This is a genomic window from Phyllobacterium brassicacearum, from assembly GCF_003010955.1.
GTDB classification, from domain to species: Bacteria; Pseudomonadota; Alphaproteobacteria; order Rhizobiales; family Rhizobiaceae; genus Phyllobacterium; species Phyllobacterium brassicacearum.
Genome location: NZ_PGGO01000011.1, coordinates 114,249 through 170,239, shown reverse-complemented (window position 1 = coordinate 170,239; position 55,991 = coordinate 114,249). Strand labels below are relative to the sequence as shown.

The window sequence follows — 55,991 nt, the reverse complement described above, 5'->3', positions numbered from 1 at the left end:
GACCGCCCCCGTCGCTTCATTGGTCACACGAACTGCCGTGACACGGTCACCATTGGCGACAAAGGTTCCGGCACGGGCAACGACATCCTCTCCCTCGTTCAGACCTTGCAGCACTTCGACGGTGCGGTCGCTGCGAATGCCGAGAGCGATCTTGCGACTTTCGACGACACCATCCTTGACCACCTGCACCAATGCGGACTTGCCATGATAAACGATGGCAGAAAGCGGAACGCTGATGCCGTCGCGACGCGCCAGCTCAATGATGGCACGGGCAAAGTTGCCGGGCCGGATGGCCGGATTCCTGTCGAGTGCGATCTTGACCGAACCGAGGCGCGAGCTTGCGGTAATCTCCGGGGATATAAGCCGTACACGGCCCGCCACTGGTTCCTGCATGCCAGAGACGCGAACAGCGACTGGCATATTTTCCTTCAGCCGGGGCAGATCGGCTTCCGGGATATTGGCAGCGAGTTCAAAATCCTGATCGCGAGCCATGCGGAATAGAGGGCCGGCATTGAACGAGACGATACCGCCGAGAAGAGCATTGCGGCTCAAGACGACACCACTTGCCGGTGCCCGCACATCAGCCTTCTGGATCCGCAGCATCACGTCGCGCTTTTGCGCGGCAACGAGTTGCAGCTGGGACTTGGTAGCGGCCAAGGCCTGCCGTGCCGTGTTGAGACGCGCATTGGCGCTGTCATGGGCATTGGTGGCATTGTCCAGCTCCATCTTGGAGTTGATGCCCTTGGCAGAGAGGGCGCGAGCACGGCCAAGTGCTTCCAGCGCCTGACGGACGGCAATCTCCGCGTCAACGATCTGCGCTTCGGACTGGGCAATAGAGGCTTCGGCCGAGGCGCGCTGTGCCTCGATCTGGGCGAGCTGAATCTCCAGCGAAGACTTGTCGAGACGGGCGAGAATATCGCCTTCCTTGACGACGTCTCCCTGGTCGGCATTGAGCTCGAGAACCAGCAGACCCGCTACGTCGGTGCCGACAGCCACTTCCTGGCGGGGTACGATCGTACCGGTCACGGTGAGCGTTGCGACCATCTCGTTCTGACTGGCGGGAACGACGTTGATGACCGGAGCCTTGGCTTCGTGGATTGCCGCCGCCGCTTTCTCTTCGGCAAATCCGCTAGCGGTCATGGACGTCGAGAGGCTCAAGGCGAGAGCCAGGGAGATCAGGATCTGTTTGCTATTCTGGCTCATCGGAATACCTAAGGTAAGAGCGATAACTATTTGTTTTCTAAAGACTTTGTCGGGCGCAACGTGGCCTCGGCGAGGGCCCGGAACACTGGTTCCAGCGCTTCGACGGGCACACCTTGCGAAGGGAAATTACGCATGATGATTCCCTCGCCCATCGCGGCGAGCGTTGCCACGAGGAGTTCCATATCCACAATGGGATCAATCTCCCCGCGCTCCTTGGCTGCGTCAAACGCCGCGAAGAGTTTTTCACGCATCAGGCCCTCGTGGAGTTCGCAGATCGCAGCAACACCTTCGTTGCGCATGGATTCTGCGCGCACTTCCACAAACAGACGGGCATTGGAATCGCGAGGTCCCGGCCCGGTGGTGTTCAGTGACATTTGCCGGACATGGTCGATACCCACTTGGGTAATTGCATCGATAATGTTGTCGGATTTCAACATGCGATCGAGGATTTCGGCGCTTTGCTGGCGATGAGCAGCGGATATCTTCTCGATGATAGCTTCCTTTGACGGAAAATAGCGGTAAAGCGCGCCAGGGCTCATGCCGGCTTCGGAGCAAATCTCGTTCATGGAGGCGCCCCGAAAGCCCGAGCGAATGAAACATGTTATCGCCGCGTTGAGGATGCGCTCTTCCTGCGCTTCGCGATTGCGCGCGCGTTTTCCGAACAATTTGGCTACGAAGCAGTGCGATGTATCGTCCGCGTCATCATCGGCAAAATTCGCTGCTTGCTTTGGCAAGACGTGATCAACCATAGGATTCCAAAAAAGAGAGAACGTTCTCTCTCATTTATAGCACCAGCGAGATACCGTCAATACGAGAATGATCATTCTCGAATCACTGCTGACACAAATTGCTCTTACGAAAACTTACCGGAACGCGGGAATCCCTTGGGCACCATGCGCCCGGCGGTAGCCCGTGGCCCAACCCACTCCAGCAATTCCAGCTTCCCGCGGGTGAAGCTGCGGCCCGAAGCATCCTGCCACGTCAGCCCCTGCGCCATGGTAAAGACCCGAATGTCGGAGACCCCGCCATCCTTGTAGCGCTGCAGGCGGACACCCTTGCCGCGGCCAAGCTCCGGGACCTCGGTGAGCGGGAACACCAGCATCTTGCGGTTTTCGCCGATGATTGCGACGCTGTCTCCAGTGACGGGTATGCAATGGCGCGCCTCGTCGGGCGCCTTGACGTTCATCACCTGCTTGCCCTTGCGGGTATTGGCGATGATTTCCGCCTCGGGCACGATGAAGCCATTACCGACATGCGAAGACAACAGCAGCTTCCGCTCCGGATTGTGCACGAAGGCCGTTACAATGTCCTGATCGTTCTCCATGTCGACGATGATACGGATTGGCTCGCCATGACCGCGTCCGCCGGGCAGGCTGTTGGCGCCGATCGTGTAGAACTTGCCGCCGGTGGTCAGGACCAGAATCCGATCTGTTGTCTCCGCATGAAAGGCCAGCTTGAGCTTATCGCCTTCCTTGAAAGTAAGCGCGGAGAAGTCGGGCAAATGCCCCTTCATGGCGCGCAGCCAGCCCTTCTCGGAGACAACGACCGTAACGGGCTCCTTCTCGATCATGGCGTGATGGATATCGGTCAGATCGTGCTGCGGCGCGTCGGCGAACGTCGTGCGGCGCTTGCCGAGCAGCGTATCGGGCGCATACTTCTTCTGCATTTCCGAAATTTGCCAGGAGATCGTCTGCCACTGCTTGGGCTCAGACCCGAGGAGCTGCTCGATCTCGTGCTTTTCCGTGGTAAGCCCCTCGAATTCCTTGCGGATTTCGAATTCCTCGAGCTTGCGCAAGGAACGCAGCCGCATATTGAGGATGGCTTCGGCCTGAACATCTGTAAGTTCGAAGCGACGGATCATCTCCTGCTTCGGCTCATCCTCCTCGCGGATGATGCGGATGACCTCATCAATATTGAGATAGGCGATCAGCATGCCGCCAAGGATTTCGAGGCGGCGCTCGATCTCGCTCAGGCGATGACATGAACGGCGGATGAGCACATCCTTGCGGTGCTCCAGCCATTCCTTCAGAACGTCACGCAGCGAGAGGACATTCGGCACCTTGCCGTTGGAAAGCACATTCATGTTCAACGGAAAACGCGTCTCGAGCTCGGTCAGCTTGAACAGGGATTCCATAAGGATATCAGGGTTGACGCTGCGGCTCTTTGGCTCCAGCACGAGACGCACGTCCTCTGTGGATTCGTCGCGCACATCGTCAAGCAAAGGCAGTTTCTTGGCGATCATCAACTCGGCGATCTTTTCGATCAGCCGTGATTTCTGCACCTGATAGGGAATTTCGGAAACGACAATGATCCAGGTGCCACGGCCCTGATCTTCGACATGCCAGCGCGCGCGCAAGCGAAAGCCGCCACGGCCGGTCTTGTAGGCATCGAGGATGGCGTCAGCGCTTTCGACCAGGATTCCGCCTGTCGGAAAATCCGGACCGCGAACCTTGGTCTTCAGGGGATCTTCGCCGTCCGCTTGCGACATCAGCTCTTCAACCGTCGCGTCCGGATACTTGATCAGGTGCAGTGCGGCAGCGCAGAGCTCGGATACGTTGTGCGGCGGGATTGACGTCGCCATGCCGACGGCAATACCGGACGAGCCATTGGCCAGGAGGTTCGGAAACGCGCCCGGAAGGACGATCGGTTCTTCGTCTTCCTCATTATAGGTCGGGCGGAAATCGACAGCATCCTCGGTGATGCCTTCAAGCAGAAGCATGGCGACATCGGTCATCCGAGCTTCGGTGTAACGCATTGCGGCGGGATTATCGCCGTCGATGTTGCCGAAATTGCCTTGCCCATCGACGACCGGATAACGTACCGCAAAGTCTTGCGACAAACGCACAAGCGCATCGTAGATCGACTGGTCGCCGTGCGGGTGGAATTTACCCATGACCTCGCCGACGATACGCGCGCATTTCGCGTAGGCCTGATCCGGCGAAAGACGCAACAGTCGCATGGCGTGCATGATGCGGCGGTGAACGGGTTTCAACCCATCCCGTACATCCGGCAAAGCGCGGTGCATGATTGTCGAAAGCGCATAGGCCAGATAGCGCTCTTCCAACGCTGCCTTCAGATCAACCGGTTCTACATTGTCGTCGTCGCCATTGTCAGGCGGAATCAGGCTTTTTCCCATGTCAATGGGTTATCAATTCGAGGAATCCCGGGCAAGCAATGATTCGCCAAGATCACAGGCAGTTGCCGGCATTTGGGCCAGGAAGCGCGTGACGCTTGCGCTGCAACTTCAAATCTGACTTTCTAGCGCCGGACTAAGAATTATTGCCCATTGCCCGACGCTCGTCATAGTTTCGCCGCGCCCCATGCAATAGGCTTCAAATACTGAGCCAATAGGGATGAAACCATGCTTCCAATCCACTCTTTGAAATCCGGTGCGCGCGTTCTCGCGGCAACCTCTGCTCTTGTCGTCGTGTTTGCCGGTTCGGCCTTTGCGGTGGATGGCAATGCCGTCGCCGCACGGTTGAAAGCGGTCTATGCCGAACAGGGTGGCGCGATTGAATATGGCAGCGTCGAAACCAATGGCTCGACTGTTATCCTGAAGGATACCAAGGTATCCACTGCAGGGGTCAAGGAAAGCTTCAATGCCGGTGATGTTACCTTAAGCGACGTCAGCGATGTTTCGGGTGGCGGCTTCAAGATCGGCTCGTTGACAATGCCCGATATCGATTTCAGCCCGGAAGGCGCACCAGAAAACAAGGTTAGTATCGACGGTATAAGCCTCCAAGGCATCACCCTTCCTGCCGAGGGCGCAACCGAGCCATTGGCCAAGATGCTGCAGTACGAGAGAGCGGAGGTGAAGCATCTCAACGTCAATGCCAAGGGCAAGGATGTTTTCACCGCTGATAATCTCACCGCCACCATATCTCCGCTTAGCGAGACGAGCCCTGTCACCTTCTCCTCCAATGTCGAGAGTTTCGAAGCCGATCTTTCCGATGTTGAAGATCCGAAGACCAAGGACGCCCTGAAAGCACTGGGGTATGAGACGATCTCCGGGAAAATCGCGATGAACGGCACCTGGAGCCTGTCCGATGGCCGTCTCAATTTCGAAAAGATGGATTTTATCGCCGACAATGCCGGTACGCTCGGCCTGACGTTCGATATCTCCGGTTATACGCTGGATTTCATCAAAGGCCTGCAGGAAGCCACCAAGAACATGGAGGGCAAACCTGACGATGCACAGGGCATGGCTATGCTTGGTCTGATGCAGCAGTTGAGCTTCACCGGGGCGTCCGTTCGTTTTGAGGACGCATCGGTAACATACAAGGCTCTGGACTATGTCGCCAATCAGCAGGGCGCCAAGCGTGCCGACCTGATCAACCAGGCCAAGGCGATCATCCCCATGGCAGCGGCACAGCTCGGCAATGCGGAATTTTCCCAAGCGCTTGGTCAGGCCGTAAGCACCTATCTGGACGATCCGAAAACGATTGAGGTCAAGGCGGCACCGGCAAAGCCGGTTCCCTTCGCTATCATAGCCGCTGGCGGCATGGCCGATCCGAAATCGCTGATCAAGACGCTTCGGGTAACCGTCGTCGCCAATCAGTAATTGGTGGCACCGTCAAACAAAAAGCCCGGCAGTGATGCCGGGCTTTTGTTTGTTTGGAGTCGATTAGAGGAAGTTATTAATCCTCTTTCTTCACCGGATTCAGGCGTATGTTCAGATCGCGCAGCTGGGCCGGCGACACGTCCGAAGGGGCATTCATCAACAGATCGTAGGCCTGCTGGTTCATCGGGAACATGGTGATTTCACGAAGATTCTTCGCGCCAACCAGCAGCATGACGATGCGGTCGATGCCAGCAGCCATACCGCCATGCGGTGGGGCACCATACTGGAACGCGCGGTAGAGACCACCAAAGCGCTCTTCCACAGTTTCGCGTGAGTGCCCGACAGCCTCAAACGCCTTGACCATCGTTTCCGGCAGATGGTTGCGGATGCCGCCCGAGGCTATCTCGAAGCCGTTACAGACCATGTCGTACTGGAATGCCTTGATCGTCAGCGGATCCTGGTTCTCCAGCGCATCCATACCGCCCTGCGGCATGGAGAAAGGATTGTGGGCGAAATCGATCTTCTTCTCGTCTTCGAGCCATTCGAAGAATGGGAAATCAACGATCCAGCACAGCTTGAACTGGTCACGATCGACAAGGTTCAGCTCTTCACCGGCCCGCGTACGAGCCGCGCCGGCGAAAGACACGAACTTCTTCGGATCACCAGCAACAAAGAATGCGGCATCGCCATCGTCGAGGCCAAGCTGGATCCGCAGCGCTTCCGTGCGCTCAGGACCGATGTTTTTGGCGATGGGTCCAGCCCCTTCGAGGGCCTCACCTTCCTTGCGCCAGAAGATATAACCGAGCCCCGGCTGGCCTTCGCCCTGCGCCCAGGAGTTCATGCGGTCGCAGAATGCGCGCGAGCCGCCGGTCTTTGCCGGGATCGCCCAGACTTCCACCTTCGGGTCGTTGGCGATCATGTTGGCGAAGACCTTGAAACCGGATCCAGCAAAATGTTCGGTGACAGCCTGCATCTCGATCGGATTGCGCAGGTCCGGCTTGTCCGTCCCATATTTGCGCATAGCATCGTCATAGGCGATGCGCGGGAACTCCTGGGTGACCCGCTTACCAGCGGCGAATTCTTCGAAAACACCGCGCAAGACTGGTTCCATGGTCGAAAGAACGTCATTCTGTTCGACGAAGCTCATTTCGATGTCGAGCTGGTAGAACTCGCCCGGCAGGCGGTCGGCACGCGGATCCTCATCGCGGAAGCACGGCGCGATCTGGAAGTAGCGGTCGAAGCCGGACATCATAATGAGCTGCTTGTACTGCTGCGGCGCCTGCGGCAGAGCGTAGAACTTGCCAGGGTGGATACGGCTCGGCACGAGGAAGTCACGTGCACCTTCCGGCGAGGAAGCCGTCAGGATCGGCGTCGAGAACTCGTTGAAGCCAATATCGGTCATGCGGCGGCGCATGGCGGCGATGATCTTGGTGCGCGACATGATGTTCTTGTGCAGCGTGTCGCGGCGCAGGTCGAGGAAGCGGTATTTGAGGCGAATGTCTTCCGGATATTCGAGCTCGCCAAACACCGGCAACGGCAGTTCCTTGGCCGCGGAAAGCACTTCGATGTCGCGGGCAAACACTTCGATTTCGCCGGTCGGCATGTTGGGGTTCACGGTGTCTTCGGTGCGGGCCTTCACCTCGCCGTCAACCCGGATAACCCATTCACTTCGCACGGTTTCCGCCAGTTTGAATGCCGGCGAATCCGGACTGGCGACGATCTGTGTCAGGCCGTAATGATCGCGGATATCGATGAAGAGAATGCCGCCATGATCGCGGACGCGGTGAACCCAGCCGGAAAGACGAACAGTCGAACCAACGTCCGATTTACGCAAGGCGGCGCAGGTATGGCTGCGGTAACGGTGCATGATATGTGCCTCTGATATTTATGTGCTGGCTGCCGGAAGGCGTGGGACGAGCCCCGAAGCCCCAAGAATTTGGGCGGACAAGCGCATTTTGAGGGTGATTTGTCAAGATCAGGATTGCGAGAGCGAGACAAACGCCAATCCGTTCGCTATAGAAATTTCATGACAATGATTACAACCACAGATCAACTTGAACAGGCTGTCGCCGCCCTTTCGCAATCCGATTTCGTGACCGTCGATACGGAATTTATCCGGGAGACCACGTTCTGGCCGGAGCTCTGCGTTATCCAGCTGGCCTCTCCCGATCATACTGCCATCATCGACGCGCTGGCGCCTGGCCTTGATCTTGCTGCGTTTTTTAAGCTGATGGCCGATGAAAAGATCGTCAAGGTGTTTCATGCCGCCCGGCAGGATATCGAAATCATCTTTCACCTCGGCAATCTGATCCCGCATCCGGTGTTCGATACGCAGGTCGCCGCCATGGTCTGCGGCTTCGGCGATGCAATCGCCTACGACCAGCTGGTGCAGCGGGTGGTTGGCGCCCAGATTGACAAATCCTCACGTTTCACCGACTGGCGGCGGCGTCCGCTCTCCGAGAAACAGCTCGACTATGCCCTGGCAGACGTTACTCATCTGCGTGACATCTATCTGCATCTGAAGAAGAGCCTCGAGGAGGAAGGCCGCACCGAGTGGGTCCTCGACGAGATGAAAATCCTCACCGCGCGCGAGACCTATGACATGCATCCGGACGATGCGTGGAAGCGGCTGAAGATGCGGCTGCGCAAGCCGGTCGAGCTCGCCGTTCTGCGGAGCGTTGCCGCCTGGCGCGAACGGGAAGCGCGCGAGCGCAATGTTCCGCGCGGACGAGTGCTCAAGGACGACGCCATATACGAGATCGCGCAGCAGCAACCGCGCGACACGGAAGCCATGTCGCGTTTGCGAACGATTCCAAAGGGTTGGGAGCGCTCCAACATGGCAACCGGCCTACTCAATGCGGTCAATCTTGCGCTCGATCTTCCGAAGGAAGACATGCCGCGGCTGCCAAAATCGGTGCAGTCGCCGGAAGGCGCCGGGGCCGCGGCGGAGCTCCTGAAGGTATTGTTGCGGCTTGTCACGGAAGAGCACGGCGTCGCCGCCAAGGTGGTCGCGACCACCGATGAGATCGACCGGATTGCGGCAGAAGGCGATGTCGAGGACATTCCGGCACTGCAAGGCTGGCGGCGCGAAGTCTTTGGCGAGAAGGCCCTGCAACTCATCAATGGCGAGCTTTGCCTCAAATTCGAAAACAGGAAAATCCGTGCGGTGACTTGGCCCGCTGAGTAGCGGTCTCAATTACATGCAACCAGATTGCACCCCAGGATTTCAATTCCAGTACCGAATTCGCCGATTCTTGTGCCAGAATCGGCAATTATCGTACAGGAATCGTGCGAGCCCGTACGATTTGCGTATGAGGTCGGAGTACCCGCGTTCGAAACCGACAGTTCGGCCTTGATCGAAGCATTGGCAGGATCACCCCCGCTACTATCGTCGCATTGATCACCCTCCCGATGGAAAGCAAACATGTCCGCCCCCGCATCACAGACGCCGGCATTCGCCAAAGAAATTGCCCTCCTCGCGGTCCTCGCAACACTCTGGGGCGCGTCCTACACGTTCATCAAGATCGGTGTCGAAACCATTCCGCCAATCACCTTCATCGCGGCACGGACGCTGATCGCTGGCGGACTGCTACTTGCAATCATCAAGATGCGGGGACTATGGCTGCCCCGGGATCCGGCCATCTGGAAGCGGTTTCTGATTCAGGCCTGCATCAACAGTGTCATCCCGTTCACCCTGATCGCCTGGGCGGAACTGACTGTCGATGCGGGACTGGCGACGATCCTCAACTCGACAACGCCGATCTTCGCGTTCCTGCTGACGGTTCTGATCACCCGCCACGAGGCGGTGACGGGCCGCAAAGTATTCGGGGTTGCTGCCGGCATTGTCGGCATCAGCCTGATCATCGGACTCGAAGCGTTCGACGGTCTGGGCAAAGAGCTGATTTCACAACTGGCGATTGTGGTCGCGACGATCTCCTATGCCTGCGCCGCCATTTTCGGGCGCGGCTTCAAGGGCCTCGACCCGATGATACCCGCGGCCGGTTCGCTGATCTGCGGCGCCGTCCTGCTCATCCCGGTTAGCCTGGTCTTCGATCAACCGTGGACGATCACGCCCTCGGCCGACTCGATTCTCGCTTTGCTGGGCCTTTCGGTATTTTCGACCGCCCTCGCCTTCGTGATCTATTTCAGGCTCATCCATACGCTGGGCTCGGTCAGCACCACGTCGCAGGCTTACCTGCGCGTGCCGATCGGCGTCGGCATCGGCATTCTCTTCCTCGGCGAAACCCTGGCATCGACTGCGTGGTTCGGCCTCATTTTTGTGATCGCCGGGGTCGCAGCCATGACGCTGCCGTCGCGCAAGAAGGCCGCCGCCACGGCCTGAAATTCAAGCTAACCGTCAAGCGCCTCGGCAGCAGGCACAATGCGCTGGCTCACCAGATCATGCAGCTGGCGCACATAGCCAGAGCGGCCGGATGGCGCGGTGGGATCCGAGGTCATGACAATCACAAGGGAAGCGTGCGGCACAACGTAGATCATCTGCCCGCCAAAGCCCCAGGCGTAGTAGAACGGATTGTTGCTTGCTGTCGTTGAAACGAACCAGCCGAGGCCATAGGAATCGCCGGTGAACGGCGAACTGGTCCGCGGCTTCCACGACTCTTCGATCCACCCTTTGGGCACGATCTGTCTGCCGCCGCTTGCACCGGAATTCAGAACCATTTCACCGAATGCACGCATAGCTCGCGGCGAAAGCAGCATATCATTGCCGCCGAAATAGATGCCCTGCGGATCGCGCGGCCAAGGCGGAATGTTGATGTCGAGGGGCTTGCCTATCCAATCCCGCGCGTTCTGCAGCGTCGAACGCCGCGTCTTGACGGTCAACAGCGCCGAGAGGAGATGGGAATTGCCGGTTGAATAGAGCATCCCGCCGCCCGGTTCATCGACGAACTCACGCGACAGCGCATAACGCACCCAATCATTGCTACCGACCCAGCGCCCATAATTTGGGCCCGACGTGCGCTCCAGTCCGGCCTGCATGGAAAGCAGGTTGCCGATGGTCACGCGCTGCAATCGCGGGTCGGCATCGCGCGGCAGCCGGTCGGCCAGAAGCGGTGCGATAGGCTGGTCGATCCCCGCGAATATCTTGCGATCAATGGCAATCCCAACCAGAGTTGCGATGATCGTCTTGGACACGGATTTCACATTGACCGGACGATCAGCGGCTGGACCGCGATACGTCCGCTCGATCTCGAGCTGCCCTTGCCGGGAAACAATGAGTGTATGCAAGGCAGGCAACAGACCGGCCTGTTGCACAATGTCGTTGGTTGTAGCAGGTTCGAACGCCGCAGCCGTGCCCACAGATTGGGATCGCGCCAGCCCGGGCGCCAGCGCATAGCCGGCCCCGGCCAGCGAGGACATCAGGAATGTGCGGCGATTGAACGGAAACGAGCTGCTTTTCATCGGCAGACATTGGCGTTGCCAAAAGACTTCATCAACACACAACCTCTCACATGGGCGTGATCGGTGGTTCTCGCAAATAGACGTGTTGGGTTCGTTGGCGCCGGTTGCCTCCCCTTGAGGGGGAGAAAGGATTTGCTTGAATATAGCCTCTTCACTAAATGCCGACGAGCTAAGCCTTACCGAAGCGGCGATGATATCTTTCGATTGCGGATGCCACATCGCGTGGACTTTCATCGAGCAAGCCCGGGAAAATGCATACCGCTCTCGATTCCGGAGCCTTGCTCCCTCTCCTGATGTAAGCAAGCAGCGCCGGGCCAAGGCGTTCCTTCCACTCCTTGCGCACCACGATATTGATGAACTTGTACCTGCCGGTGACCCTTGCATCGATCCTTTCGATCGCTGGCCAGGGAATGATGTCGGTTCCAATGCGCCCGTCGAGCAATCCTTCCGGCGACAGTGATATGACCGGCCTTCTGTACATTGCAATTTGATAGAGGCAGAGCAGGATCAGGCCTGCGAACAGGGGGAGCATCGGCCAGGACATATAGTAATTGAATACGGAATTCCTGGGTGGCGGGGAATATTGGAACGCGGTGCGAACCGTTAGCACCATCATTCCTGACGTAAAAAGGGGCATCATCACGTATTTGAAAATGGATGGACGAAAGTCGGTAATTTCCTGATCCCTTGAACCCACTTCAAGCCATGATGCGGGGCGATAATCGTCCAACTTTTTCTCCAAGAAACAGTACGGCAAAATCACAACACAGAACCACGATCGGCCCGCACCTGACAAGCGTTGCCTTAACCGACAACCATATTCAGGTTCTTGCCGGTCAGCCTCGCCAGCTGCTGAAGACGGCCTTCGGGCACGTCGCCGATCAGATCGGCTTTCGACTTGTTGACGACCAGATCGATACCTTCGGCAGTCGGCTTCCATGTAAGATTTGGGACAACGCCCGACATCGATGCGGAGAATGGATAGACAATCCGCATGATCGCGGCGAGAACCCGCGAATATTCGAGCAGGCGCGGACTGGCGATGGCGGCAAGTTCTGGATCCGCCACGCTGTTGGTAATGCCCTCATGCCGGAAGAAATTGGCAAGCGCTATATAAGCGCGACCAGGATGATCGATGCCAATGAAGGCGGCGTTGGAAATCATGTTCAGCGCCTGGCTGCCGCGATAGTCCGGATGCGCGCGCCAGCTGATATCGGCAACCAGGCATGCGGCCCGGCGATAACGCTTTTCATCCTCGGTTTCTTCATAGCCGAGAGCGGCAAATGCTTCGCCGCTCCAGTCTGCCAGCTCGCGAGCGTAGGCTGGAGACCGGGCGCGCAGCACAGCCAATTCGTCTGCCGCGGAGATCAGCGGATCTTCCAATTGTTCGCTCTCCGGCAGGAGCGAGTAGAGAAACCCTTCCCGTACCCCGATTGCCGAGAACACGACGTTCGATGGCCGCATCAACCGGATGGTTTCGAGAAGAGCTATGGCACCGTAGGCCAGGAGCGAGCGGCGGTTTTTGGAAACGTCGTCGATGCCGCGCATATAATCGAGATCGCCTGCCGCGACGAGCTTGAGGAAGCGTTGGGCTTCATCAAACGGGATCTCATAATGATGCATGACATGAAGCGGATAGTGTTTTGCGCTCATGTGCAGTTTGGCGAGATTTCGCCACGTGCCGCCAACCGCGTAAAACGCCCTGCCCTTGCCATTGGCGAGAAGTTTCGCCGTCGACAGATGTTTCCTGGCAATGTTGGTCGCTTCGGTCAAATCGCCATTCGACATGTCCTGCAAACGCAGGCCGCCGAGCGGAAGGGTAATGCCATCGCCGATCTGGCGGCCTTTGATATCGACCAGCTCAAGACTGCCGCCGCCGAGATCGCCGGCAATTCCGTCCGGATCATGAAAACCGGAGATGATGCCGAGTGCCGAATAATAGGCCTCTTCCCTGCCCGACAGAACCTTGATCGGCTCCTTGAGCAAAGCTTCGGCTTCCTTGATGAATTGCGAGCCATTCTCCGCCTCGCGTGCCGCGGCAGTTGCCAGGACATCGAGCGAAACCGCCCCGGCCTGATCGGCAAGCGCACGGAAGCGGCGCAGGGCGCGCAGCGCGCTCTGCATTGCCTTCACATTCAGCTTGCGGGTTTTCACCAGCCCCTTGCCGAGACCGCACAGGATCTTTTCGTTGAATAGTACAGTCGGAGACCGGGTTACGCCTTCATAGACCACCAAACGTACGGAGTTCGAGCCGATGTCGATGACCGCGGCCGGTTGACGCCCCTGTACGCGTCCTTGTGCAGCAGAAATCATGCAGCCTTGTTTCTCTTTGACCGTTTGCGATGCGCAATCAATCGGGGTGCTGAAGACTTCAGCGACTTACCTCGGCCGGAAAGGCTGGGATTTGTCATGAAATATTCCTGCGCGTTAAAAGGTTCGTCTCCATCGGCCGGCTCAATCCGGCGTGAGGTTCCGTCAGCTAGTAACTCGTAACTCTGCTGGTTGTCGAGAAGGTTGGCCAGCATAATCTGTGAAAGAATCTGTTGATGCACAGTTGGATTGGTGATCGGAACAAGGGTTTCGACACGGCGGTCGAGATTGCGCGTCATCATGTCGGCAGAACCGAAATAGACCAGTGCCTTTTCCGAAGGCATGGAGTGGCCATTGCCGAAGCAGAAGATCCGGCTGTGTTCGAGGAAGCGCCCGACAATGGATTTTGCCCGGATATTGTCGGAAAGTCCCGGGACCTGCGGCCGCAGGCAGCATATGCCGCGCACCACCAGATCAATCTCGACACCATGCCTGCTGGCTTCGTACAGCGCGTCGATGATCTCCGCATCGACCAGGGAATTCACCTTCATCCAGATCGACGCCGGCCTGCCGGCTTTCGCGTGTTCAATCTCCTCAGCGATGTGCTGCAGGATCCGTGGACGCAGCGAGATCGGTGAAACGGCGATCCCCATTTCGCCCGACGGCGGGGTATAGCCGGTGATGTAGTTGAAGATCTGCGCGACATCGCGGCCGATCGAAGGCTCGCAGGTGAAGAATGACAGGTCGGTGTAGATCTTGGCAGTGATCGGATGGTAATTGCCTGTCCCGAGATGCACATAGCTGCGCAGCCTGTGCTCCTCGCGGCGCACGACCAGCGACATCTTGGCATGGGTTTTCAGCTCGATGAAGCCAAAGACCACCTGCACGCCGGCCCTTTCCAGATCGCGCGCCCAGCGAATATTGGCTTCCTCATCAAATCGCGCCTTCAGCTCGATCAAGGCAGTCACGGACTTGCCGGCTTCCGCCGCGTCGATCAGCGCGCGTACGATGGGGCTGTCATTGGAGGTGCGATACAACGTCTGCTTGATCGCGACGACGTCCGGATCGGCTGCGGCCTGGCGCAGGAACTGGACAACGACGTCAAAGGATTCATACGGGTGATGGACGACGATGTCCTTTTCGCGGATGGCTGCGAGGCAATCGCCGCCATGTTCGCGCACGCGCTCGGGGAAGCGCGGATTGTAGGGCACGAACTTCAGGTCGGCGCGCGGAATGTTGACGATCTCGGAAATCATGTTCAGCGCAAGCAGGCCATTGAGAACGCTGATGCGATTGTCAGGAACACCGAGTTCGGTGGCAACAAAACTGCGCAGCGTTTCCGGCATTTCATCATCGAACTCGATGCGGATCACCTGGCCGCGGCGCCGGCGCTTCAGCGCGCTTTCGAACAGGCGCACGAGGTCTTCGGCCTCTTCCTCCACCTCGATATCGCTGTCGCGGATGATGCGGAAAGTGCCCGCGCCCTTGACCTCGTAGCCGGGGAACAAACGCCCGGTGAAAAGGCCGATCGCGTCCTCCAGGGTAAGGAAGCGGAAGCGTCCACCCTCATCCGGAATCTGGATGAAACGCTTCAACGCCTGCGGCAGGCGCAGCAGGGCGGTCATTGGCCGGTTGTCGGTGCTCCGGTTCAGGAGCATGGCGATGGTGAAGCCAAGATTGGGAATGAACGGGAACGGGTGCGCAGGATCGATGGCAAGCGGGGTCAGAACCGGATAGATCGTTTCGAGGAAGTGATCTTCCAACCAAGCCTGCTCGCCCTTCGTCAGCCTGTCGGGCCGGACAATCTCGATATGCTCATGAAGCATTTCGGAACGCAGCTCATTGAGCCTGATTTGTTGTGCTTGCTGTAGCCGTCCAACTTCCTCCAGAACGAATTCGAGCTGTTCCTGTGGTGTACGGCCGTCGTCACTGCGGTCGGAAACGCCGGCACGCACCTGCCCCGCAAGGCCGGCAATGCGCACCATGAAGAACTCGTCGAGATTGGCTGCGGAAATGGACAGGAAACGCAGGCGTTCAAGCAGCGGTTGATGCTTGTTGTGCGCCTCTTCGAGCACGCGCCGGTTGAACTGCAGCCAGGAAAATTCGCGATTGACGAACCGGTCCACACTCGTGGGCAGATCCGGCAGGTCGACTTTCTCGACTGCTTCCGGAATCGCTGGTGACTGTTCGTTCATAGTCATTCTCCGATTAATAATGTCGTGGCAAAAACCCACCCTAAGCAAGTCTTTTGACACTTTGATAGCATTCGTCTTGAAATCGTAATCAGGATGATACAAACCGAGACGAAAGAGAAGTCAATTGCGCGACTGCGTCCTTCGTGCGCCCAATTGGACGCATGCCGCAGGTAGAGCCTCAGGAGCAAAATTATGGCTGGACACAGCATCCCTCATTTCCAGAACAGCGCTGGTCATGCGACGATCTCGATCGGCGTGAAGGAATTCATGTGCGTCGGCGCCAATCCACCCTTTGACCATCCGCATGTCTTCCTTGACCTCGGCGATGACAATGAGAAGGTCTGCCCCTATTGCTCGACGCTTTACCGCTATGATGCATCGCTTGCCGCCGATGCCACCGTTCCGGAAGGCTGCACCTATGTGGACAGGGCGACTTGAGCGCAGCTCTCATTGATCTGACCACGGAACGAAACAGGCGAAGTCCCAATCCTGAACAGATCATCATTGCCGGTGCCGGGATTGCCGGCCTCACACTGGCACTGGCGCTGAGCGACAAGGGATTTCAGGTCCGGATTTTCGAGAAAAGCGCGACGCTCGCGGAAATCGGCGCGGGATTGCAACTGTCGCCGAATGCGACGCGGCTTTTGGACCGGCTGGGCGTGCTGGAGCGGTTGAAACATTCGTCCGTCGAACCGCAAGCCATATGCCTGCAAGACGGGACAAGTGGCGAGAAACTGCTGCACCTGCCGATCGGCGGACAGGCAAAGGAACGCTGGGGAGCGCCCTACATCGTCTGTCATCGCGCCGACCTGCAAAATGCGCTGCTCACGGAGGTGCGCAGCCGTTCAAATATTATCGTCCAGCTACAATCGGCGGTGACGCATCACAAGGCGGACGCGGAAACGATACTCGTCCGGGCACAGTATCACGACCGCATCGAGGAACATCGGGGCGCCCTGCTGGTCGGGGCGGACGGTGTGTGGTCGAACACACGTACCGCCATGTCAGATACGGATCGCGCCCGTTATACCGGCACCATCGCATGGCGATCCTCCGTTGCCGTTGACGAATTGCCCGAAAGTTTCAATGCGCTCATGCCGCCTGGAACCAATGTCATCGCCTGGACTGGCGCCAACGCCCATCTGATCGCCTACCCGATCCGTTCCGGACAGATGATCAATTTTGTCGCCGTTGCGCCTGACCGGCAAAATGGCCGCCGCTGGGATCTGCAGATCAATCCGGAAGGTGTCAGCCAGACCTTTGTCCGGGAATTCGCCGGTTGGCATCAAGGTATCCGCGACGTTCTGCGTGCGGGCAAGCCATGGACGCCGTGGCGGCTGTTCGAGATGAAGAAATGCCGCTTCCGCCTCGAGGACCGGCTGGTGCTGATCGGCGATGCCGCCCATGCGATGACGCCCTTTGCGGCCCAGGGCGCGGCCATGGCCATCGAAGATGCCTGCGCCCTGGCAGGAGCGCTTGGCGCCGACAATACCAAATGGGATGCGGCCCTTGGCGCATTCGCCAGCGCCCGGACGCAGCGCATAACGGCTGTCGTGCGGCGCGGCGCCTTGAACCAGCTGGCCTACCACGCCAGAGGACCGGTCGCTGTGGCGCGCAATATCTTGCTGCGCAACCGGCCGGTGGAGAAATTCGTCAAGGGTTTTGATTGGCTTTACGGGTTTGATGCGGAAGGACCGCTTGATCAGAAATGATTATTCGGCGGGTGCGGTGCGGCGTCTCAGTTCTCGATTGATTTCTGCGATGCGCTCGTCTGTTTCTTTTTGCACCTTTTCCGACTCATATTGAGCCCAAAGCATTGCCCCTAAGCTCACACAGGTCATCCAAAACAAAAGCGATAGGATATCTTCCAACATCATCTCAATCCAACTTTGAGCATAATCTTACCACGCACGTGAAGTGCGGTCGAGAGAACCAAGCTGTACACAATGGTTAGTAGCTGAGAAGTTAAGCCAACTCCATTGGTCACCATATTTACGATGGGCCCAAGAACACCAACCACAGCTGATGCGGTCGAAAGCCTATCCAATGCTGCGGCCGTGTATTTTTGAATCTCATTGTTACGCATTTTTTCCAGCGCCAGGAGTTCCTTCAGCTGTTCACTCGAAGTCTCTTGAAATTTGTCCATAATAATTCCTGATGCAAAATGGCATTGTTGAAAAAACTTATCTAGAAATTTCAGCGGCCACGAAGGCCGCTGTTTGTGGTGTTATCGCTACCGAATTACTTAGTGCAGGATCTGGCTGAGGAAGAGCTTGGTCCGCTCGTGCTGCGGGTTGTCGAAGAACTCTGCCGGCGCATTCTGCTCGACGATCTGGCCCTGGTCCATGAAGATCACGCGGTTGGCGACCTGGCGGGCAAAGCCCATTTCGTGGGTAACGCAGACCATGGTCATGCCTTCTTCGGCGAGCTGAACCATCGTATCCAGCACTTCCTTGATCATTTCCGGGTCGAGCGCCGAGGTTGGCTCGTCGAACAGCATGATGCGCGGGTTCATGCATAGCGAACGCGCGATCGCCACACGCTGCTGCTGGCCGCCGGAGAGCTGGCCCGGATATTTATTGGCCTGTTCCGGGATCTTGACGCGCTCCAGATAGTGCATCGCGATCTCGTCAGCCTTCTTTTTCGGCATCTTGCGAACCCAGATCGGTGCCAGGGTGCAGTTTTCCAGAATGGTCAGATGCGGGAACAGATTGAAGTGCTGGAACACCATGCCGACTTCGCGGCGCACTTCGTCGATCTTCTTCAGATCGTTGGTGAGCTCGATGCCGTCAACCAGGATCTTGCCGCTCTGGTGTTCTTCCAGGCGGTTGACGCAGCGGATCATGGTAGACTTGCCCGAGCCGGACGGTCCAGCAATGACGATGCGCTCGCCGCGCATCACTTTCAGGTTGATGTCCTTGAGGACGTGAAAATCACCATACCACTTGTTCATGTTGATGATCTCGACGGCTACATCCGTCTTGGAGACGTGCAACAGCGAGCGGTCGACGTGGATTTCGTTGGGGTCAACAACGTTTTCGGTTGTCATGATAGGAAACTCCTTAGCGCTTATGTCCTGTATCGAGCCGGCTCTCCATGAAGATGGAATAGCGCGACATTCCGAAACAGAAAATCCAGAAGACGAAGCCGGCGAAGATCAGGCCGGAGATGGGTGTTTGCGGCGAAATCCAGTTCGCGTCGGAAAAGTGCTGTTTCACGGTTCCGAGCAGATCGAACATGCTGATCACAGTCACGAGGCTCGTATCCTTGAACAGGCCGATGAAGGTGTTGACGATGCCCGGAATAACCAGCTTCAGCGCCTGTGGCAGGACGATCAATCCGGTTTTCTGCCAGTAGCCGAGCCCGAGGGAATCCGCACCTTCATATTGCCCTTTTGGAATGGCCTGGAGACCGCCGCGAACCACCTCGGCCATATAGGCCGACGCGAACAGTGCCACGCCGATCAACGCGCGCAAGAATCTGTCGAAGGATACGCCCGGAGGCAGGAACAGGGGCAGCATGTAGCTGGCCATGAACAGGACCGTGATCAGCGGAATGCCGCGGATCGTTTCGATGAAGATGACGCAGAGCATCTTGATGACCGGCATCTTCGACCGCCGCCCGAGCGCCAGCACAATGCCAAGCGGCAGCGATACCGCGATGCCGACAAAGGAAAGTGTGAGGGTGACGAGCAACCCGCCCCATGAGGAGGTCTCGACATAAGGGAGGCCGAACCAGCCACCGACCAAGAGGATGAACGCGACGATCGGGAAAATAAAGAAGAACACGACCGCATTCAGCACCTTGTAGGGTGCCTTGGGGATGAGCAGCGGAACCAGCAGCAAAACGAATATGATCGCGACGAGGTTGACGCGCCAATGCTGGTCCACCGGATAGGGGCCATACATGAACTGGTTGAAATTGGCGTTCACATAAGCCCAGCAGGCACCGGACCAGCCTTCGGGCTGGATGCCGCCCTGAGCCACCGTCGAGCAAACGGACCGGTCTGGTCCAGACCAGACGGCATTGACGAACAGCCAATTAATAATACCCGGCAGAAACCAGGCGAGCGCCAGGATGGCCAGAAGCGTCAGAGCCGTATCAAGCGGCGTGGCAAAGAGATTGGTACGCATCCACCTGACGATACCCCTTTCGCCAAGCGGCGGGGTCTGGCCCTGAAGCATTTCGGTGCGGACGAAGCTGAGATTGTTATCCATGATCAGCGCTCCACCAGTGCCATCTTGGCGTTTACCCAATTCATGAAGACAGATGTGAGCAGGCTGACGCTGAGATAAACGACCATCCAGATCGCCACCACTTCGATCGAGCGACCGGTCTGGTTGAGGATCGTCCCGCCGACTGCAACGAGATCAGGATAGCCGATCGCGACAGCCAGGGACGAGTTCTTGGTAAGGTTGAGGTATTGGCTCGTGAGCGGAGGGATGATGATGCGCATCGCCTGCGGCACCACGACCAGCCGCGTTGTCGGTCCCGCCCGCAATCCAAGCGCATGGGATGCCTCGCTCTGGCCCTTGCCGACACCGCGAATGCCGGCACGGACGATCTCGGCAATGAAGGACGCGGTATAGAAGGACAAGGCCAGGTAGAGCGACATGAACTCCGGACCAATGAGCGTGCCACCCCGCAAATTGAATGCACCCAGAACCGGATAGTCGAATGAAACCGGGAAACCCCGGATAATCAAAGCCAAGAGCGGAAGGCCGACAATGAGGCCGAACGCCGTCAGGCCAACGGGAAATTGCTGACCGGTCGCCATCTGGCGCTTGTAAGCCCAGCGCCGGACGAAGAACGTTCCGATAATGCCGGCAATGAGACCTGCGCCGATCAGCCAGGAGCCTTCACCAAACACAGGTGCCGGGAAAAACAAACCTCGATTGTTGAGGAAGGTACTGAATGGCAGTTTGATGCTTTCGCGCGCTTGCGGCAGAACAGACAGGACACCCAAATACCAGAAGAAAATGACCAGCAAGGGCGGGATATTGCGGAATACCTCGACATAGACGGTGCAAAGCTTGCGGATGAGCCAATTGTGCGAAAGACGGCCTATCCCGATAATGAAGCCGATGATCGTTGCGGTGATGATGCCAACGACGGCAACCGTCAGCGTGTTGAGAATGCCGACTGCCAAAGCCTTGATAAAGGTCGAATCGCTCGTGTAGCTGAGATACGGACTGCTGCTGATATCGAACCCGGCGCGTCCGTCCAGGAAGCCAAAGCCGGATGCAAGGTTCGCGCGCTGCAGATTGGCAATGGTGTTGTTGACGATCCAGTAGACCAGACCTGCAATCACAAGAACGGTCACGGCCTGAAAAATATAACCGCGAAATTTCGGATCGTATAAAAGTGATGCTTTTGCGCTGTCTCTGCCGACAGGCGTAATATCCTGCGATGCCATAACCCCTCGTTTCTTTTAAACGTTTGTTCTTATTATTATTTGTTTGTTTGGAGGAGGGGACAAGCCCCCTCGCCCGATTCTTCAAATGATCGCTTAAGCGATCAGCGGATCGGCATTGCGTACTGCAGACCGCCCTTGCTCCATTGCGCATTGATACCGCGCGCAATCTTGAGCGGGCTGCCCGAGCCGATGTTCCGTTCAAACACTTCGCTGTAGTTGCCAACGGCCTTGACGATGTTGATGACCCAATCATTGGTCAGGCCGAGGTCCGTTCCAAGCTTGGTATTGGCCTCCTGGCCGAGAACGCGCTTGATCTCCTGGTTGTCGCTGGTCTTCAACTCTTCGACATTGCCCTGGGTGATGCCAAGTTCCTCGGCCGTCAACATCGCATAATGCGTCCAGCGAATGATGTCGGCCCATTGCGCGTCACCCTGACGAACGACAGGTCCCAACGGCTCCTTGGAGATGATCTCCGGCAGCACAACGTGATCGGCTGGGGCCGACAGCGCCAAGCGGTAAGCATAAAGGCCCGACTGATCGGTCGTATAAACGTCACAGCGTCCCGAATCATAGGCCGCATTGACCTCTTCAACCTTCTCGAACACGACCGGATTGTATTCCATCTTGTTCGACTTGAAGTAATCGGCGAGGTTGAGCTCAGTCGTTGTGCCAGCCTGAACGCAAACGGAAGCGCCCGACAGCTGCAGAGCGGAATTGATGCCCGACAGCTTCTTCGAGTTGATCATGAAACCCTGGCCGTCATAATAGTTGACGCCCGTGAAGTCGAAACCCTGGGTATCGCGGCTCAGCGTCCAGGTGGTGTTGCGAATCAGGACATCGATTTCGCCGGACTGCAGAGCAGGAAGACGGTCCTTCGCCGACAGTGGCGTATACTTCACTTTCGTCGCGTCGCCAAAAATAGCTGCAGCAACGGCGCGGCAATAATCAACGTCGAAACCCGACCATTCACCCTTATCGTTCGGTGAGGCAAATCCCGGGAGACCGGTATTGACGCCACACTGGAGGAATCCCTTCTTCTTGACGTCGTCAAGTGTTGCAGCCGAGGCTGCGGTCGCCAGGAGAACCAGCGCCGAGGCAGCCAACGCGCCCTTCAAGACAATATTTTTCATAACACGTGTACCCTTTGGTTGTTGCCCGTCGTTCCCAGAGAGAAAAAACAGCATATTGGCAGGTTACCCCTAACCCTAAAAAGAGGGCCCAATACCTCTCCCATTCACCCCCGCATCGAAGGGCATTCTGCTTCTTTGGTCAAGGGATAATCTTTGCCCAATATTGGGGCAAGAAGCATCCATCGGCTGCGCGGCAGCTTAATTTTCGATTATTTCTTGTTCAAATTGACTGGAGGCCGCCAAAAACGGTCACGAAAACGTAAAATCGGCCAGAATCGGTCCCCGTCGAAAAGGAAGGCCGTACGGCGTCCCGCAAGGAATCTGGCGAGTGCAACCGTGAAGAGAAAGCCGAGACTGTAACCTGCCACAACATCAGTCGAATAATGGGCACGGGCGATGATGCGGGTGAACGCGATGAACATGGTTGCGAGGATGATCGGTACACGCCATCGCGGAAACCACAGGGCAAGAACGGCACCGACCGCACCCATGGTCGTGGAATGGCCCGAGGGGAAACTGGCGAAGTTATATCCCGCTTCGAATGGCGAGAAACTGGTCGTCCCCAGCGTATCGATGAATTTCGGCCGGGCCCGGCCGATCAGGAATTTCGCTATGTTGGTCAGGATTCCCGCGAGTGCTATGGCCCAGAAGGCAAATGTCGCCTGCGCATAGACCAAACCGAATCGCACCCGTCTCGAATGGGCAACATTTGCCCAATCGATGCCGATGAGGCAGACGCCAATGGCAAAGGCCGGAATGAGATACCATTGCGAAAGGCCGATATCGGTCAAATGGCGGACTTTGCCCAATGAGCCGTAGGACCACAGGGTGCGTGACAGGTATTCGTCATAGGGCTGCAGCAGCAGAACAAGGAAGAAAATCAACACAACGCCCATCGACATGGCGTTGGTCCAAGCCGGGGGTGAACCTGGATAGGCTGGCGCATTGATGCGGCGCAGAAAACGAACGACGGCTTGACCGGTCCGCCGCAAGGCAGATTGCCGGTTTGGAATTTCAGTCATCTTCCCATTTCGGTTAAGCAAACCTGCTCTCCTGTTGCAACGGGCACGCGGTGGCATTATCGACTTCTCGAGACCGTCTGCAAATTCAACCCTGACGGTCATCTGATGCGATTTTCTGCGCTTCCGGTGCTCACGTACTTTAAGTACGCTGCGCTCCGGTTCTCAAAAACCACACCAGCTGACACATCAGGGATAAATTTTCAAACGGTCTCTGGTTAAGGCACACAAGATATGGAGACGCACTGATGGAGAAGCAACCGAGCAAGACGGTCAAACCCGGCATCAATACGCGGCTTGCTCACAGTGGTTACGATCCACGCGATTATCACGGTTTCGTCAACCCGCCTGTTGTCCATGCCTCGACCGTGCTGTTTCCCGACGCCGAAACCATGGCCGGCCACAAACAGAAATACACCTATGCCACCCATGGCACGCCGACGACCGACGCCCTGTGCAGGGCAATCGATGAGTTGGAGGGGTCGGTCGGAACACTTCTGGTGCCGTCCGGGCTTGTGGCAGTGACGCTTCCCCTCCTCGCATTTCTCTCGCCGGGAGATCACCTGCTGATGGTCGACAGTTGCTACGGCAATACGAGGCATTTCTGCAATACGATGCTGAAACGGCTCGGGGTCGAGACCGAATTCTACGATCCGCTGATCGGCGCTGGTATCGAACAGCTGATCCGGCCCAACACCCGTGTCGTCTTCACCGAATCTCCAGGCTCCAACACCTTCGAAGTGCAGGACATTCCCGCCATTGTCGAAAAGGCGCATGCGGCCGGTGCCGTCGTCATGATGGACAACACCTGGGCGACGCCGATCTATTTCAAGGCTCTCGACTATGGCGTCGACGTTACGATCCACGCGGCGACAAAATATCCTTCGGGTCACTCCGACATCCTGATGGGGACGATCTCGGCCAACGACAAATGCTTCAAGACGCTCGATGCCGCCTATACGGCGCTCGGTCTTTGCGTGAGCGGCGATGATGCCTACCAGATCCTGCGCGGTCTCCGCACCATGGGCGTCCGAATGGAACGGCATGCCGAGAATGCACTCGAGATCGCCAAATGGCTGGAACGGCAGGACGGCATCGTCGAAGTGTTGCACCCCGGGCTGGAAAGCCATGCGGGACACGCGCTGTGGAAACGTGACTTTTGCGGTGCTGGCGGGGTGTTCTCCATCGTCATCGATGGCGGCGTAAAACAGGCGCACGCTTTCCTGAACGCACTGAGGATTTTCGGCCTTGGTTATTCCTGGGGCGGCTACGAAAGCCTGGCGCTGCATGTCCATCTGGGTGGCCGGGTGATAACTGGCCAGAACTATGCCGGCCCGGTCATCCGCCTGCAGATCGGCCTTGAGGACACTGCGGATCTGATCGCCGATATCGAGAACGGACTGGCGGCCGCAAAAGCCGTATAAATAGAAGTTGATTTCGATTTGGCCGTCGCTGTTGTTATGAAGTTCGCATGAACAGATTCGCCGCAATCATCGTGTTTCTGACCGCACTCAGTTTCGGCTGGGTTCCGGTGTTTGCGGCGCCCGGCCGCCTGGCCGCTGAAATGGGCGCGACGTCATCGACGTCCGCCCATGTGCATCGTTCCGATGGCTGTACCGAAGAGCGGCACCATTGCTCCCAAGATGTCAAACAACAACATCCGGCGGTGTGCGCGGCCTGTATCGGGGTTCCTGCGGTTAACATCCCGATAATGGTCGCCCAACAGCCCAGCATCGTCATTCCACGCGGCGAGGAATTACCCTTGGTCGCACGCACCGATGCTCCGCTTCCCCGGCCTCCCCGAATGTAAGTGATTGTTTCCGATTCGTCTGACGCACAGGTGAGCGGGCCGTAGCCTGTGCCCTTCTGACTGGCCCTTTGGAAAGATCACAACAATGAAGATGACATTTCTTGCCGCGGGACTGATCTCCGCCGTCGCCCTCGCCTCACCGGCACTGGCGCAGGATCACAACGCACATAAAACCATGCAGCACGACGCGGCGGCGATGCCTGCCGGCGATCAGGGCGCCGCATCGAAGGCGTTTGCTGCAGCCAATGCGAAAATGCACAAGGATATGGCGATCGAATTCACCGGCAATGCGGATAAGGATTTCGTGCTTGGCATGATCGCCCATCACCAGGGTGCAATCGATATGGCCAAGGTCGAACTTGAATACGGCAAAGACGCCAAAATCCGCAAACTGGCCGAGGATATTATCGCGGCACAGGAAGGCGAGATCAAACAGATGAAGGCTTGGCTCGATAAGAGCGGGAACTAGAGCACGCTCTTAACTCTATTGCGGCGGTCATCTGACGCGATTTTCTGTGCTTCCGGTGCTCACGTACTTTCAGTACGCTGCGCTCCGGGTCTTGAAAACCACGCCATCTGCCTCGCCGCAGCGAGTTTCCAAACGTGCTCCAACCGCACGAAATGAATCACCCGCCGGTTTGCCGCCGGCGGGTGATCAATGCAAACTCGTGTTACTCAGGCCCTACTGGCGCATTTCATAGCCGGCGGCCCGCTTCTGCAGGCACAGCTGCCAAAGACTGTAAGCGGCATCGGCATAAGTCGACGTCCCTACCTTGAACTCGGCTGAACGCAACGGCAACAAATCCTCGACGACATCCAGTGTGCGTGAAGGAAGGATGTCGGTGCAGGTCCACAACCGCCGGAAGACGGCACTGATCGCCACCTGCCTGTCATTGACGTCAATTACGGGTTCATCGTTACCGAGTTCCCAATCTTCCAAGGCGTCAATGGCGTCCTGAAATGCGTTATGCAATATGATGGGGGCATGGCCATCATGAAGTGGGTGCAGCAAACCAGGCATTCCTGTCTCCTCACTCTTGCGTTGCAATACCGGGGGCTCCCGGATAGGGAATCATAAGGGTGGAAAGGCTGTTTCAGCAAGCGCAAACTGCGATACCATACCAATTTACTAGACATATTGAATTAAATCGAGATTTCGCGACGGATTTAACTCGCAATATTCAACTTATAATTGCATAAAGAACAATAATCGATTGAAATCGCTCTATTTTTATACAAATCGCCCCAATCGGAGTATTAGTGCGCTTTTCAATACGGCCAATTCACCTGGCGAACTCCGGTCCTGGTAGTGATTCACTTGCCGGGTAATTTGGCTCGAGCATATCATCCTATCGTTGCAGTATTTTGAACCCTGATCATGTGGATACGCCTTCCCCGTGCATCGTCCCCTCACCGTTCACGTCTGTTGCAGTCAGTTGCTTTTATCGAAAGCCTGCATCTTGCCAAAACGGCGTCATTGGCCCATTCATGTGCCGCTGCCCCACGCGATCGAGGACATTGGCATATGACGACAAGGCACCTTCAGGTGATGATACTCTCCGCACTGCTGGCAGGCTGCGGCAATATTCAGGGTCAGCTCGACAACGAAAAAATCTCGTCCCTGCGCTATGACACGGTCGAGTGCCCGGCGCTCGTGGCGCAGCGCAACCAGGCCGCGGCTGAAGTCAACCGCCTGACGAATGGCGCCGGATATCAGGATCCAAACATCATCACCGGTTTTGGGCCGTTCCTTCCCGATTATCGCACCGCCAACCAGAAGCAAGCCGGCGCCTTGCAGGGCCAGGTTGATTCGATGAGTCGGTCAATTGACCGCCGGAAGTGCGCCGCCTAGAGATCGGCCGCAATCCGAATGAAATTGCCCCTGGCGGGCCACTCCCGCTTATCCTACCTTTCTGCATAGGCCGTTTGTAGGGCAGCTACATCCAGCTTGCCCATCTTGAGCATTGCCTGCATCGCGCGTCCGGCCTTTTCCTTGTCGGCATCAAGCAACATGTCGATCAGCGGTGTCCAGTTGACCTGCCACGACAGGCCGAAGCGATCCTTCAGCCAGCCGCAAGGCCCTGGTTCGCCGCCGTCTTCAAGCAGCGCACTCCAGTAGCGGTCGACTTCAGTCTGATCCTTGCACTCAACGAGGAACGACACCGCCTCGTTGAACTTGAACTGCGGGCCGCCATTGATGGCAGTGAAGATCAAGCCATCGAGCTGGAATTCAATGGTCATGATCTCACCCTCAGGTCCGGAGCTGTCCTTCAGATAATGCGACGTGCGCATCACCTTTGAATTCGGGAACACGGAAACGTAGAAGTCGACGGCTTCCTTGGCATTAAAATCGAACCAAAGATTGGGCGAGATGCGTGTTCGGATGGTCATCCTGTCCTCCTGAGACCTGTTGCAGTTGAGTGCAAAGGACGTTTCGAGGACTTCGGTTCCGACATCTGTTGAAAAAATCGAGGGTTAGATCTCGTCAGGCATCGACCTTCCCGGCCACTTCAATCTTTGGATTCCGGAATCCCATGGCGATCCATGCCCCCAGGAGCTTTGCGTAGAAGGACACCGTATGGCTTTTCAAGTTGGGGATGTCATTCGGCAGTCTGGATGCATCAGGCAGGTCGCCAGCCATGGTTCGCATCTCGGCCTTCGGCCGCGCTCCGTCCGGCCAGAGGTGCAGATAGAGACTGAGCCAGTGCGCGCCCTTCATTTCCAGGAACACCGGCGTATTGCAGCACGTGGCGACGACACGGCGGGAGCCCGCATCCGCGTTGAGCCGGAACTCACGCAGATACTCGGCGCCGGACAGGATACGGACTCTATCCTTGCGATATTCTGCACAAGGCGTCGCGCCATAGGATGTGAGGACGTTCTTCGCGCCAGGTAACGTTGCGAGACGATCTGCAGCGGTCCGGCAGCTGTCGCACAGGCACTCGGACACAACGATCGGGGCTCCCTGCACCTCCAGGGATGTTCGCCCGCAAGCGCATCTGATATTTGTGGTTCTGCTCATGCTATGTCCTCCTCCTCTGTGACGTGAAACAGGTACCGGATGTACCGGTTCAGATGGTCGAGGCTTTCCCGCGCAAGCTCGGGATCATTCCCTGCCTTCGCCAGGACGAATCCACCCTGGATGACGGCTTGGGTGTGTCGCGCCAGGCTCTCCGCAGTCCAATCGTCCGTGATGCCGCGGTCCTGTCGTGCCGCCTCGATGTCGCCTTCCAGCGTAGCCGTATGCCCGAAGATGCTGCGGCCACACGCATCGCGAATGTCAGGGAAGCTTGCGTAGACCTCCTGCGCCATCGTTCCGACCAGACAGGTAAACTCGGCGAGCTCGCCCATGATGATCGCCTTGCGGAAAGCGACATAGGCGAGAACGCGCTCCAAAGGATCGGCCGGATCGTGATACGGCGCGGCCTCGAAGAAGCCGGTCGTCGTCGCGGCCCAGAACTCGGCAGCGGCGACGCCCAAAGCGTCCTTGCTCGCGAAGTGATGGAAAAATGCTCCCTTGGTGACGTCGGCCGCCCTGCAGAGGTCATCGACGGTTGTGGCGGCGAAGCCTTTGGTGCGGACGATATCCCGCGCCGCCTCAAGGAGCCGGGTTCGTGCGCTGCCGCGTTCGGGTGACTGTTTGGTAGGTCTCGACATATCGAATACATACCATACAGTTGGTATGTGTCAACGGACTGTTTCAGCAAGACTATTATGCTTGCCAGATCTCCATGCAGTACGGGCCAACAGGTTGCCGCCTGAACGCCACGTCTTCCATGGGTAACGACGTCCTGTGCGAGACAATCGGTTGCGTTTTATTGACCTTCACACTCATATTTGTCGAACAGTGGCGAGGATTTACAATTTTCACCAAACAATGTTTCGTTTTACCGGGCTGATTCCAAGCTTCATTGGGATCGAGAGCTAATAGGGGTACGATCATGATCTTCGGTATGACACCTTTTACTGCGTTCCATGTAATCTTGAGCCTTATCGGCATCGTTTCGGGTCTGATTGTTCTGGCGGGGTTACTGGCCGCGGACAGAAAAGCCGGCTGGACAATTATCTTCCTGATAACAACCATCGGAACGAGCGTGACCGGTTTTCTGTTTCCCTATGCCGGTTTCACGCCGGCTATCGGCGTCGGTATCATTTCGATGATCTTCCTCATCGCAGCTGTTGTCGCGCTCTATGTCTATCGTCTCGCCGGCGCCTGGCGCTGGATCTATGTGGTCAGCGCGGTCGTATCGCTCTATCTCAATGCCTTCGTGCTCGTTGTACAGGCGTTCCAAAAGATACCGGCTCTCAATGCGCTCGCGCCGACGGGCTCGGAGCCGCCATTCGCCATCGTCGAGGGTACCGTCCTGGTGCTGTTCATGATTGCCGGCTTTCTTTCCTTGCGGCGTTTTCATCCGCTTCCGGCCTGACAAATTTTGACTCAAAACGGCGCTGCTGTATGGAGCGCCGTTGCATTTCACGGCACGTTGACCCGGACGGCAGCCAATTCGGCTGGGAACGAATGAGTTCTTGTTGAATAAGTAAAAAATCAGCGTATTTTAGCGCTTTGGTGGCTTTCAACCGGTAATTTGTTCTTCTCGAGGGAGTGACAAACAAAATGGAAGAGGTGACGCTGCATACACCCCACAATGCAAGCTGCGCATCGCCGCAAATATTACAAAAAGTACGCTCGGAAATGCCCAAGAAGACAACCAGTCCGAATAAGCTTTCGGATATTCTGAGGCGCGCCAAAGGCGGATTTACGCATCGAAGGTTCAAGGAGCATGCAAAGTAGCCGGCAACAGAGCCGGTAAGGCAACGCGAATATTTGCTGCCGCATCGAATGGATGCCTTTGTTCAGTGCGCCTCTGGTTGAATGAAAAGCGAGGTTACGCCTATGCGTGATCTGGATATTCTTCTTGCCCTCATTGTGATAGCATTGCTCGTCTACCAGGCGAGACCATCGCATTGAAAGCAGCCTGCCAGGCGCGCTAACCATAATCCTCCCCTTTGGTCGAGCGACGCCTCGATATAATGTATTCATGTTGCGATAAGCGAGCAGCATAGCTCGAATTGTTGAGTTGTTTTAGGTATATCCCTGTGGCCTGATAAGACCTGAGCCGCATTGTTTACTCGGCTTGAAGTCCTCTTGACCACTGTTTTCATTGGCAGATGCGGGAGGCACCAATGGAGGAGGATGACAAGAAGGAGAAAGAGGATTACGCGCCGTACCTCACATCGATATGGGGCTATCTCATACTCTTCCTGATCATCATACCAATTGTCCTGTACTTAGGCCGTCAGTTCGGAAGGTGAGTTGTTGTGTCCAGCGTTATGAAAAAGAGGGCGAAGAACCCCGTCGCAGTTCCATTTCCGCTATCGAATGATGAAGGTTCATTCGCATTCGAAAACGAATTCAGACCGTACTTGTATTGGCCGCCGGCAATCGTCATGGTTACGCTGGCCGTTACAAGCTACCTGATCGGAATGTATTTCGCATCCTGACGACGGCGATCTCCAAGGTTCGCAGGAATTGCCGCGCAAGCAGGTCCGCTGTGACGCGCACCTGCGAGTCATCCAAGCGACCTCAGCGGCCTCCGTCATATTCCTGAACTTTGCTCTCATCGCCGAAAATGAGCTTTTGCGGATCATCCTTAATTGCGGAAACGCCGCGCTCGATGCCTTGTACCGTGCGGCGGCTTTGCGACACGAACCTCTGGACATCGCGCAGTTTGGGGCCGGTCATATTGGCCAGATCATTCGTGATAGAGACCAGCCGCGCATTCAGGTCTTTCGCCTGTTGCTGATACGATTGCAGTTTACCGCGCATTGCGCTGACGGTGCTGTCCTTGTCATCGGAAAGCTGCTTGTCGACATTGGCCAGCGTATCATCCACATTCACTGACGCTGTTTTCACACGCGAGATGACGTCACGCGCATCCGCCATGATCTCTTCGAGGCTTTGTGCCTGCTCGCCGTACTTGCTGATCAATTCCGTGCTGTCGGCGAGCCCATCGGTAAAGGTCTTGGCTTGTTTGATGCTTTCGATGAACGGCCCCCTCGTCTCCGCCAGGTACTTTTCCGTGGCAGCGGTCGCCTTGTCGACGCGCTCAATCCAGTCCTGCGCGGTCTGGACGAGCGTCTTCAACGAGGATGGGTCAATATCCACGCGTGCGACCGTATCTTCCTTTTCGGCTTCCTCCAGCAGTTTCGGCTCGTAGGCCTTGCCGCCCGTTAATTCTATGCGCGCCTGCCCCGCAAGCAGTTCGAATGCCAATGTTGCCACAGTCGAACGTGTGATGGGGGTGGTCGAGTCGATCTCGGTCTGGACGATGACAGCATCGGGATTCGTTGAATCGACGAACAGGCGGCGTACCTCGCCCACCTTCAACCCGTTGAAGAAAACCGGACTGTTTGCTGCCAGACCAGTGACCGACCCTGGCACCCGGATCTCGAGTGTCGCCGTCTCGCGGGTGTCTCCATAACGCCCAATCCAGTAAAAGAAACCGAACGCCAAAAGACACACGACCAGACAGAAAACCGCTACGAGAAGATAATTGGCCTTGGTTTCCATCGAATTTCCGGCGCGACTCCGCGAGTGGGATCAACAATCCCTTCATTACTCCCTTAGGTCGCGGCAAATCAACGGAATTAGGGAGCAAAAACCACCAGATCTGAAATCCTGTATGACGTAGCCTGTGTCGACCAAGATCGCAGGAGAAGGTTCATGGTTCGTCCAAGGTACCATACAGTTTAGAGATGTTCTTGTCGTGATGCCTCTAGGCGTCTTTCGGCAGCACTGAGCGAACCCTTGCGATGAAGACATGGAAGTCCTGCATGAAAGTGCGAAGGAAATCGGCGGTGGTGTCCTTCGTGACCTCGCCGTCATCGGTGATCAGCCCCGGTGTGAACTGGATGTAGGCTTCCGGGGCATTCATCTGGGGAGAGTTGCAGAAACTAAGCACGCTGCGCAAATTCTGCTGTGCGACTGCTGTGCCTATCGCGCCCGGTGACGTGCCGATCACCGCTGACGGCTTGCGCGTGAACGAGTTGGTGCCGTAGGGGCGGCTCGCCCAGTCGATTGCGTTTTTCAGCCCACCGGGGATGGATCGATTGTATTCAGGCGTGACGAACAGCACGGCGTCGACGGCCGCGATTGCCGCCTTGAATGCCTTGCCAGCGGGAGGGTAGTCGGCGTCATAGTCGTAACTGTAGAGCGGCAGGTCCTTGAAGGATATCTCCGACATCTCAAGTTCCGGCGGTGCTAACCGCACCAACGCCTTGGCGAGCTTGCGATTGATCGAGTCCTTGGCGAGGCTGCCGATGAAATAGCCTACTTTATGTGTGGTCATGGCGTTCTCCAATATAGAAGGGGTCTCTTGTCCTTTGAGCGCAAGCAACTAATCGCCGACGAACGTGACCGTCTCGTCGAGCGGGGCGCGGCCTGTACGGGCCGAACTTACCGCGGGGTCCTCGTACCCGATCGACATGCCGCAGAAGAGGATGAGTCCGTCCGGGGGTGACAGGACCTCAGCGACCGTCTCGCGAACTTGCGACCACGCCATCTGCGTGCAACTGTGCAGCCCTTCGGCGCGGAGCAGCAGCATGATGGTCTGCAGATACATGCCGACATCGGCCCATTGGGGCCGGCCCAGGTCGCGGTCGATGTAGCAGAACAGGGCGGCGGGCGCGCCGAAACAGTTCCAGTTGGCGATGGCTGCCCGCTGCCGCGCCTCCCAGTCCTCGCGCGCAATGCCGAGCGCACTGTAGCGCTCCTTGCCGAAGGCGGATCGGCGCTCCGCGTACGGGGACTTCAGCACGGGTGGGTACATCTTGTACTGCCGCTTGTCCCAAGGGTCGCCGTGGGCCACGCGCTCGACGGCGTTCGTCTTGAGCTCGGCCAGCGGTGCGCCAGTCAGCACGTAGGTGTTCCACGGCTGGATGTTCGATCCGGACGGCGACCAAGCTGCGGCGGACAACACGCGCTCAAGCACCTCCCTCGACACAGGCTCGTCCTTGAATCCGCGCACCGCCCGTCGACTTGTGACTGCCTCATATACGTCCATGATCGCCTCCATGCCGCCGGCCGTTCATTTCGGTCTACCTGGGTGTGAGGTATTGTCCGTACTCATGGTCGTCTCCTCCTGACTGTTCCTTTTCGATGTGGTTCATTATCTCCATTCGCAATGGAGACGTAATCACACCGTGGTCTAGGAGGCGTACAACCAACGTATATCAGAGATCGATGCATCCGGGGGGCATGTGTGCGAAGCGCCCCTTTACGGCCTCAGTTTGGCGCTTACGAGCCACCGCACGGAATCAACGCTGCATCGGACGACACGCAAGTTGCTGGGACAGATAAGCGAGTGTGATGAAGGCTTTGACTCGGTGGACGAAACCGGAGAATGGTAGCTTGTCCGGCAAACCAACGCCGCGGGTGCGGCACGCCATCTGACCTCGGAGCAAGTCATGACCCATCTGACCATTCTGGCATTTGCACTTGTATCATTCATCGGCATTGCGACCCCTGGCCCAACAGTGCTCCTCGCACTCACAAACGGCTCGAAGTTTGGCATCCGGACAGCCAGCTACGGCATGGCGGGTGCGGTTCTGTCCGACTTCGTGCTCATCGGCGCCGTGGCACTGGGGCTTGGCGCCCTTCTCGCGGCGTCAGAATTCTGGTTCTCGGTGGTCAAATGGATTGGCGTCGGCTATCTGACGTTTCTCGGAATCATGCTGTTGCGGTCCAAAGGCACGCTCGATGTCGTGCATACCGACGTCAGCATCAGCACGCTGCCCTCCGCTCGCCTGGTTTTCCTGAAGAGTTTTTTTGTCGCTATCACCAACCCCAAGGGGTATCTGTTTTTTTCGGCGTTTCTGCCGCAGTTCGTCGTGCCGGAATTGCCACAGTTTCCACAATATCTGGCGCTCGCCGTGACGTTCGCGCTGATCGATCTCGCCGTCATGTTCGGCTACGCCATTCTAGGTTCGCGCGCGGTGCGCCTGTTGAAGAAGCAAGGGGCGCTCTGGCTGGATCGCCTTTGCGGTGGTGCCTTGCTGGCGCTTGCAGGTTCGCTTGCGTTCTACCGGCGTGCAAGTACCTGAGATGTGAGCGACTTCGCCCGGGTTTTCACACCGGGGTCCGCCGCTTCAAACGGCGGAACCATTGATTGGCATGGAAGATCAATCGACAGAGATGACCTCACCTGTCCGGCGATCGATGTCGACGCGAATTTCGTCGCCGCGGCGGTCGATACCTTCAACGACATACCGTGACCGTGTGCGTCTTACGTCGTCCACGTCCCGCACACCTTCGGCTCTCGCGATGCGGACAGCCTGGCGTTCGCCAATTTCATAGTACCGGCGCTCGACGCGTTCCGGAGCGGCTTCACGCAGACGGACACCATCCGGACCAATTACGATCGATTGTGCGAAACTTTGCGGCACAGCCGCGGCGGTCATCAGAACCGCAGCTCCTACAATTACCAATCTCTTCAACATAACATTCTCCTTAGATCAAAATCATACGCAAAATACCCCACGCTCCTGAAACCAACGTTTGATCCCCGATAGCGTTCCCTCCCCTGCATGGGATACAAACATATCCAAAAAGTGGCAAACTCGCGCACGCATGATTTCAGCCGGAAATGCAAATCCATATTCAAGGGAGGAATATCGAGATGGGTCATCCGACAAAGGCAAAAATAGCGCGCACCTGGCGAGGACGAACGCTTCCCGGCGTGGCGGATGAATATGAAGCGTACAATTACGACGCCGGCATCAAGCCCTTGATCGAGAAGGCGCTCGGCGTCCAGACGTTTCGGGAGGACCGCGCGAACGACACCGAGTTCATGACAATTTCCTACTGGGAAAGCATCGAGGCGATGACACGGTTCGCCGGGGACGATCCAAGGCGCATCCATCATCTCGAGCGCGACAAGGACTATCGAGGCCGTGAACTCATGAATAGGGTCGAAATGGTATGAGGCTTTTCGTTCGGATACGAGGAACAAAGGCGAAGGAAATGTTTATCCATTTTCGAGCCTTTGCGGCACAGTAGCCGGGCGAAAAGGCCATATCCTGCGGACGCCGAAACGGCTGCAAGCTGCAGTGTCGAGCTGCTCGGGCGGGGGAAAAACCCCGACCTTCGCAGCTCTCCTCGCATCATTTTGCCGTTTCAGCGCCATTGTCGATCCTATTCATGAGTTTACGGCCTAATAGAGCTTCCCTCGGAGGTGCAAATCCTCAAGCTTCGCACAAGTCACGGCCAAACGACCTGAGCTACAAGCCTTTCGCTGCGCGTTTGTCAGTCGTGGATGCGCGGGCGCATTATGCCGAGGGCGATGACTGCGCCGAGGACGATGGGAAGTATTATAACCACGAGAAACCACAGGAATTCAGACATTACGCGTCTCCTTGAATTTCTTGGCAGCGCCATCCGGCCTATAATAGCAGGTTCTTGCGATTATCAGAAATTGCTCGGGCGAAGCCAGGTGGCAGGCAGCCCGCACCGCGTAACCTTATTCTGCCGCCTTCTCGTCGATGCGTTTCCCGCCACCCCGCCGTTCGGCGCCAAAACCGATTTCAAGCCGGCGGACGATGATCAGCACCACCACGGCCATGAGGCAAGCAGGAACGGCGATCCACCAGAATCCAAAGCCGCAGGCCAGACCGACGGAGGCTGCAAGCCATAATGCAGCGCCGGTCGTGATTCCCCTCACCTCGCCGCGCGAGACAATGATGAAGCCCGCGACCAGGAAAGCTACACCGCTCGTTGCAGCCTCGATCAGCCGCAATGGATCCATCCTGACGCTTTCCCGCTGAAACATCGGGACGGCAACGGCCTCAAGGCGACGATTGCGAAGGTCGCGGAGGCCATGCAGACCATCTTGTGGGTTTTCAATCCTGCCGGCTGTTTCCGCCACTCCCGTTCCATCCCAAGGACGGTCGCAAGCAGCAGGCGGAACAAGACAGCTGAAACAGGCAATGTTGTCTGAGGAGCCAGAAGCTCGAGAAAATTTTCCATCCTGGACACGGTTCGTTGCACAGATATGCATAGGAAACCGCTGAAGGGTCGGAATGTTCCGCAAGCGCAGGGCGGGCAGCGGACCCGTACCACTCTAAGTGATTAGGTTTCGATTGATTGTGGCGGTCCCCTATCGAACGTAAATTTAGACCATCGGGTAAAAAACAAAAAAGATGGTGGGAGCCATGAAAAGCACTCGAGATTATTACGACTTCGAACCGCAACGGTCCCGCTCGGTTATGGTGAAGCTTTGCGATTACGGCGTCGCTATCATGTTGCTATCGGGCGTGGTTTATTCGACGTACCTCGACATCGAGGGCAGATTCAAGCCGGCCGAGACCAGGCTCTTAACCGCCAAGCAAACCGTCGCTGCCCAATCGACAATTGAATGACGTTTGAGCTTTCGATGAACAACCGGCACCGCCACTCCATCGGGCGGTTTCTCTGGATCATGAACTGAAAAGGTGGCGATCCCGACTGGATTCGAACCAGTGACCGTCGGCTTAGAAGGCCGGTGCTCTATCCAGCTGAGCTACGGGACCAATTGTAGTTCCGGCGGAATCAATCCTCGCCAGAAAATTGCAAAATTTCGTAAAAATCAATGCGTCCAGGGCTGTTTGCGGTCGAAACGGAAGTTTTCCGAATAGGTGACCACCCGGCGGCGCGTCTCCTTGGGTTCCTGCACCGTATAGGCGATGCCGTTTTTCTCCGCATAGGCGATGGCCCCTTCCTTCGTCTCGAAGGTCAGGCGGATCTGGCTCTTCATGTCGCGCGACGACGTGTAGCCCATCAACGGTTCAACCTTGCGCGGCTGTTCCGGCTCGAAATCGAGCGTCCAGGTGTCGGACTTGGCCTTGCCGGACTGCATTGCGGTTTTTGCCGGGCGGTAGATGCGAGCTGCCATGATGAAAATCCCTTGTCTGCAATGCCGATATATTACAGGCTTTTGACGAACTCTAGAGCAATTCCAGGAAAAGTGCGAAGCGGTCTTCCGTCCGGGATTGCGCAAGAACAATCTTTTTTTGGCAGCTTTGCTTGAAGTGGTCGGAGCGGCAGGATTCGAACCTGCGACCCTCTGGTCCCAAACCAGATGCGCTACCAGGCTGCGCTACGCTCCGTTCCAACTTGAACGCTGTTGTCCCTAGAGATTTCGATTCAAGAACGCAAGAGCCGAAAAGTTGAAAAAGGCACAAAATACATGAAAAGGCATACATAGGCTTCGTAAGGCACCAAAAGTCCTACGAAATTTCCCACCGAACTCGCGGCCAGTTCGTGGCGACGGCTCATCGAATCCATGTGCGGCCTAGAGCAAGTCCCGCCTGGTGGTCGATGAGCTCCAGGCAGCACTCGGATGTTTCAATCAGGGGTGGCTTTCGCCGTGCCCACATTCATTCCGATTATTCGACACCCCAACCTGAATCACAGAACCTATACCGCGGTATGGCTCGCCCTGTCCTTGACCCCAATTGTCCGCAAACACACCTCGACGTAGCATCGCGGTCAGCAGGAGACAGACAAACAACAGGAGACAGTCATGAGCCTAGAACACACCTCACACCCCGCCGTTGCTCCCGCCCCCGACGAGCTGGTTCCGTCGCGCTACGCGCTGCGGATCGGCGAGATTGACGTAATGGTGGTCAGCGATGGGGTGCTGACGCTGCCGGGCAAGATGTTGGGCCACAACGCCGATCAGGCTGTGCGGGAGGCCTGGCTGGACTACAATTTCCTCCCGACCGACACGCTCGATTGGGGGTTGAACGTGGTCGTGGTGCGTAGCGGCGGCAAGACCATCCTCATCGACGCCGGGCTGGGTGACGACCCGAACCTTAACTTGCCGAAGGCTGGGCAACTGGCCCATCGACTAAAGGCCGCCGGTATCGATCTTTCGTCCGTGACCGACGTGGTGCTCACCCACATGCACATGGACCATATTGGCATGCTGCTCGTCGACGGGGTGAAGGAGCAGCTGCGTCCTGACCTGAGAATCCACGTGGCGGACGCCGAGGTCAAGTTCTGGACACACCCCGATTTCACCCACGTCTCGATGCCGCAGGGTTTCCCGGACGCGCTACGGGCGGCCGCAAAGCGGTTCGCGGAAGATTACCGCAGCAATCTGCGGACGTTCGAGGAGGAGTACGAAGTTGCGCCGGGGGTGGTCGTCACCCGCACGGGCGGCCACACCCCCGGGCACAGCGTGGTGCGCCTTGCGTCCGGCGACGACCGGCTGATGTTCGCCGGCGACGCCGTGTTCGCGGTCGGGTTCGAGCACCCCGACTGGTTCAACGGCTTTGAACACGACCCCGAGGAGGCGGCCCGCGTCCGGGTCCGTCTTTTGCGGGAGCTGGCGGCAAGCGGCGAGCTGCTGGTGGCCACTCACCTGCCGTTCCCATCCATCGGCCATGTGGCGGTCGAAGGCGACGCCTTTCGTTGGGTGCCAATCTTCTGGGACTACTGATCGCTTGTTGGGTCAGGCCGTACTAAGGTCGTGTCTACAGGTTTAACCAGCGGGATGCGACAGTGCTGCTGCCGCACCACACCGCCTGACGATCAAATTGGTGGACGGAGTCCAGTCCAATCGAGAAAATATGAGGTGACCAAAACTTCGCCGCACGCCGCGGCGCCTGGGTTGTCTATGTTCAGGCCGATTACGGTGAGCTGGGGTGCGCGAGGCGGTCCTTCGTTTCGACATAGCGGTCACCGGGTTGTCCGCGACTGGAACTATGCGTGGCACTGATGACGGCCGTCAACTGCGGTCAATCGTTCTGCTGGGGCCTGGAATGTGACCTGATGCCGTTGCCATCTTGCTTGCAGCACAAACCAGAGCTCCGGCATGATGCCGAGCGATTGTTCAAAGCGCAGGGCGATAGCGTGGGTAATCGGGCGCCGACCAGCAATGATGGCGTCAATCGTCGCTGCAGGCACTTCTGCCGACCGCGCAAACTCCTCCACTGACAGTCCATGTGCTTCGATACATTCAAGCAAATGCTGACCCGGGTGAGTTGCCCAATGCGGCGTCCATCGATTTGCTGGTGTGTTCATTGTGCGGTGCCATTCAGATTTTTTATCCATGAACGAATCATAACCTGACCGCGTGTCAGCCGAATGAAAAAACCGTGACGCGAAAGCGGCAGTGCCTCATTTCCGCCGCAAGATATATTTGCGGCAACCGTTGATTATGACAAATATATTACGGATAGGTGACGCCACCTGACACTACCGAACGCGATCGGATTCGCCATGCGCATTAGAGAACTACACGAAATCAGATACGAAGAAGAGACCGGAAACCTCAAGCTTTCTGGTCTTAACCCCTTCAAGGAAGCCAAGAGCGTCAACATAACCATCGACAATTCCGAAGAATTCCTCAACGCCATCAAGACCGCGTTGGCCGACACGGAAGGCAAGACCATCAAGATCGGCAAGGCCAGATAACCCGGGAACTAATTGTCACCCTTCGACTGGCCAATCTCGTCCACGTGACTTTGGATGCTGAGCCGATCGAGCGAAGCAAGCGGAAGATTGACGAAGATCTTCAACCGGCGATCGAGTTCCGCCATGGCGCGGGAAAAGGCTTGCTTGCGCTCCCATGGTTCACCCGTGGCTTTGACCGGGTCTGCTGAGGCCCAGTGGGCGCTGACCGGCACGCCCGGCCATTCGGGCAACGGTTCACCGGCAGCTGTATCACTCAACGTAAAGACGAAATCGAGATTCTGTGCGTCGGCAGCGCCAAAATCCCGGTAGTGTTTCGGGTGCAGTTTGTCGGCCGGATAGCCCAACGCTTCAAAAAGCTCCCGGGTTTCCGGTTCAATCTCGCCCGAAGGATCGACGCCAGCACTGTAGGCGACGAAATGAGGTTGGCCGATGCGGTTGAGGATTGCTTCGGCCATCATGCTTCTTGCCGAGTTGCGCTGCGACAGGAACAGCACGTGAAAGACCTTGTCACTCACAGCTCATCTCCACGGTCGGTTGACGGATGGATGAAGTGTAATGCCTACAATGCAGGCAGAATATGACATTTACATAACAAACTGCATGCCTGCGCCTAATCATTCTATTTATGGATTGCCTCAAATTTACATAAAATTATGCCCTTATTTCATGGTGAAGAGTCGCTTCTGATAGCGTGCAACTGCCGTCAAAGCACTTAAAGGGGCAATCCGAGTGGCCGAGATGACCAGAGTGAGCCAAACCGCGATATCGGCGCAGATCCGCGACACTGCGTGGCTTGCGCACATCGAGCCCATCCGCAGAAAGATGTCCTTTTCGCAGGGCAAGGCGCTTGTCCACCAGATTTTCGACGATGCGGAAGTGGCTCGTCCCTTCGTAAAATGCTTGCCGACAAACCACAGCACGCGAGGATTTCCCACGCAGGAACACGAGATATTCCTGCAGGATGAGACATGGGATGACACCGTCGTTCATTGTGCGGCGGAACTGCTGCTTGGTCCGATCGACTCTCAAACCTTCAGCAACAGGGAAAGCTTCGGGCAATATGAACTGGAGAACTATGTGTATCTCGCAACGTGCTATACGGGGATGAATCAACGATCCCTTGAAGCATATGCGGCGGAGCTCTCTGCGATTGCCGGACTCAATATTCGCCCCCGACTGACCGTCGGACCAACGCATTCCTCCTGGGCAGAGATCAAACCCGGTGACAGGCTATATGAGACCGCGATCGGCACGGGATGCCGGCTGTACAAGCGCTTTGGCGAACCGGAGCCGCTTCGCGACATGTAGTATTGCGTTTTGCACAGCCGTGCAATTTTGCGTTGCGGTCGTCATGGGTTGCGGCAAACTGCTAATGGGGAAACGGGGAACATCATATGCGAGCGGAAATCTGGGTATTTACGTCTGTCATCTTCTCCACGGCGATCACGGCATGGCTCTGCCTCTTTCAAGTCAACGACAATGAACCGGCGACCAGGCACTATAAATCGACATGGATGACCACTGAATTTCGCAATTGAGTGTCGAAAGGGCCGCTCAAAGATCGAACGCAGCCTGCCCCTCGTCGATCGCAGTGACAACGCTGGCGGCAAGTGCGCGGGTGATCTTCGACTTCTTTTCTAGCGCGGCTCTGTCCAGCCGTTCGACAACGCGATTGGCCGTGGAAAGGGACCGCTCGATATGGCTGACGAGGAAACCGATGACGTTGGGATCCACCGCGATCTGGCGGTCAGCGAACAGCTTGTAGAGGACGCCCGACAACAGCATGTCGTCCGGCTCCCCGATTTCCACCGTCGTTGCTGCCTTCAGGCGGGAAGCCAGATCCGGCAGGGTGACCGGCCAATTGGCGGGCCACTTGCGCGAGGTCATCAAGAGGCTCGAACCGCTCTGGCGAACACTGTTGATCAGGTGAAACAGGCCGGCCTCATCGATTGGACCATCGCCGATATCGTCGATCAGAAATGGCCCGTTTTCGCCCGATGCCGAACCGACATTCCGGGCGTCGATAACAGTGGCGTCCGACTCGGCCTTCCAGACCGCGGCGAGATGGGTTTTACCCGAGCCTGTCGGACCGGCGAGCACGACGACGGGCGAAATCCAGCTTGGCCAGCGATCGACCATATCCGCGGCCGCCATGTTCGACGCGGAGACGATCAGGTCGTCGCGGGAATAACCCGGCTCGTGGCCAAGATCGAGCGGGAGCTGACGCGGTGTGGGTGTGTTGGTCATGCGCGTTGAATTACAGCCACCACCATCAGACTGTCATCTGATTTCTTTGGTCTTCTCGTTTTTGCGATAGTTGCCTGTGTAGAGCGGGGATTGCTGATAACGGCTGATGACAAAGCGCACGAGGACGCCGACCGCAGCAGCTGTCGGCACGGCGATGAGCATGCCGGTGAAGCCCATGAGCGAACCGAAGGCAAATAGAGCAAACATGAGCCAGACGGGGTGCAGGCCAACGGACGACCCGACGAGTTTTGGCTGAAGAATATTGCCTTCGATGAACTGGCCAATACCGAAGGCAATGGCCACGCCAACGATATGGCCCCATTCCGGCCAGAACTGCACGATGGCCACGCCAAGCGCCAAGACCAGGCCGACGAGCGAGCCAACATAGGGAATGAAACTGATCAGACCGGCGAAGAGACCGATCAGCAATCCGAAGTTGAGCCCAACAACGGTCAAGCCGGCGGCGTAGATGATGCCGAGCAGCAGGCAGACAGTACCCTGCCCCCGCACGAAACCGGCAATGGCCTTGTTCATATCGCGGGCGATATCACGAACGGTCTCGACGTGTTCGCGCGGCACGAGGTTATCGATCTTGGCGACCATACGGTCCCAATCGAGCAGCATGTAGAAAGCGACAACGGGCGTGACGACGAACAGTGCCGCTACATTGATCAAGGTCTTGCCCGAACTCCATATCGACTGCAGCAGCGTGGTGAGGAAACCCGCGCCCTGTTGGAGCAGCGAATCGAGGCTGTTGCGGATGACCGACGCGTCGACGCCGATGAAATCCTTGAGCCACTCCGAGTTGCGGTTGGCGATCAGTTCCTGAAGAAGCGTCACGTAACCTGGCAGGCGCGCGATAAGATCGCTCATCTGGGAGGCCAGCACCGGCAAAAGGATAATCAGCAACAGCACAAAGGTGACGATGAACAGCACCAGGATGAGAACGGTCGCCAGCAGCCGCGAGAGGCCAAGACGTTCAAGCCGGTCGGCGACGGGGTCGAGGAAATAGGCGAGGACGAGTCCTGCAACGAATGGCAGCAGGATTGAGGAGAAGATGTAGAGAAACAGCGCAAGAAACACCATCGCCCCGGTCCAGAACACGGCCTGACGCCGCACGCTCGTAGCAAGCGTGCTGACCTGGACGTCGACGTGAATGTCGCGTTCGGGGATCACTTCCACCGGCAGGGGTTGAGGCTTGGTCGTGCCCACGCTCTTATTTTCGCTCTTGCTCATAACCAGCCATATGTTTTGTCCAAGCCACGAGATAGGCAGTCGCCGATGCTGCGGTCAAGAGGCCAACCACCCAGGCGAGCGCGGTGCGAATGCCGGGAAGTGAAAATTCAAATGCCATATCCGCAAGCGCAACAGTGACCAGAATGATCTGGAACGCCGTATTGGCCTTCGAAACAAACAGTGGATGCATTTCCATGGGCTTGCCAATGACAGCGCCAAGCAGCACCGCGCCCACAATAAAAATATCGCGTGATACCACAATGACAACCAGCCACACCGGTAATTGTTCCAGAAAACCCAGAACGATGAACAACGAGACAAGCAGGAGCTTGTCGGCAATCGGGTCGAGATAGGCACCGAGCTCGGAGCGCTGATCGTAGCGCCTTGCGATATAGCCATCGACACCGTCGGAAACTCCCGCGATGACGAAACCGATCAGCGCCGCTCCTACGTAATCGGACAGCACAGCCATGACAATGAAAGGAACAAGGACGAAACGGAAGATCGTGATGTAATTGGGGATGGTCACACTAGTGGTCCGATTTTGACATTCGTATCCCATTTCTGCAAAGCCCGCTTACGAATGTCAAAATCAAGGGACCACTAGCAACGCTATGATTCTAGTGGAACTTTGAATTTGACATTTGAGCACGCGCATTGCGGCCAGGTTAATCCCAAATGTGAAATTCGTTCCACTAGGTCCGGATTCCTCATCTCGTGCATCTTCAACTAAATGGCGAGGAAGGTGGCGTCGCTCAAGCCCAAACGGCTGGCAAAGTGTCCATAATTGGGGTTTTCTTGACGTGAGGGTTACTCAGACCTTGCAGCAGGGCCAGAGTCGTGCCATTTCGCGGTCAATAATCCCGGAGCAGATCATGAGCGTGAAAAGCGAGCCCACCAAAGGTGGCAAGAATGGCCTCACCTATGCACAGGCAGGCGTCGATATCGATGCCGGCAATCTGCTTGTGGAGAAAATCAAACCGATTGTCCGCTCGACGCGCCGTCCCGGCGCCGATGGCGAGATCGGTGGTTTCGGCGGCCTGTTCGACCTGAAGGCCGCGGGCTTTAAGGACCCTATTCTCGTCGCGGCCAATGATGGTGTCGGCACCAAGCTGAAGATCGCCATCGATGCCGGTGTGCATGACACGGTCGGTATCGACCTCGTCGCCATGTGCGTCAACGACTTGGTTGTACAGGGCGCGGAGCCGCTGTTCTTCCTCGACTATTTCGCCACCGGCAAGCTCGATCCCGACCAGGGTGCGGCCATCGTCAGCGGTATCGCGGCAGGCTGTCTGCAGGCCGGTTGCGCGCTGACCGGCGGCGAGACCGCGGAGATGCCCGGCATGTACCGCGATGGCGACTATGATCTCGCCGGATTTGCGGTGGGCGCGGCCGAGCGCGATCAGCTGCTACCGACTGCTGATATTGCCGAGGGCGATATCATTATCGGCCTCGCCTCCTCCGGCGTTCATTCCAACGGCTTTTCGCTGGTCCGGCGCATCGTCGAGTTGTCCGGCCTCGGCTGGGACGCCGATGCCCCATTCAAGTCTGGCACAACGCTTGGTGAGGCACTGCTGACACCGACGCGTATTTACGTGAAGCCGCTGCTGGCCGCGATCCGCGAAACCAAGGCGATCAAGGCGCTGGCACACATCACCGGCGGTGGTTTTCCTGACAATATTCCCCGCGTGCTGCCCAAGAACCTGACCGCAAGCATCGACCTGTCAGCCATCAAAGTGCCGCCGGTGTTTTCATGGCTGGCAAAGACCGGCGGTGTCGAGCGCGATGAAATGCTGCGGACGTTCAATTGCGGTATCGGTATGATCGCCGTTGTTGCACCTGAAAACGTCGATGCGGTGCTCGAAGCATTGAAAGCACAAGGCGAACAGGCCGTCCGGCTTGGTACGATGATTGCCCGGGCCGATGCAGGTGTCGTCTATCAGGGCACGCTGACACTGTGAGCACGAGCCTTCCGAAAAAGCGTGTTGCAGTCCTCATTTCGGGCCGCGGCTCCAATATGAGTGCGCTCATCGAAGCAGCCAAGAACGCCGACTTTCCCGCGGAAATCGTTGCGGTTATTGCCAACAAGTCCGATGCCGGAGGGCTTGATGCAGCGCGTGCGCAGGGCATCCAGGCATACGCGATCCCGAACCGCGATTATGCTTCCAAACAGCAACATGAGACGGCGGTCTCCGAAGCATTGCATGCTGCAAAGGCCGATATTGTCTGCCTCGCCGGCTATATGCGGCTGCTCTCACCGGAATTCGTGCGCGAATGGGAAGGAAAGATGCTCAACATCCACCCTTCCCTGCTGCCGCTGTTCAGGGGACTTCACACCCACGACCAGGCGCTGGAAGCTGGCGTGCGCGTGCATGGCTGCACGGTGCATTTCGTAACGGCGGGCATGGATGAAGGCCCGATCATTGCGCAGACTGCCGTGCCGGTGAAGACCGGTGATACAGCAGACTCCCTTACCGAGCGGGTGCTTTCCGTCGAGCACGAGACCTATGCCCGCGCGCTGGCGCTTGTCGCGACCGGCAAGGCCAAGATGGAGAATGGGCGGACGGTGTTCAGCGATTAGTTCGCTGCCAACCGCACCCAGACCTTGTTGTCGTGGAAGGCAGCGCCGCCATTGGGCGCGGGTGAATCCGCTCCGGTCAGGACATTGATGCCCTCGCCGCGCTCGAAAGCGGAGTTGGCAAAGATGCCTTCCGAAATCACCACTCCGCGTTTCGTCAAGTCCTGCACGCGCGCGTGCAGGACGACCTCGCCGCGATCATTGCCAATTTCAACGCGCGCGCCATCCTCAATGCCAAGTTCGGCAGCATCCTCGGGATGAATCAGGAGTTCGGGCCGCCGTTCCTTTGCGAGCGATGTCGCCGTTTCGGCGAACGATGAATTCAGGAAGTTGTGTGCAGGCGATGTGGCCAGGCGGAACGGGTGTTTTTCATCCGCAACCTCGATCGCTTCCCAATAGTCGGGCCATTGCGGTAGCGTGTCATAAGGTCCCTGCAGGCCCATCGACTGAGGTGGGCGGTTCGGAGACGAACCGTTGGTCCATTCCGGCTTGAAGCGGAATTTGCCATCCGGCCAATTGAAGCCCTTTTCGTAGTGGGCCGTTTCAAAATCCGGCTGGATGTCGAGCCAGCGCGCCTCCTTCAGCGCGTCGAATCCGGGCAGATTGCTTGCTTCCAGCATGTTGTCGATCAAGGTCCTGGCATCCAGATCGAAGCCCGGAAGGTGGTCGACCCCAAGGCGTTTTGCCAGTTCGTTGATGACATAGAGGTTCGGCCGTGTCTCTCCGGGACCATCGATCAGCTTCGGACCAAGCACGATATGCTGCTGGCCGCCACCTCGATAAATATCGTCATGCTCCATGAACATGGTCGCCGGGAGCACAACATCGGCAAGTTTCGCCGTATCGGTCATGAACTGCTCGTGCACCGCCATAAAGAGGTCATCGCGCTGCATGCCCTGCTTCACCAGGCGCTGTTCCGGCGCGACGTTGGCCGGATTGGTGTTCTGCACCAGCATGGCCATGACAGGCGGACCGCCATAGAGCGCCGCCGGGTCGCCGGTTAGCGCCGCTCCGATCTTGCACTGGTCGATATGGCGGACGGACGGATCTGCAAAGTCCCTGCCCTCGATCTCGCGCTTGTCCATGCGGAAGATGCCGGAGTTCGAATGAAAGCCGCCGCCGCCCTCATATTTCCAGGCTCCCGTGACAGCGGGAATCGACAATGCCGCATGCATATTGACGGCTCCGTTGCGCTGGCGTGCGAACCCATAGCCGAGGCGGAAGAATGTCTTCTTGGTCGTACCGACGAGACGCGCGAATTCCTCAATTTCCGCAACGGAGAGACCCGTGATCGCAGCGGCCCATTCCGGGGGGCGGTCCTTCAAGTGTTGCTCGAGGCCCTTCGGGTCGTCGGTATAGGCGTTGAGATATCCCCAATCGGCGAGCCCATCGCGGAAGAGCACGTGCATGACCGCGCAGGCGAATGCACCGTCGGTGCCAGGCTTGAGGACCAAACCCAGATCGGCTTGCCGCACTGTCGCCGTCTCGTAGATGTCGATGGCGACGATCTTGGCGCCGCGGTCCTTGCGGGCACGTACGGCATGGGTCATCACATTCACCTGCGTCGCCGCGGCATTGGTCCCCCAGATGACCACGCAGTCAGACTTGGCCATTTCACGCGGATCCACGCCGCCGAGCTTGCCCGTGCCGGCAAAAAACCCTGACCAGGCGAGGTTCGTGCAAATGCTGTCGAACTGGTTTGTGTATTTCTTCGCATGCCGCAGGCGGTGGATCGAGTCGCGCTGCACGAGGCCCATTGTGCCGGCATAGTAGTACGGCCAGACGCTTTCTGAACCGTATTCTGCTTCGGCCTTCAGGAAGCGTTCGGCGATCAGGTCAAGCGCCGCTTCCCAACTCGCCTCTTTCCAGACGCCCTCGCCCTTGGCGCCGCCACGAATAACGGGCTTCAGCAGCCGGTCCGGGTGGTGAATGCGCTCGGCATAACGGGCAACCTTGGCGCAGATGACGCCCGCCGTGTAGGTGTTCTCCTTGGCCCCGCGGACACGGCCGATATGGCCAGTATCGAGCACTTCCACATCGAGAGCGCAGGTCGAAGGGCAATCGTGGGGACAGGCGGAATGGCCGGTGCGGAGAAGGACAGCTTTGTTCATGGCGTATCCTTAGCGCAAAAAATGACGTGCAGAAATGCGCTTTTTGTCTTGGTGACAAACTTCGCCTCCCGCCTTGACGACGACCTGGCTTCTTGATAGTTAAGTAATTACTTTAGTATTAAACGTCGCACAAGCGATGCAGGACCGGAGGAAACGTGATGTCGCTCAAACTGTATTTTCACCCGCTGTCGTCATTCTGCATGAAGGTGTTGATCGCGCTTTACGAGAAAGAGCTGGCCTTCGAGAAGGAAGTCGTCGATTTCATGGATCCAGTGGCAAATGCGAGCTTTAAGGAGATCTGGCCGATCCGGCAGTTTCCAGTGCTCCGGGACGGAGCGCGCGGCAAGACGATCCCTGAATCCAGCCTGATCATCGAGTATCTTGACCAGCATTATCCTGGGAAAGCGCAGATGCTGCCGGCCGATCCCGAACTGGCATTCAGGGCGAGGCAGCTCGACAGGTTTTTCGACCTGCATGTCCAGGTGCCGATGCAGAAGATCGTGACCGATAATTTCCGGCCAGAGGGTCACAACGATGCGTTTGGCGTGGAAGAAGCGCGCGGCAAACTGAGAACAGCCTATGGCATTCTGGAGAAAGATCTGGCGGGCCACCGTTGGGCAACGGGGGACCACTACACCATGGCGGATTGCGCCGCATCGCCCGCGCTGTTCTACACCAATATGTCAGTGCCGTTCGGCGCCGAACATTCAAATTTGTCCAGCTATCTGGACAGATTGGTGAATCGCCCTTCCTTCGCCCGCGCCATTGATGAAGCAAGTCCCTATTTCAGTATGCTGCCGGAATAGATCAGGCAAGGCGCATGACGGCGGCACCGGCAGCTATCAAGGCGACTGCGACGAGCCGCTTCATACCCACACTCTCGTTGAGAATGAGGGCGGAGATGGCAACGGCAAACAGGATCGATGTTTCGCGCAGCGCAGCCACCGCAGCCACCGGCGCCATGGTCATTGCCCAAAGCGCGAGTCCGTAAGAGCCAAGCGTGCCAACGCCGCCGATCGTTGCAAGGCGGGTGCGCTTGACAAAATGCGGCCAGAGTTCACCCCGGCGCATGACCATTGTCCATAGTAGGAGCGGCACAGCGTTCAGTACGAATACCCACATCGTATAGGATGCCGGCGCACCCGACTGGCGGACGCCAATACCATCAATGAGCGTGTAGGACGCGATCACGACAGCGTTGATCAAGGCGAATATGGTGGCGGCGCGATTTGCTGTGGCCCGGCGGCGTGATTCCAGAGCCAGCGCCAGAACACCACCGCAGATCAATGCAATTCCGGCCCATTTCTGCAAGGAGAGTACTTCGCCAATCAAGGGTCCGCTTGCGATGGCGACGATCAGTGGTGCTGTGCCGCGCATGATCGGATAGGCCTGGCTCATGTCACCACTGCGGTACGCGGCGGCAACGAGTGTGAGGTAAATGACCTGAGCAACACCGGATGCGGCAAGAAATGGCCAGCTTTCGCGCGCCGGCGGCGACAGGAACGGCAGGCAGCATGCGGCGATGATGCCTGCTGAGGTGACCACGACGACGGTATTGAGGAACTTGTCGCCCTCGGATTTGACCACAGCGTTCCAGCTTGCATGCATCAGCGCAGCAAACAGCACGACGAGGACGACGGTTCCGGACATGATGAGACCCCAACACGTCGACCATCCGCGTGTTCACCCTGCTCTATGACAGATTTGTGTCAGGCGGCAAATTCCATAATCACAAGATTAACATCAACAAATCTAAACGCGTCTGCTACGTGCTTGCGAACGAGCAAACATCGTGAAACAAGCGAGCCATGAACTACCGTCACGCCTATCATGCCGGCAATTTCGCCGATGTGGTCAAACACATCATCCTGACGCGAATTGTCCTCTATCTGCAACGCAAGGACCAAGCGTTCCGCGTTATCGACACCCATGCGGGTATCGGTCGATACGACCTGCAGGGCGTTGAGGCCGGTAAGACCAATGAGTGGCAAAGCGGCGTCGGACGACTACTGGACGCGAAAGTCGATGCCAAGGTCGCAGACCTGATTCAGCCCTATCTTGATATCGTGCGCGCGGAAAACCCCGATGGCGAGATGCGGCAATATCCGGGTTCACCCTTGATCGTGCGCCATCTGTTGCGCCGCCAGGATCGGCTCTCGGCCCTCGAACTCCATCCCGAAGACGCGGAGCTGTTGTCGGAAATCTTCGAGGGTGACATCCAGGTTCGGGTGACCAAACTCGACGGCTGGCTGGCGCTCGGCGCTCACCTGCCGCCAAAGGAGAAGCGCGGTCTCATTCTCGTCGATCCGCCGTTCGAGGTGGCAGGCGAATTCGACCGGATCGTCGAGGGACTGGTCAGGGCCCACAAGCGATTTTCCGGCGGAACGTTTGCATTGTGGTACCCCGTGAAGGACCGGCACGAGGTCCGGCGGTTCATCGCTGCGCTGCACGACACGGGAATACCCAAGATATTGCGCACGGAATTGATGATTCGTGGTGCTTCGGCCGAACCGCGACTGGACGGAACCGGGATGATCATCGTCAATCCGCCCTTCACGCTCCATGACGAACTGCGCACGGTCCTGCCAGCGTTGTCGAAAATCCTCAGTGCGGAACAGAAAGCAGGCTTCACGCTCGATTGGATCCGCGCCGAGCAAGATCGCACTTGACCGAAAGCAACTGCTGGTCGAGATTGGCGCCACGAAGACATTCACGGAGAGTGATCATGGCACGCGTATCGTCCCTTCTTGCTGCAAGCTTCGCCGTCGGTGTGGCACTGACTTCGATCGTCGCGCCGGCAAGGGCGGCAGATTATTCAGCGAGCCCAGTCTATGACGATACCTGCGGGCAGTCGTATGTTCTCAACCGCATCGTAAGCAGGTTCTCCTATCAGGTGCATCACGTGCCTTACCTGCCACAAGTGTCGATTGTGAATTTCAGCAACGTGCAGCAAAGCCGTTACGAACCGAGCCGCGAGCCGGATCTTGCTGCTGTTGCCCGCCATTACTGCCGTGCGACAGCTCACCTTTCCGACGGCGACCAGCGGCCGGTCTGGTATCTGATCGAAGAGGGCCAGGGCTTCGTCGGCCTCGGTGACAATGTCGAGTTCTGCGTTGCCGGATTCGATCGCTGGCACGTCTACAATGGCAAGTGCAAGACGCTGTACTAAGCGCAGATAAGGCATGCCAGTCGGCAAGCTGGCGCGGTACCTGCTGTTTGCTGCGCTGATCGGTATTACGGCCCTTACGTACTTGCGGGAGCAGGATCAGGAGCTGGCCACCCCTCCCGGCCCAATCACAGCATCGGAACAGCGAGCGGATCCTTCGCCGGAAGCCTCACCTACTGGATCGGGCTTTGACTACTACGTCCTCGCTCTTTCCTGGTCGCCGAGCTATTGCGCGGCAGAGGGTTCGAACGCAAACCGCCAGCAGTGTGCATCCGGCAGGCCGTATGGCTTCATCGTACATGGGCTATGGCCGCAATATGAGCGCGGCTACCCGCAGGATTGCGATACGTCGCAGCCGCGCGACGTTCCCTTTGCCCGTGCCAAGCAGCTTTCCGACATCATGCCGTCGACCGGGCTTGTCGTCCATGAATGGCGCAAGCATGGCTCTTGCACGGGCTTGAGCCAAAACGACTATTTTTCGATGATACGAAAGGCGCTCGATCGCGTTTCGATCCCGCCAGCCTATCGCCAGCCAACACCGCGCGCGCCCGTCAATCCGCTTGTTCTGGAACAGGCCTTTGTCGCTGCCAACCCTGGCCTGACGACTGGAGGAATTGCCGTTACCTGTGACCGCGAACATTTGCGCGAGGTGCGGGTCTGCCTGACAAAGGATCTGAACTTTCGCGCCTGCCCCGAGGTCGAGCGTTCGAGCTGCCGGCGGAGATCGGTTGAGATGCCTGGAACACAATAGTATCCGGCACTTTGCTAAATGACAGGGCAGGTTTACGGTTTGACATCGAATCGCCAAGCCACTGGAGCGTCACCGTGACGAAAGTTCTCTATTCGCCTGCCTCACCCTATAGCACCAAAGTCCGCATGGCGGCTCTTTATGCCGGCATTCCCGTCGAGTCGATCCTGGTTGACAGCAATGCCGAACCGGCGGAATTGATCGATGCGAACCCCCTCGGCAAAATTCCGACGCTCATTCTCGATGATGGCAAGGCCATCTTCGACAGCCGGGTGATCACCCAATATCTGAACCGTGTTTCCGGCAACAAGATTTTCCCGCGCAATGCGGAAAAGCGACTCGAAGCCGAGCAACTGGAATCGATTGCCGACGGCCTATGCGACGTATTGCTCGCACATGTCTATGAGCGCCGGTTTCATCCGGAGGAAAAAATCCACCAGCCATGGCTCGATCGCCAGTGGGGCAAGGCGATCCGCGTGTTCGATCAGTTGAATGCCGCACCGCCGCGGCTCAGCAAGAAAATCCATGGCGGTCATATCGCGCTCGCAGCTGCCCTCGCCTATGCGAGCCTTCGTTTTGAAGGCAAATGGGAAAAAGGCCGCTCGAAATTGAAGCGCTGGCAGAAGCGCTTCGAGGAACTGCACCCTGAGCTCGCGGCATTGCTGCCAAAATAAACGCTGGACACAAAAAAGCCGGGCAGTTTCCTGCCCGGCTTTTTCTGGGTCGTACGCGGCTTAGAACTTGTAGCCAACGCCCAGACGAATCTCATTCGTCGTCAGCTTGCTGGAAACGTCGTCAACGCCGCCCAGGTCGTAGTCTTTCTTGCCGTAGTCGGAATAGCGATACTCAAGACGTCCGACGATGTTCTGAGTGATCTTGGCTTCCGCACCAGCACCAGCCGTCCAACCGATATGGGTATTGGAATCACTGCCCGTAGCGGATTCAAGCTTGCTGTTCGTTACAGCAAGACCGCCTGTGCCGTAGAGCAGAACCGGGTTGAGATCGATACCGGCACGAGCACGGACCGAGCCTTCTACGCCCTGCTTGGCCTTGATGCCATTGCTGGTATCGTCGCCGCCGGAGTAACCGAGATCGGCTTCACCACCGTAGACGAACTGGCCGTTCTGGAAGTTGTAACCACCATAGGCGCCGCCTTTGACACCGTCGGCATTGATGTTGCCTTCATCGGTCTTGTGCTTGTTCCAGCCGTAGCCGCCATAGGCACCAAGATAAGCGCCGGACCAATCGGAGACGGGTGCTTCAACGATGGCTTCCGGAGCCGGAGCCTGTTCGACGACGGCGTCAGCAGCAAGAACCGGGGCGGAAAGCGTCAGCACAGCGGCCGAAGCGAGGATCATTTTTTTAAGAGTGCGCATGGCAATCTCCTTTTTTAGAACTCTTTTACACGGAGCGGGCACTGGTCGGGGGGGGAAAACCAAGATTGCGTCCGCTTGACGAGACGGACACTCGCTCCGCATTGTGGCGGCACTCGCTCCGGACTGTGAAAAGAAGCTGACGAGAAAATGGCGGAAATGCGATGTGTTTTTTATGCAACAACCAGAATTCATCAATGAATTCAATTGCTTTTGAATATAGCAATAAAATACAAATCTAGTGATATTTGATGAAAATTTTCGCTAAAGTCCAACGATATTGCGATGCAATATAATATATTTAACGAATACTTAAATTTTTCGTTCATCTAGGGAAGAATCGGGAAACTCTAGCGCACTACCGCCGCTCCCGGCCCGACAATCGATCAACGTGCACGATCCATTGCAGCTGTTCACTCCTGACCTTACGCCCTCGCGCTTTGGCTCGGCGATCCTTATATTCGTCACTGAATCGCAAATGAAGGATGAACCCCTTGAAAACTGACCGACCCGTTGTTCTTGTAACCGGTGGCGCAAAGCGGATCGGCAAGGCAATTGTCGAAGATCTGACGGCGCATGGCTTTGCCGTTGGGATTCATTGCAATCATTCACGCGATGAAGGCGAAGAACTTTTGACAGACATTTATGCCGCGGGCGGCACTGCGTGTCTCGTCCAGGCCGATCTCCTGGACAGCAAGGCCGTCCGCAGGCTTGTTGCCGATGTGCAAGTTCAACTCGGGCCGGTCCAATTGCTGGTCAACAATGCCTCCACCTTCCAGGAAGACGGCATTGGCAATCTGACAAACGACCAAATCTGGGAAAGGCACTTTGCTGTTCATGTCAAGGCACCGGTGTTGCTCGCTGACGCAATGGCGGCTGCCCTGCCCGAGAATCTGGATGGTCTGGTTGTCAATATGATCGACCACCGGGTGTGGAAGCTCACACCCAAATTCACCTCCTATACATTGTCAAAATCAGCACTTTGGACGGCGACGCAGACGCTGGCGCAAGCCTTGGCGCCACGCATTCGTGTGAATGCCATTGGTCCGGGACCGACAATGCCGAGCCAGAGACAGACCCCAGCGGATTTTGACCGCCAAGTCAGCACACTCCTGTTGAAACACGGCCCCGATCTGTCAGAATTCGGCCGTACAATCCGCTATCTCTGGCAGACGCGCTCCATCACGGGGCAGATGATCGCGCTCGATGGCGGGCAACATCTGGCGTGGGAAACGCCGGATGTATCAGGAATAGCAGAATGAACGATCCCGCAAACCAATCCTCCAGCACGAAGCAGGCTCTTTCAGACGAAGTGAAAGAGGATGACATCGACATCGACATGGAGAACGACGAGGACGAAACGCCTGACGCGAGCAGCGAGCCGCCACGTGACGTTGCCGCATTGATCAGCGCGATCGAGTGGGATTCTGCCGTCGTCAGTGACGGCACCAGCGGTGCTGATGTCATTGCAGCGCTCGTCAAGCGCCTGCCGAACAAGCCGGGCGTCTACCGCATGTTCAACGAGGGCGGCGACGTGCTTTATGTCGGGAAGGCCCATAGCCTGAAAAAGCGCGTGTCCAATTATGCGCGCGGTCAGGGCCACAATAACCGCATCGCACGTATGATCCGCGAAACGGCGAAGATGGAGTTCGTTGTCACCCGCACGGAGACGGAAGCGCTTCTCCTGGAAGCGAATCTGATCAAGCGCTTGCGGCCTCGCTTTAATGTGTTGATGCGGGATGACAAATCCTTCCCGTATATTCTGCTGACTGCGCCGAAACAGACGGACAGACGGCTCGCTCCCGGAATCTTCAAGCATCGCGGTGCGCGGTCGAGCAAGGGCGATTATTTCGGGCCCTTTGCCTCTGCCGGTGCGGTCGGGCGCACAATCAATGCGTTGCAGCGCGCGTTTCTGCTGCGCACCTGCACGGATTCGTTCTATGAAAACCGCACGCGGCCCTGTCTGCTCTACCAGATCAAGCGCTGTTCCGGACCTTGCACCGGCGAGATCAGCGATGCGGACTATGATGAACTGGTCAGCGAAACCAAAGCCTTCCTTTCGGGCAAGAGCCAGGCCGTGAAGACGCATTTGTCGGATGCCATGCGCGAAGCATCGGCAGACCTCGACTTCGAACGCGCAGCAGTCTATCGCGACCGTCTCTCGGCATTGTCCCATGTCCAGTCTCATTCAGGCATCAACCCGCAATCTGTAGAAGAAGCTGATGTCTTCGCGATTTATCAGGATGGCGGCGTGACCTGCATCCAGGTGTTCTTCTTCCGCACCGGCCAGAACTGGGGCAACCGGGCTTATTATCCCAAGGCAGACTCCTCGCTTTCCGGCGCCGAAGTACTGGGAGCGTTCCTGTCGCAATTCTACGACGACAAGCCCTGCCCAGCCCTGATCCTGCTTTCCGAAACCGTCGAGGACCAGGAATTGCTCGGGGTGGCGTTGACGGCGAAATCCGACCGCAAGGTAACCATCAGTGTTCCACAGCGCGGCGAGAAAAGGGATCTGGTCGAGCATGCGCTGAGCAATGCGCGTGAAGCGCTGGGCCGCCAACTGGCAGAGACGTCGTCCCAGTCGCGGCTACTCAAAGGGGTCGCGGAAACATTCGGCCTCGAAAAGACCCCGCGGCGCATCGAGGTCTATGACAACTCCCATATCATGGGCACCAACGCCATTGGCGCGATGATCGTGGCGGGTCCCGAAGGCTTCGTCAAAAACCAGTACCGCAAATTCAACATCCGCTCGACCGAGATCACACCGGGCGACGATTTTGGCATGATGCGCGAAGTGATCGAACGGCGCTTTAGCCGGCTTGTGAAGGAACACGGCACACCGGAAACCAAGGACGCGCCGACGGAGGATATTGAGATCGATGAATTCGATGACGATTCCGATGCCTTTCCGGCCTGGCCGGATATCATCCTCATCGATGGCGGTCAGGGTCAGATGAGCGCTGTGCGCGGCATTCTCCAGGAGATGGGCATTGCGGACAAAGTCACGGCCATCGG

Annotated in this window: 58 protein-coding genes and 2 tRNA genes (2 of these 60 cut by a window edge); 25 read left to right on the top strand and 35 right to left on the bottom strand. The window is 57.3% G+C overall.

Features of this window, described 5'->3' with window-relative positions; genetic code table 11:
• The 3 genes from CU102_RS16115 to parC all read right to left on the bottom strand — a co-directional run.
• On the bottom strand, positions 1-1,203 hold the 5' portion of the coding sequence (locus CU102_RS16115) for an efflux RND transporter periplasmic adaptor subunit (RefSeq protein ID WP_106712117.1). Its footprint begins 6 nt before the window's first position; only the first 1,203 of its 1,209 coding nucleotides appear in the window; the start codon lies at positions 1,201-1,203; the stop codon falls past the left edge of the window.
• 26 nt (positions 1,204-1,229) lie between these two features.
• The gene (locus CU102_RS16110; protein ID WP_106712116.1) at positions 1,230-1,952 is read right to left on the bottom strand and encodes a TetR/AcrR family transcriptional regulator; all 723 of its coding nucleotides are present in this window, start codon (positions 1,950-1,952) and stop codon (positions 1,230-1,232) included.
• Positions 1,953-2,056: 104 nt separating this feature from the next.
• Entirely contained in the window at positions 2,057-4,339 is a 2,283-nt protein-coding gene (gene parC / locus CU102_RS16105) for a DNA topoisomerase IV subunit A (protein ID WP_106712115.1), read from the bottom strand.
• Between the two features lie 225 nt (positions 4,340-4,564).
• Between parC and CU102_RS16100 the strand changes: the two genes are divergently transcribed.
• Complete coding sequence (locus CU102_RS16100; RefSeq protein ID WP_106712114.1) at positions 4,565-5,764, top strand: hypothetical protein; 1,200 nt, start codon at positions 4,565-4,567, stop codon at positions 5,762-5,764.
• A gap of 76 nt (positions 5,765-5,840) precedes the next feature.
• On the opposite strand, the gene aspS is transcribed toward CU102_RS16100, so the two are convergent.
• The gene (gene aspS / locus CU102_RS16095; protein WP_106712113.1) at positions 5,841-7,631 is read right to left on the bottom strand and encodes an aspartate--tRNA ligase; all 1,791 of its coding nucleotides are present in this window, start codon (positions 7,629-7,631) and stop codon (positions 5,841-5,843) included.
• Between the two features lie 159 nt (positions 7,632-7,790).
• On the opposite strand from aspS, the gene rnd reads away from it, so the two are divergent.
• Positions 7,791-8,951 (top strand): ribonuclease D, encoded by a 1,161-nt coding sequence (gene rnd / locus CU102_RS16090; RefSeq protein ID WP_106712112.1) that lies wholly within the window; start codon positions 7,791-7,793, stop codon positions 8,949-8,951.
• Positions 8,952-9,188: 237 nt separating this feature from the next.
• Complete coding sequence (locus tag CU102_RS16080; RefSeq protein WP_106712110.1) at positions 9,189-10,106, top strand: DMT family transporter; 918 nt, start codon at positions 9,189-9,191, stop codon at positions 10,104-10,106.
• Between the two features lie 8 nt (positions 10,107-10,114).
• Here CU102_RS16080 and CU102_RS16075 read toward each other — a convergent pair whose 3' ends face one another.
• The 4 genes from CU102_RS16075 to CU102_RS16060 all read right to left on the bottom strand — a co-directional run bounded on the left by CU102_RS16075 (position 10,115) and on the right by CU102_RS16060 (position 15,687).
• Positions 10,115-11,182 carry a serine hydrolase domain-containing protein gene (locus CU102_RS16075; protein ID WP_106712109.1) on the bottom strand — a complete coding sequence of 356 codons (1,068 nt, stop codon included), beginning with the start codon at positions 11,180-11,182 and terminating at the stop codon, positions 10,115-10,117.
• A 169-nt stretch (positions 11,183-11,351) separates the two neighbouring features.
• Positions 11,352-11,912 (bottom strand): hypothetical protein, encoded by a 561-nt coding sequence (locus CU102_RS16070; protein WP_133624563.1) that lies wholly within the window; start codon positions 11,910-11,912, stop codon positions 11,352-11,354.
• A gap of 74 nt (positions 11,913-11,986) precedes the next feature.
• Entirely contained in the window at positions 11,987-13,495 is a 1,509-nt protein-coding gene (gene ppx, locus CU102_RS16065) for an exopolyphosphatase (protein ID WP_106712107.1), read from the bottom strand.
• Complete coding sequence (locus tag CU102_RS16060; protein ID WP_106712106.1) at positions 13,492-15,687, bottom strand: RNA degradosome polyphosphate kinase; 2,196 nt, start codon at positions 15,685-15,687, stop codon at positions 13,492-13,494. The genes ppx and CU102_RS16060 overlap by 4 nt, the downstream gene beginning before the upstream one ends.
• 192 nt (positions 15,688-15,879) lie before the next feature.
• Between CU102_RS16060 and CU102_RS16055 the strand changes: the two genes are divergently transcribed.
• Complete coding sequence (locus CU102_RS16055) at positions 15,880-16,125, top strand: zinc-finger domain-containing protein (RefSeq protein ID WP_106712105.1); 246 nt, start codon at positions 15,880-15,882, stop codon at positions 16,123-16,125.
• Entirely contained in the window at positions 16,122-17,399 is a 1,278-nt protein-coding gene (locus tag CU102_RS16050; RefSeq protein WP_166648453.1) for an FAD-dependent monooxygenase, read from the top strand. The genes CU102_RS16055 and CU102_RS16050 overlap by 4 nt, the downstream gene beginning before the upstream one ends.
• A gap of 161 nt (positions 17,400-17,560) precedes the next feature.
• On the opposite strand, the gene CU102_RS16045 is transcribed toward CU102_RS16050, so the two are convergent.
• The 6 genes from CU102_RS16045 to CU102_RS16020 all read right to left on the bottom strand — a co-directional run bounded on the left by CU102_RS16045 (position 17,561) and on the right by CU102_RS16020 (position 23,255).
• Entirely contained in the window at positions 17,561-17,833 is a 273-nt protein-coding gene (locus tag CU102_RS16045) for a hypothetical protein (protein WP_106712103.1), read from the bottom strand.
• A 99-nt stretch (positions 17,834-17,932) separates the two neighbouring features.
• Positions 17,933-18,736 (bottom strand): amino acid ABC transporter ATP-binding protein, encoded by an 804-nt coding sequence (locus CU102_RS16040; RefSeq protein WP_106712102.1) that lies wholly within the window; start codon positions 18,734-18,736, stop codon positions 17,933-17,935.
• A 13-nt stretch (positions 18,737-18,749) separates the two neighbouring features.
• Complete coding sequence (locus CU102_RS16035; protein WP_106712101.1) at positions 18,750-19,904, bottom strand: amino acid ABC transporter permease; 1,155 nt, start codon at positions 19,902-19,904, stop codon at positions 18,750-18,752.
• Positions 19,905-19,906: 2 nt separating this feature from the next.
• Entirely contained in the window at positions 19,907-21,103 is a 1,197-nt protein-coding gene (locus CU102_RS16030; protein WP_106712100.1) for an amino acid ABC transporter permease, read from the bottom strand.
• Between the two features lie 101 nt (positions 21,104-21,204).
• Positions 21,205-22,233 (bottom strand): amino acid ABC transporter substrate-binding protein, encoded by a 1,029-nt coding sequence (locus CU102_RS16025; RefSeq protein ID WP_106712143.1) that lies wholly within the window; start codon positions 22,231-22,233, stop codon positions 21,205-21,207.
• 209 nt (positions 22,234-22,442) lie between these two features.
• Positions 22,443-23,255 carry a phosphatase PAP2 family protein gene (locus tag CU102_RS16020; RefSeq protein ID WP_166648452.1) on the bottom strand — a complete coding sequence of 271 codons (813 nt, stop codon included), beginning with the start codon at positions 23,253-23,255 and terminating at the stop codon, positions 22,443-22,445.
• Positions 23,256-23,500: 245 nt separating this feature from the next.
• Between CU102_RS16020 and CU102_RS16015 the strand changes: the two genes are divergently transcribed.
• The 3 genes from CU102_RS16015 (at position 23,501) to copM (ending at position 25,531) form a co-directional block, all read left to right on the top strand.
• Positions 23,501-24,676, top strand: coding sequence for a cystathionine beta-lyase (locus tag CU102_RS16015; protein ID WP_106712098.1), 1,176 nt, complete (start codon positions 23,501-23,503; stop codon positions 24,674-24,676).
• 47 nt (positions 24,677-24,723) lie between these two features.
• The gene (locus CU102_RS16010) at positions 24,724-25,062 is read left to right on the top strand and encodes a hypothetical protein (protein ID WP_106712097.1); all 339 of its coding nucleotides are present in this window, start codon (positions 24,724-24,726) and stop codon (positions 25,060-25,062) included.
• An 85-nt stretch (positions 25,063-25,147) separates the two neighbouring features.
• Positions 25,148-25,531: a CopM family metallochaperone gene (gene copM, locus CU102_RS16005; protein WP_106712096.1), complete on the top strand. Its 384-nt coding sequence runs from the start codon at positions 25,148-25,150 to the stop codon at positions 25,529-25,531.
• Between the two features lie 213 nt (positions 25,532-25,744).
• Here copM and CU102_RS16000 read toward each other — a convergent pair whose 3' ends face one another.
• Positions 25,745-26,083, bottom strand: coding sequence for a BRA0787 family protein (locus tag CU102_RS16000; RefSeq protein WP_106712095.1), 339 nt, complete (start codon positions 26,081-26,083; stop codon positions 25,745-25,747).
• A 504-nt stretch (positions 26,084-26,587) separates the two neighbouring features.
• Here CU102_RS16000 and CU102_RS15995 point away from each other — a divergent pair.
• Positions 26,588-26,914, top strand: a complete 327-nt coding sequence (locus CU102_RS15995; protein ID WP_106712094.1) for a hypothetical protein — start codon at positions 26,588-26,590, stop codon at positions 26,912-26,914.
• Positions 26,915-26,967: 53 nt separating this feature from the next.
• On the opposite strand, the gene CU102_RS15990 is transcribed toward CU102_RS15995, so the two are convergent.
• From CU102_RS15990 to CU102_RS15980, 3 genes are all read right to left on the bottom strand, one after another.
• The gene (locus CU102_RS15990) at positions 26,968-27,453 is read right to left on the bottom strand and encodes a VOC family protein (protein ID WP_106712093.1); all 486 of its coding nucleotides are present in this window, start codon (positions 27,451-27,453) and stop codon (positions 26,968-26,970) included.
• A 94-nt stretch (positions 27,454-27,547) separates the two neighbouring features.
• The gene (locus CU102_RS15985; RefSeq protein ID WP_106712092.1) at positions 27,548-28,084 is read right to left on the bottom strand and encodes a GFA family protein; all 537 of its coding nucleotides are present in this window, start codon (positions 28,082-28,084) and stop codon (positions 27,548-27,550) included.
• The gene (locus tag CU102_RS15980) at positions 28,081-28,719 is read right to left on the bottom strand and encodes a TetR/AcrR family transcriptional regulator (RefSeq protein WP_106712091.1); all 639 of its coding nucleotides are present in this window, start codon (positions 28,717-28,719) and stop codon (positions 28,081-28,083) included. Before CU102_RS15980 ends, CU102_RS15985 begins: the two co-directional genes overlap by 4 nt.
• A gap of 284 nt (positions 28,720-29,003) precedes the next feature.
• On the opposite strand from CU102_RS15980, the gene CU102_RS15975 reads away from it, so the two are divergent.
• Positions 29,004-29,489 carry a hypothetical protein gene (locus tag CU102_RS15975; protein ID WP_106712090.1) on the top strand — a complete coding sequence of 162 codons (486 nt, stop codon included), beginning with the start codon at positions 29,004-29,006 and terminating at the stop codon, positions 29,487-29,489.
• A 1,157-nt stretch (positions 29,490-30,646) separates the two neighbouring features.
• On the opposite strand, the gene CU102_RS15965 is transcribed toward CU102_RS15975, so the two are convergent.
• From CU102_RS15965 to CU102_RS15955, 3 genes are all read right to left on the bottom strand, one after another.
• Complete coding sequence (locus CU102_RS15965; protein ID WP_106712088.1) at positions 30,647-31,633, bottom strand: MlaD family protein; 987 nt, start codon at positions 31,631-31,633, stop codon at positions 30,647-30,649.
• A gap of 205 nt (positions 31,634-31,838) precedes the next feature.
• Positions 31,839-32,411, bottom strand: coding sequence for an NADPH-dependent FMN reductase (locus CU102_RS15960; protein WP_106712087.1), 573 nt, complete (start codon positions 32,409-32,411; stop codon positions 31,839-31,841).
• Between the two features lie 48 nt (positions 32,412-32,459).
• Positions 32,460-33,125, bottom strand: coding sequence for a nitroreductase (locus CU102_RS15955; protein ID WP_106712142.1), 666 nt, complete (start codon positions 33,123-33,125; stop codon positions 32,460-32,462).
• Positions 33,126-33,528: 403 nt separating this feature from the next.
• Between CU102_RS15955 and CU102_RS15950 the strand changes: the two genes are divergently transcribed.
• Positions 33,529-34,164: a LysE family translocator gene (locus CU102_RS15950; RefSeq protein WP_106712086.1), complete on the top strand. Its 636-nt coding sequence runs from the start codon at positions 33,529-33,531 to the stop codon at positions 34,162-34,164.
• A gap of 78 nt (positions 34,165-34,242) precedes the next feature.
• Here the strand turns inward: CU102_RS15950 and CU102_RS15945 are convergent, their stop codons facing one another.
• Complete coding sequence (locus tag CU102_RS15945; RefSeq protein ID WP_106712085.1) at positions 34,243-34,560, bottom strand: PepSY domain-containing protein; 318 nt, start codon at positions 34,558-34,560, stop codon at positions 34,243-34,245.
• Between the two features lie 179 nt (positions 34,561-34,739).
• On the opposite strand from CU102_RS15945, the gene CU102_RS15940 reads away from it, so the two are divergent.
• A complete protein-coding gene (locus CU102_RS15940; RefSeq protein ID WP_106712084.1) occupies positions 34,740-35,045 on the top strand; it encodes an antibiotic biosynthesis monooxygenase family protein in 306 nt (101 codons plus the stop codon).
• Between the two features lie 534 nt (positions 35,046-35,579).
• On the opposite strand, the gene CU102_RS31015 is transcribed toward CU102_RS15940, so the two are convergent.
• Together CU102_RS31015 and CU102_RS31010 are read right to left on the bottom strand one after the other, a co-directional pair.
• A complete protein-coding gene (locus tag CU102_RS31015) occupies positions 35,580-35,864 on the bottom strand; it encodes an MgtC/SapB family protein (protein WP_342588771.1) in 285 nt (94 codons plus the stop codon).
• Entirely contained in the window at positions 35,846-35,995 is a 150-nt protein-coding gene (locus CU102_RS31010) for an MgtC/SapB family protein (RefSeq protein WP_342588773.1), read from the bottom strand. Before CU102_RS31010 ends, CU102_RS31015 begins: the two co-directional genes overlap by 19 nt.
• A gap of 275 nt (positions 35,996-36,270) precedes the next feature.
• On the opposite strand from CU102_RS31010, the gene CU102_RS15925 reads away from it, so the two are divergent.
• On the top strand, positions 36,271-36,477 hold the full coding sequence (locus CU102_RS15925) for a hypothetical protein (protein ID WP_133624561.1): 207 nt from the start codon (positions 36,271-36,273) through the stop codon (positions 36,475-36,477).
• A gap of 73 nt (positions 36,478-36,550) precedes the next feature.
• On the opposite strand, the gene CU102_RS15920 is transcribed toward CU102_RS15925, so the two are convergent.
• From CU102_RS15920 to CU102_RS15910, 3 genes are all read right to left on the bottom strand, one after another.
• A tRNA-Arg gene (locus CU102_RS15920) sits at positions 36,551-36,627 on the bottom strand.
• Positions 36,628-36,683: 56 nt separating this feature from the next.
• A complete protein-coding gene (locus tag CU102_RS15915; protein ID WP_106712082.1) occupies positions 36,684-36,989 on the bottom strand; it encodes an ETC complex I subunit in 306 nt (101 codons plus the stop codon).
• Positions 36,990-37,126: 137 nt separating this feature from the next.
• A tRNA-Pro gene (locus CU102_RS15910) sits at positions 37,127-37,203 on the bottom strand.
• Between the two features lie 416 nt (positions 37,204-37,619).
• On the opposite strand from CU102_RS15910, the gene CU102_RS15905 reads away from it, so the two are divergent.
• Positions 37,620-38,540, top strand: a complete 921-nt coding sequence (locus CU102_RS15905; RefSeq protein WP_106712081.1) for an MBL fold metallo-hydrolase — start codon at positions 37,620-37,622, stop codon at positions 38,538-38,540.
• Between the two features lie 263 nt (positions 38,541-38,803).
• Here the strand turns inward: CU102_RS15905 and CU102_RS15900 are convergent, their stop codons facing one another.
• A complete protein-coding gene (locus tag CU102_RS15900; RefSeq protein WP_106712080.1) occupies positions 38,804-39,154 on the bottom strand; it encodes a HigA family addiction module antitoxin in 351 nt (116 codons plus the stop codon).
• Positions 39,155-39,322: 168 nt separating this feature from the next.
• On the opposite strand from CU102_RS15900, the gene CU102_RS15895 reads away from it, so the two are divergent.
• Positions 39,323-39,517 carry a hypothetical protein gene (locus CU102_RS15895; protein WP_106712079.1) on the top strand — a complete coding sequence of 65 codons (195 nt, stop codon included), beginning with the start codon at positions 39,323-39,325 and terminating at the stop codon, positions 39,515-39,517.
• An 8-nt stretch (positions 39,518-39,525) separates the two neighbouring features.
• Here the strand turns inward: CU102_RS15895 and CU102_RS15890 are convergent, their stop codons facing one another.
• Positions 39,526-40,032 (bottom strand): arsenate reductase/protein-tyrosine-phosphatase family protein, encoded by a 507-nt coding sequence (locus CU102_RS15890; RefSeq protein WP_106712078.1) that lies wholly within the window; start codon positions 40,030-40,032, stop codon positions 39,526-39,528.
• Positions 40,033-40,255: 223 nt separating this feature from the next.
• On the opposite strand from CU102_RS15890, the gene CU102_RS15885 reads away from it, so the two are divergent.
• The gene (locus CU102_RS15885; RefSeq protein WP_106712077.1) at positions 40,256-40,825 is read left to right on the top strand and encodes a hypothetical protein; all 570 of its coding nucleotides are present in this window, start codon (positions 40,256-40,258) and stop codon (positions 40,823-40,825) included.
• A gap of 246 nt (positions 40,826-41,071) precedes the next feature.
• Here CU102_RS15885 and hdaA read toward each other — a convergent pair whose 3' ends face one another.
• The 3 genes from hdaA to CU102_RS15870 are packed head-to-tail and all read right to left on the bottom strand — an operon-like array spanning position 41,072 to position 43,529.
• A complete protein-coding gene (hdaA, locus tag CU102_RS15880; protein ID WP_106712076.1) occupies positions 41,072-41,764 on the bottom strand; it encodes a DnaA regulatory inactivator HdaA in 693 nt (230 codons plus the stop codon).
• 33 nt (positions 41,765-41,797) lie between these two features.
• A complete protein-coding gene (locus tag CU102_RS15875) occupies positions 41,798-42,976 on the bottom strand; it encodes an AI-2E family transporter (protein ID WP_342588770.1) in 1,179 nt (392 codons plus the stop codon).
• 4 nt (positions 42,977-42,980) lie between these two features.
• Positions 42,981-43,529, bottom strand: coding sequence for a CDP-alcohol phosphatidyltransferase family protein (locus CU102_RS15870; RefSeq protein WP_106712141.1), 549 nt, complete (start codon positions 43,527-43,529; stop codon positions 42,981-42,983).
• 346 nt (positions 43,530-43,875) lie between these two features.
• On the opposite strand from CU102_RS15870, the gene purM reads away from it, so the two are divergent.
• Both purM and purN read left to right on the top strand, forming a co-directional pair.
• Entirely contained in the window at positions 43,876-44,961 is a 1,086-nt protein-coding gene (purM, locus tag CU102_RS15865; RefSeq protein WP_106712074.1) for a phosphoribosylformylglycinamidine cyclo-ligase, read from the top strand.
• Entirely contained in the window at positions 44,958-45,581 is a 624-nt protein-coding gene (gene purN / locus CU102_RS15860) for a phosphoribosylglycinamide formyltransferase (RefSeq protein ID WP_106712073.1), read from the top strand. The genes purM and purN overlap by 4 nt, the downstream gene beginning before the upstream one ends.
• On the opposite strand, the gene CU102_RS15855 is transcribed toward purN, so the two are convergent.
• Entirely contained in the window at positions 45,578-47,689 is a 2,112-nt protein-coding gene (locus CU102_RS15855; protein WP_106712072.1) for a molybdopterin oxidoreductase family protein, read from the bottom strand. The genes purN and CU102_RS15855 overlap by 4 nt on opposite strands.
• Before the next feature lie 158 nt (positions 47,690-47,847).
• Here CU102_RS15855 and CU102_RS15850 point away from each other — a divergent pair, with 158 nt between their 5' ends.
• Positions 47,848-48,495, top strand: a complete 648-nt coding sequence (locus CU102_RS15850; RefSeq protein WP_106712071.1) for a glutathione S-transferase family protein — start codon at positions 47,848-47,850, stop codon at positions 48,493-48,495.
• Position 48,496: 1 nt separating this feature from the next.
• Here CU102_RS15850 and CU102_RS15845 read toward each other — a convergent pair whose 3' ends face one another.
• Positions 48,497-49,339: an EamA family transporter gene (locus tag CU102_RS15845; protein WP_106712070.1), complete on the bottom strand. Its 843-nt coding sequence runs from the start codon at positions 49,337-49,339 to the stop codon at positions 48,497-48,499.
• A gap of 158 nt (positions 49,340-49,497) precedes the next feature.
• On the opposite strand from CU102_RS15845, the gene CU102_RS15840 reads away from it, so the two are divergent.
• The 4 genes from CU102_RS15840 (at position 49,498) to CU102_RS15825 (ending at position 52,277) form a co-directional block, all read left to right on the top strand.
• Positions 49,498-50,358, top strand: coding sequence for a 23S rRNA (adenine(2030)-N(6))-methyltransferase RlmJ (locus CU102_RS15840; RefSeq protein ID WP_106712069.1), 861 nt, complete (start codon positions 49,498-49,500; stop codon positions 50,356-50,358).
• Positions 50,359-50,414: 56 nt separating this feature from the next.
• Complete coding sequence (locus CU102_RS15835) at positions 50,415-50,858, top strand: hypothetical protein (RefSeq protein ID WP_106712068.1); 444 nt, start codon at positions 50,415-50,417, stop codon at positions 50,856-50,858.
• A gap of 13 nt (positions 50,859-50,871) precedes the next feature.
• The gene (locus CU102_RS15830; RefSeq protein ID WP_106712067.1) at positions 50,872-51,606 is read left to right on the top strand and encodes a ribonuclease T2 family protein; all 735 of its coding nucleotides are present in this window, start codon (positions 50,872-50,874) and stop codon (positions 51,604-51,606) included.
• Positions 51,607-51,680: 74 nt separating this feature from the next.
• Positions 51,681-52,277, top strand: a complete 597-nt coding sequence (locus CU102_RS15825; RefSeq protein ID WP_106712066.1) for a glutathione S-transferase — start codon at positions 51,681-51,683, stop codon at positions 52,275-52,277.
• A gap of 60 nt (positions 52,278-52,337) precedes the next feature.
• Here CU102_RS15825 and CU102_RS15820 read toward each other — a convergent pair whose 3' ends face one another.
• The gene (locus CU102_RS15820; protein WP_106712065.1) at positions 52,338-52,979 is read right to left on the bottom strand and encodes an outer membrane protein; all 642 of its coding nucleotides are present in this window, start codon (positions 52,977-52,979) and stop codon (positions 52,338-52,340) included.
• A 491-nt stretch (positions 52,980-53,470) separates the two neighbouring features.
• Between CU102_RS15820 and CU102_RS15815 the strand changes: the two genes are divergently transcribed.
• On the top strand, positions 53,471-54,238 hold the full coding sequence (locus tag CU102_RS15815) for an SDR family oxidoreductase (RefSeq protein WP_245425362.1): 768 nt from the start codon (positions 53,471-53,473) through the stop codon (positions 54,236-54,238).
• Between the two features lie 77 nt (positions 54,239-54,315).
• Positions 54,316-55,991, top strand: the 5' portion of a protein-coding gene (uvrC, locus tag CU102_RS15810; RefSeq protein ID WP_245425367.1) for an excinuclease ABC subunit UvrC. 346 nt of this gene lie beyond the right edge of the window; the window shows 1,676 of its 2,022 coding nt (coding positions 1-1,676); the start codon lies at positions 54,316-54,318; its stop codon lies beyond the right edge, outside the window.

Bases quoted from the DNA above. Each gene is read 5' to 3' on its own strand.
- CU102_RS15885 (WP_106712077.1), top strand. From the start codon at position 40,256: ATGACCAGAGTGAGCCAAACCGCGATATCGGCGCAGATCCGCGACACT.
- CU102_RS15965 (WP_106712088.1), bottom strand. From the start codon at position 31,633: ATGGAAACCAAGGCCAATTATCTTCTCGTAGCGGTTTTCTGTCTGGTC.
- CU102_RS15835 (WP_106712068.1), top strand. From the start codon at position 50,415: ATGGCACGCGTATCGTCCCTTCTTGCTGCAAGCTTCGCCGTCGGTGTG.
- CU102_RS16080 (WP_106712110.1), top strand. From the start codon at position 9,189: ATGTCCGCCCCCGCATCACAGACGCCGGCATTCGCCAAAGAAATTGCC.
- CU102_RS15830 (WP_106712067.1), top strand. From the start codon at position 50,872: ATGCCAGTCGGCAAGCTGGCGCGGTACCTGCTGTTTGCTGCGCTGATC.
- parC (WP_106712115.1), bottom strand. From the start codon at position 4,339: ATGGGAAAAAGCCTGATTCCGCCTGACAATGGCGACGACGACAATGTA.
- CU102_RS16010 (WP_106712097.1), top strand. From the start codon at position 24,724: ATGAACAGATTCGCCGCAATCATCGTGTTTCTGACCGCACTCAGTTTC.
- CU102_RS15895 (WP_106712079.1), top strand. From the start codon at position 39,323: ATGCGCATTAGAGAACTACACGAAATCAGATACGAAGAAGAGACCGGA.
- purM (WP_106712074.1), top strand. From the start codon at position 43,876: ATGAGCGTGAAAAGCGAGCCCACCAAAGGTGGCAAGAATGGCCTCACC.
- CU102_RS16060 (WP_106712106.1), bottom strand. From the start codon at position 15,687: ATGAACGAACAGTCACCAGCGATTCCGGAAGCAGTCGAGAAAGTCGAC.
- CU102_RS16055 (WP_106712105.1), top strand. From the start codon at position 15,880: ATGGCTGGACACAGCATCCCTCATTTCCAGAACAGCGCTGGTCATGCG.
- CU102_RS15975 (WP_106712090.1), top strand. From the start codon at position 29,004: ATGATCTTCGGTATGACACCTTTTACTGCGTTCCATGTAATCTTGAGC.
- CU102_RS15960 (WP_106712087.1), bottom strand. From the start codon at position 32,411: ATGACCACACATAAAGTAGGCTATTTCATCGGCAGCCTCGCCAAGGAC.
- CU102_RS16035 (WP_106712101.1), bottom strand. From the start codon at position 19,904: ATGGATAACAATCTCAGCTTCGTCCGCACCGAAATGCTTCAGGGCCAG.
- copM (WP_106712096.1), top strand. From the start codon at position 25,148: ATGAAGATGACATTTCTTGCCGCGGGACTGATCTCCGCCGTCGCCCTC.
- CU102_RS15985 (WP_106712092.1), bottom strand. From the start codon at position 28,084: ATGAGCAGAACCACAAATATCAGATGCGCTTGCGGGCGAACATCCCTG.
- CU102_RS16025 (WP_106712143.1), bottom strand. From the start codon at position 22,233: ATGAAAAATATTGTCTTGAAGGGCGCGTTGGCTGCCTCGGCGCTGGTT.
- CU102_RS15940 (WP_106712084.1), top strand. From the start codon at position 34,740: ATGGGTCATCCGACAAAGGCAAAAATAGCGCGCACCTGGCGAGGACGA.
- CU102_RS16040 (WP_106712102.1), bottom strand. From the start codon at position 18,736: ATGACAACCGAAAACGTTGTTGACCCCAACGAAATCCACGTCGACCGC.
- CU102_RS16030 (WP_106712100.1), bottom strand. From the start codon at position 21,103: ATGGCATCGCAGGATATTACGCCTGTCGGCAGAGACAGCGCAAAAGCA.
- CU102_RS31010 (WP_342588773.1), bottom strand. From the start codon at position 35,995: ATGGAACGGGAGTGGCGGAAACAGCCGGCAGGATTGAAAACCCACAAG.
- CU102_RS16075 (WP_106712109.1), bottom strand. From the start codon at position 11,182: ATGAAAAGCAGCTCGTTTCCGTTCAATCGCCGCACATTCCTGATGTCC.
- CU102_RS16000 (WP_106712095.1), bottom strand. From the start codon at position 26,083: ATGCCTGGTTTGCTGCACCCACTTCATGATGGCCATGCCCCCATCATA.
- CU102_RS15820 (WP_106712065.1), bottom strand. From the start codon at position 52,979: ATGCGCACTCTTAAAAAAATGATCCTCGCTTCGGCCGCTGTGCTGACG.
- ppx (WP_106712107.1), bottom strand. From the start codon at position 13,495: ATGATTTCTGCTGCACAAGGACGCGTACAGGGGCGTCAACCGGCCGCG.
- CU102_RS15840 (WP_106712069.1), top strand. From the start codon at position 49,498: ATGAACTACCGTCACGCCTATCATGCCGGCAATTTCGCCGATGTGGTC.
- CU102_RS16100 (WP_106712114.1), top strand. From the start codon at position 4,565: ATGCTTCCAATCCACTCTTTGAAATCCGGTGCGCGCGTTCTCGCGGCA.
- rnd (WP_106712112.1), top strand. From the start codon at position 7,791: ATGACAATGATTACAACCACAGATCAACTTGAACAGGCTGTCGCCGCC.
- CU102_RS15980 (WP_106712091.1), bottom strand. From the start codon at position 28,719: ATGTCGAGACCTACCAAACAGTCACCCGAACGCGGCAGCGCACGAACC.
- CU102_RS15995 (WP_106712094.1), top strand. From the start codon at position 26,588: ATGACGACAAGGCACCTTCAGGTGATGATACTCTCCGCACTGCTGGCA.
- CU102_RS15915 (WP_106712082.1), bottom strand. From the start codon at position 36,989: ATGGCAGCTCGCATCTACCGCCCGGCAAAAACCGCAATGCAGTCCGGC.
- CU102_RS15845 (WP_106712070.1), bottom strand. From the start codon at position 49,339: ATGTCCGGAACCGTCGTCCTCGTCGTGCTGTTTGCTGCGCTGATGCAT.
- aspS (WP_106712113.1), bottom strand. From the start codon at position 7,631: ATGCACCGTTACCGCAGCCATACCTGCGCCGCCTTGCGTAAATCGGAC.
- CU102_RS15900 (WP_106712080.1), bottom strand. From the start codon at position 39,154: ATGGATAAAAAATCTGAATGGCACCGCACAATGAACACACCAGCAAAT.
- CU102_RS15945 (WP_106712085.1), bottom strand. From the start codon at position 34,560: ATGTTGAAGAGATTGGTAATTGTAGGAGCTGCGGTTCTGATGACCGCC.
- hdaA (WP_106712076.1), bottom strand. From the start codon at position 41,764: ATGACCAACACACCCACACCGCGTCAGCTCCCGCTCGATCTTGGCCAC.
- CU102_RS31015 (WP_342588771.1), bottom strand. From the start codon at position 35,864: ATGGATCCATTGCGGCTGATCGAGGCTGCAACGAGCGGTGTAGCTTTC.
- CU102_RS15955 (WP_106712142.1), bottom strand. From the start codon at position 33,125: ATGGACGTATATGAGGCAGTCACAAGTCGACGGGCGGTGCGCGGATTC.
- CU102_RS16110 (WP_106712116.1), bottom strand. From the start codon at position 1,952: ATGGTTGATCACGTCTTGCCAAAGCAAGCAGCGAATTTTGCCGATGAT.
- CU102_RS15925 (WP_133624561.1), top strand. From the start codon at position 36,271: ATGAAAAGCACTCGAGATTATTACGACTTCGAACCGCAACGGTCCCGC.
- CU102_RS16045 (WP_106712103.1), bottom strand. From the start codon at position 17,833: ATGGACAAATTTCAAGAGACTTCGAGTGAACAGCTGAAGGAACTCCTG.
- CU102_RS15990 (WP_106712093.1), bottom strand. From the start codon at position 27,453: ATGACCATCCGAACACGCATCTCGCCCAATCTTTGGTTCGATTTTAAT.
- CU102_RS16020 (WP_166648452.1), bottom strand. From the start codon at position 23,255: ATGACTGAAATTCCAAACCGGCAATCTGCCTTGCGGCGGACCGGTCAA.
- CU102_RS15950 (WP_106712086.1), top strand. From the start codon at position 33,529: ATGACCCATCTGACCATTCTGGCATTTGCACTTGTATCATTCATCGGC.
- CU102_RS16015 (WP_106712098.1), top strand. From the start codon at position 23,501: ATGGAGAAGCAACCGAGCAAGACGGTCAAACCCGGCATCAATACGCGG.
- CU102_RS15850 (WP_106712071.1), top strand. From the start codon at position 47,848: ATGTCGCTCAAACTGTATTTTCACCCGCTGTCGTCATTCTGCATGAAG.
- CU102_RS15905 (WP_106712081.1), top strand. From the start codon at position 37,620: ATGAGCCTAGAACACACCTCACACCCCGCCGTTGCTCCCGCCCCCGAC.
- CU102_RS15855 (WP_106712072.1), bottom strand. From the start codon at position 47,689: ATGAACAAAGCTGTCCTTCTCCGCACCGGCCATTCCGCCTGTCCCCAC.